This window comes from Brevibacterium sp. LAARM3_SD1 (assembly GCF_057364765.1).
Map to the genome: position 1 here is coordinate 1 of NZ_JBNFOL010000016.1, position 57029 is coordinate 57029.

A 57029-nucleotide genomic window follows, 5' to 3' on the forward strand; every position below is an offset into this window, starting at 1 on the left:
GGCTCAGCAACCTCGCGCGAGGTTGCTGAGCCGCCGTCAGGTAGTAATTAGGGGGATTGGTGGGTGTAGTTGCCGCCCAAGACGGTCGCGCGGACGGGGATCTTTGCGATCTCGTCCGCCGCGACGTTGCCTGGGTGAGTCTCCAAGGCGACGAAGTCGGCGAGTTTGCCGCGGCTCAGCGTCCCCTTGTCCGCGCCCTGGCCCGAGGCCTTCGCCGCCTCGACCGTATAGGCGGCGATCGCCTCATCGACGCTCAGGGCTTCGGCGGCCGAACCCATGACGTCCCCGCCCCGGGTCCTGCGGGTGACGAAGGCTTCGATTCCGCGCAGCACATTCCCGTCGGCGCACGGGCGGTCAGAGCTGCCGGCCATCGGCACACCCGCATCGACGAACGACTTCGCCCGGTAGATCAGATGCCGGCGGTCCGGCCCGAGCGAAGCGTTCATCCCGTCCCCGATGCCATCGGCGAACGCCGCCTGCGGGGTGACGACGATACCGTGTTCGGCCAGCGTCGCCAGGTGCTCGTCATGGACCAATGCGGCATGCTCGATCCGGTTCGGCACCGCCCGACGGCCATAGCGCTTCTGCGCCTCGACGATGTTGGCGATTGCAGCATCGACGGCGGCATCACCGATGGCGTGCACGGCCAGCGACCACCCGGAGGCATAGGTGTCCAGTATCTGCTGACGCAGCACCTCCGCGTCGTCCTGCAGATAACCGGGGTGGTCCTTGCCCGCATAGTTCTCCCGCAGCGCCGCGGTCTCGCCGGACAAGGCACCGTCCATGAAGAACTTCACGGGCCCGATCGAGATGAGATCATCGCCGAGGCCGGTCCGCAGTCCCGCATCCAGACCGATGCCGAACCCGTCGGCGGAGTTCGCCGCGATCGGGTGCAGCCCGTCGGCCTGGGGCATGAGCTGCGCTCGCGCCCGCAGCTTGCCCTCTTCACGCGCCCGCAGGTAGCCGCTGATCTCGATGGGGGAGTGCCCGATCCAGCCATAGGCGATTCCGCATTCACCGAAGGACGTGATGCCCTCCTTCGCGTAGTAGGCCGTCGCCAGATCGAGGGCGTCGACGACGGTGTCGAGCGAATACGGACGGATGAGATCCTGGACCAGAGTCTGCGCGGTCTCCTCGATCAGCCCCGTGGGATGACCGGCCGCGTCACGCACGACCTTCCCGCCGACAGGCTCCTCGAAACCCGGCTCCAGGATGCCGGCCCGACTCATCGCCTCGGTGTTGGCGATCGCGGCATGACCGGACGTCTGCCGCATGAACAGGGGACGATCCCCGGTGATCTCGTCGAGGCGAGCCAGGTCCGGATACTGCCCGTCGTAGTCACGGTGGGCGTATCCCGTGGCTTCGATCCACTCCCCGGACGGAGTCGTCGCCGCGGCCTTCTCGAGCGCCGCATACACATCGGGCAGACCGCCGGGCAGCGCCGTGACATCGACCGAGGCCAGGGTGAGACCGAACCAGGTGGTGTGGCAGTGCACATCGTTGAAGCCCGGCAGCACAGTCGCCCCGCTCAGGGACTCGACCCGATCGGCCTCAATGCCGTCGAGCTCCTCATCGAAGCCGATGATCCGGTTGCCCCACACCCCGATCTTCTGCGCCGCGGGCGCGACGGATCAAGGGTGTGTGCGTCGAGGTCGGTGAAGATCGCGTCGATTCTCATACGGTCACCTTAGTCAGATTCGCACGACTGCCGCCCCACCGTTCACGGCAGGCCGCTGCTGAGTTCACGGCAGGCGCGCCCCGCGAACGGTCGGATCCGTGATGCAGTGGACGAGCGAGAGCCCCTTGTGCCCCAGCGCGCGTTCGAACGCGTCGCGGAAGTCCTCGGTGGCCTCGACGCGGATGCCGAGCCCGCCGAATGCCGTGGCCATGGCTGCGAAGTCCGGGTTCTGCAGGGCCGTGGCCGTGGCCCGGCCCGGATATTCGCGGTCCTGATGACCGCGGATCGTGCCGTAGACCGAATTGTCGTTGAGCACGACGGTAAGGTCCGCGCCGTGCTGTACGGCCGTGGCCATCTCCTGCCCGTTCATGAGGAAATCCCCGTCACCGGCGATGCAGAACACCGACCGTTCCGGATGGACGAGCGCGGCGGCGACCGCAGCCGGCAGACCGAATCCCATCGATCCGTTGCGCGGGCCCAGCGCCGAGGGGAACCCGTGCGTGGGCAGGAACCTGGTCGCCCACCCGGAGAAGTTCCCCGCCCCGTAGGTGATGATCGCGTCCTCGGTCAGCAGCTCCTTCACATGGACGAATGCTTCGTCCATGTCGACGAACCCCGCCGAGGCGGCCGACCCCGAACCTGCCACCTGCGGTTTCCGCCACGCCTCGAGCTCGGCCCGAGCCTCGGCGACCCAATCCGGCAGCGGCACAGCATCCCCGGCCGCTTCGGACAGGTCATCGCCGAGCGGCGGTTCGTCGATCGACCCGTCGGAGGAGACCGAATAGGTGCGGGTGCCCTCCTCGGTGAACAGGGATTGGGCGAACCGGCTCACCGAGGTGACGATGTGCTGGTCGAGACGACCGAAATGGCCGTGCGCATCGGCATCGGGGCCGATGACGACTGTGCGCTGGTCGACGCCGTTGCTGAACCCGTCGGTGGCCACATCGGTGCGGACGCAGCCCAAGTAGATGTGCAGGTCCGCCTCGGCGAGGACTCTCTTCGCCACGGGGGCCGCACCGTAGCCCAAGATGCCGAGGAAGTTCGGACTGTCGTGGTCGATGCCGTCATAGGCGCGGAAGGTGCCGATCACGCCGAGGCCGCGGTCGCGTGACCACTGGGCGATGCGCCGCGAGGTCGACGGGGACCAGTCCTCTCCGCCGATGACGAGCACAGGACGGTCGGCTGCGGTGATGCGGGCCCGCAGCTCCGTGACGTCCCCGGCGTAGGGGGAGGCTGAGCCGTGCACACGTGGGGGAAGCGCCGTCCCCGAAGTGGGGCGGACGAGGACCTCTTCGGGCAGGCCGACGATGACGGGACCGGGCCGTCCGGTCACGGCGGTGTGCATGGCGTCGACGACCACCTCGGCGGCCTTATCGGGATCGTCGAGGGTGAGCACCTTCTTCGCGGTCGAGGAGAACCAGCCGTCCAGGTCGAATTCCTGGAAGGATTCACGGCCGCGATGATCAGTGGGGATGAGCCCGATGAAGACGACGAGCGGTGTCGCATCCTGGAAGGCGGTGTGGACGCCGACCTTGACGTTCGCCGCACCGGGACCACGCGTGACCATGACGATTCCGGGCACTCCGGTCATCCGCCCCTCGGCGACGGCCATATACGCGGCCCCGCCCTCCTGGCGGCAGACGATCGGGGCGATAGACGAATCGCGGAGTCCGTCGATGACATCGAGGTACGACTCGCCGGGAACCAGATAGGTGCGAGTGACTCCGTGTGCTTCGAGTTCCTCGACGATGAGATGACCTGCAGAAAGAGACGCGGAGGTGTCCATACCCCATGCTTATCATCATTTCGCCTCCTGTGGTTGTCTCAACTGCCCACCACCCTGCCCATTCGAAACTGTGAGGTCGTATGATCGTGCAACAACGGAATCAGTACGGTCCGCCGACTGAGCCCGTGAGCAGGAAATCCACACCGGACCGGGGTGGGGACTGAGACTGACAGCCAGGAGGCTCTCGCATGACCGGAATCGACTCCGACCAGGCAACGGCGCAGGAGTTTGAGCCCACCGACCTGGGCGGCGGCCGCAGGCACGGTCGCGTCGGAGCCCCCTCGACGCCGCGCCGGGCGCAGCTCGAACGGGATCCGGGAATGCCGGCGAGCACGTGGCGGCTGCGTTCGGATGCGTGGGAGTACCTGAAGTTCGCGATCAAACGTCTGGCCGTCAGCGGCGGGGACTTCTCGATGATCGCCGAAGACGGCGAGGTGTGGCGCTCGCTGCGTTCGCTGAAGACGATCGAGCTCTACTGGGCAGGTTTCGGTCAGCGCTATGTCGAGGAGATCACCGACCTGCTCTCGAACGGCGAATTCGACCGTGCGCACGACATGATCACACGTGCGGTCAACCGGCTGCGCGGCACCACCGTGCCCGACACCGGTGAAGACGACCTCACCGAGGATGAGCGCGCCGAACTCAAGGACCGCCAGGACACCCGTCCTCGCTTCGAGGTCCTCATCGTCGATGAGACCACCGAAGGCGGCCGCGATGAACTGCACACCGACCTGCTCAAACTCCGCAACGCCTCCGATCAGTTCATCTACGACTACGTCATCGTGCCCACCGCTGACGATGCGGTGGCGGCGGCCCTGACGAACCCGAACCTGCTCGCCTGCGTCATCCGCCCCGGTTTCACCGACAACACCCGCGAGGTGCTCAGCCGTGACCTGCGCGATTCCATCGAGTTCGCGCACACCTCGACGAAGGAGTCGCCGACGGCGCCGATGAGTCCGCTCAATTCGGTGCGCCGGGTGCTGCGGCTGGCCGACACCCTGGCGAATCTGCGCCCCGAACTCGACCTCTACCTCATGGCAGGCGCCCATATCGAAAGCCTCGCAGGTGCCCTGACCCACCGGTTCCGTCGTGTCTTCCGCCGCGAGGACCAGTTTGAACTCCACCTCTCCCTGCTCCGCCGCATCCAGCACCTCTACGACACTCCGTTCTTCGACGCGATCCGTGAACACGCCCGCCGTCCGGCTGGTGTCTTCCATGCACTGCCCGTCTCCCGCGGCGGCTCCGTCGTCGGGTCGAAGTGGATCGGGGACTTCGTCGACTTCTACGGACTCAACCTGCTGCTGGCCGAATCCAGCGCCACCTCCGGTGAACTCGATTCCCTGCTCGCACCGGTGCACACGCTGAAGAAGGCGCAGTCGCTGGCCGCCCGTGCCTACGGTGCCAAGCGCACATACTTCGTCACGAACGGCACGTCGACGGCGAACAAGATCGTCCACCAGGCCGTCGTCTCACCCGACGAGGTCGTCATGGTCGACCGCAACTGCCATAAGTCCCACCACCATGCGCTCATGCTCACCGGTGCTCGTACCGCCTACCTCGAGGCGTACCCGCTCAATGATGTCGCCTTCTACGGGGCGGTGCCGCTGAACCGGATCAAGCAGCTGCTGCTCGACTACCGGGCCGCCGGCCGCCTCGACGAGGTGCGGATGATCACCCTGACCAACTGCACCTTCGACGGCATCGTCTACGACCCGTACAAGGTCATGTCCGAATGCCTGGCGATCAAACCTGACCTCGTCTTCCTCTGGGACGAAGCGTGGTTCGCCTTCGCCCGGTTCCACCCGGTCACCCGCAAGCGCACCGCCATGGTCGCCGCGGAGACCCTCGAGGAGAACCTCGCCACCAACGCCCACGCCGCGGCGTACCGGGAGCAGCAGAAGCGCCTGTTCGATCCCGAGACCGGTGCCCCCGCCCCCGATTCGGTGTGGCTGGAGGAGGACCTGCTGCCCCCGCCGGACGCGACGATCCGCGTGTACGCGACCCAGTCGACGCATAAGACGCTGACCGCGCTGCGCCAGGGATCGATGATCCACGTCTACGATCAGGAGTTCTCCACCGGCGCCGAGGACGCCTTCCACGAGGCGTACATGACCCACACCTCGACGTCGCCGAACTACCAGATCCTCGCGTCCCTCGACCTCGGTCGCAGGCAGGTGGAGATGGAAGGGTTCGCACTCGTGCAGAAGCAGCTCGACCTGGCGATGAGCCTGTCCTCGGCGATCGCGCGTCACCCGCTGCTGAAGAAGACATTCAAGGTGCTCACCGCCGCTGATCTCATCCCCGAGGAGTACCGGGTCACCGAACGGACGATGCCGCTGCGCGATGGTCTGTCGACGATGTGGGATGCCTGGGTCCGCGATGAATTCGTCGTCGATCCCAGCCGCATCACCGTTGAGATCTCGGGCACGGGAGTCGACGGGGACACGTTCAAGCATGAACACCTCATGGACCGCTACGGCATCCAGGTGAACAAGACGAGCCGGAACACAGTGCTGTTCATGACGAACATCGGCACCTCACGCTCGGCCGTCGCCTACCTCATCGAGGTGCTGGTCAAACTGGCCGGGAAATTCAACGACCCGCACGAACTCCAGGAACAGGATGCGCTGACCGAGCCCGCCGCGGTGATGCCTCCGCTGCCGGACTTCTCGGCCTTCGCCCCCGACTACGCCGCCGAGGTGCCCGCCGAGGATCCGTCGAAGCAGCTGCCCGACGGCGACCTGCGCACCGCCTACTATGCGGGTCTGCGCCGCCAGAACATCGAGCATGTGCTGCCGCATGAGCTGCGGCGCCGTGTCGAGAACGGGGAACAGCCGGTCTCGGCCGGATTCGTCACCCCGTACCCGCCCGGGTTCCCGGTGCTCGTGCCCGGACAGGTCATCACCGCCGAGGTGCTCGACTTCATGTCCGCGCTCGACACCCGAGAGATCCACGGCTACGACTCCCGCCAGGGCTACCGCGTCATCCTCAAAGAGGTTCTGGAGAGCTGAGCGAGATCGACCGTGCAGACCAACCGTCTCATCCAGACCGTCGAAGCCCACACCGAGGGGCTGCCCGTCCGCGTCGTCACCGGGGGAGTGGGACCATTCCCCTGTGAGTCTATGGCCGAACGCCGGGAGTGGTTCATCGAGAACTCCGACGATCTGCGGACCTTCCTCATGTGCGAACCCCGCGGTCACGGGTGGCTCTCGGGAGCGATCCTGCAGCCGCCGACTCGGGCCGACGCGGACTGGGGAGTGCTCTTCATCGAGGTCACCGGCGTGCTGCCGATGTGCGGGGCCGGCACGATCGCTGTGGCGACCGTGCTCGTCGAGACGGGAATGGTGCCCGTCGTCGAACCCGTCACGACCGTGCGTCTCGACGCTCCGATCGGGCTCATCACCGCCGAGGTGGTCGTTCGGGACGGTCGCGCCGAGTCGGTGACCATCGTCAACGTTCCCTCGTATGCGCATGCCCTCGACCAGTCCGTCGAGGTGCCCGGACGGGGGAGGATCGCCTGCGATATCGGCTTCGGCGGGAACTTCTACGCCTTCGTCTCCGCCGCCGACGTCGGCATCCCGTTCGAGCGTGACCGGGCTGAGGACTTCATCTCCGCTGGTCGCGAGATCATGGCTGCGGTCAACGAGCAGATCGAGCCGGTGCATCCGGTGACCGGATTCCGCGGCTGCGAGCACGTCGTGTTCCTGACGCCGCCGACGGAGCCCGGGCCCAATGGAGAAGTGCCGGATGCCCGCCATGTGCTCATCAACTATCCCGGCTGGCTCGATCGGTCGCCCGGTGGCACCGGGACGAGCGCGCTCATGGCCGTCCGGCATGCCCGCGGACAGTTGGGCCTGAACACGGACTTCGTCAATGAGTGCTTCATCGGCACCACGTTCACCGGCCGCCTCGTCGAGGAGACGACCGTCGGCGAACACGTGGCGGTGGTGCCGACGATCACCGGCAGCGCCTGGCTGACCGCGACCTCGCAGTTCATGCTCGACCCCAGCGACCCGTTCCCCGCCGGATTCACCCTCTGAGCCCACGGGGAGACGCCGACCGCTACCCCAGTTGGCCGGGATGGAGGACGCGGGAGAGGAAGTCCTTCGTCCGCTGCTCCTGGGGATTGCCGATGACGTCCTTGGCCGGTCCGGCTTCGACGACGACTCCGCCGTCCATGAAGACGACGCGGTCGGCGACCTGGCGGGCGAATTCCATCTCGTGGGTGACGACGACCATCGTCATTCCCGCCTCGGCGAGGTTGCGCATGACCTGGAGGACGTCGCCGACGGTCTCCGGGTCGAGGGCCGATGTCGGCTCGTCGAAGAGCATGACATCGGGGTCCATGCTCAGCGCTCGGGCGATCGCCACGCGCTGCTGCTGACCGCCGGACAGCGATCCCGGCTTGGCCTCCATCTTCTCGGACAGCCCGACCTTCGCGAGGTTCGCCTCGGCGACCTTGTTAGCCTCGGCCTTCGATCGCCTGAGGACCTTCGTCTGCGCGATTGTGAGGTTCTCACGCACGGTGAGGTGGGCGAAGAGGTTGAAGGACTGGAAGACCATGCCGATGCGGGTGCGGGCGGCATCGATGTCGAGATCGAGGTCGGTCATGTCCATGCCGTCGACGACGATCGACCCTCCGGTGGGAGTCTCGAGTGTGTTGATGCATCGGAGCATCGTCGACTTGCCCGAGCCCGAGGGGCCGATGACGCAGACGACCTCTCCCTTGTCGACGTCGAGGTTGATGTCGGTGAGGACCTGGTTCGTGCCGAAGCTCTTCTGGAGGTTGCGGATCGCGATGATCGGGGTCTTCGTCCCTGTGTGCGAGGTGGTTGTCATCATTTCACTCCAGAATCTGTGGAACCGTATTTGCGCTCGAGGACCCGCGACAGGTACGACAGCGGGATCGTGATGATGAGGTAGCACAGCGCGATGACGATGAAGGGGGTGAGGTTGGCGGTGTTGACGATCTCGGCGCGGCCGAGTGCGGCGAGCTCACGGCCGTCGACGGAGGATCCGAGGATGTAGGCCAGCGATGAATCCTTGGTCAGCAGAATGAGCTCGTTCGTCAGCGGCGGCAGGATGATGCGCATTGCCTGGGGAAGGACGATCGTGAACATCGCACGCGATGATGACATACCCAGTGAGCGGGCGGCCTCGATCTGGCCTTTCGGCACGGCCTGGATACCGGCGCGGATCGTCTCCGCCATGTAGGCGGAGGACACGAGTCCGAGGGCGATCATGATGATGACGAGCTGCGGGAGGATGAAGCCGGGGAAGGCCACCGGCAGACCGAATCCCATGACGAGGAAGACGACGAGGGCGGGCAGCCCGCGGAAGAACTCGATGTAGATCGTCGCCAGCCAACGGTAGACGCCGACCGAGGACAGGCGCATGAGGGCGACGACAAGAGCGATCGCCAGGCCGAGGGCGAAGCCGAGAACGGTGAAGACGACTGTGTTCTTCAGCGCTCCCGTGATGACTTCGGGGAACATGTCGGCGGCGATGTCGAAGCGCCCGAACGTGTCGATGAGCGTCGGCCAGTCGGCGACCAGCGCGACGATGATCGCGATGACGACGAGGATGGCGTATTGGATGCCGCGGGAGAGCTTCGCCTTCTGGCGTTTGCTCATCTTCGCTTTCGGGGTGGCGATGGCGGTCGGGACGGCTGGGCCGGTCTGGCGGCCGTCCTCGCTCGCGGTGGGAACTGACATGGTTGTCCTTCGAAAAACTGTGGCGGGGGTGTCCGCCGGAATGCGTGCCGTGAGAGTTGGAAAAGACTCAGGCAGGTCGGTCGAACTCAGCCGAACGGGCGGCCCGCTGCAACGACTTCATCGCAGCAGGCCGCCCATTCGCAGGTGATCACTTCGGTGCTTCTCCGAACCACTTCTTGTAGATCTTGTCGTACTCGCCGTTGTCCTTGATCTCCTTGATCGTGTCGTCCACGGCCTTCTTCATCTCGGTGTTGCCCTTCTTCATCGAGATGCCGTAGTGCTCGTCGGTCTTGATGTCGAAGCCGACCGCGAAGCCCTTGTTCTCGGTGTTGTAGTTGTAGAGCACGCCGTTGTCATTGATCACGGCGTCGACCTGACCGGTCTTGAGGGCCTCGAGCGAGAGCGGCAGATCCTCGTAGGTGATGACCTCGGAGTCTTTGAAGTTCTCCGTGGCGTAGTCGAGGCCCGTGGTGCCGGCCTGAGCGGCGATCTTGAAGCCCTTGAGCGCCTTCTCGTCCTTCGCGGTCTTGTCGGCCTTCGTCAGAATCGCCTGGTTCGCATCGAAGTACGGCTCGGAGAAGTCCGTGGCCTCTTCGCGTTCGGGGGTGATCGTCGTCGCCGCTGCCGCGACATCGCACTTCTGCTGATTGAACTCCGCGCCCGAGGTGATCGTCTCGAACGAGGTGTTGATGATCTCCTGTTCGACGCCGAGCTTCTTTGCGACGGCATCGACGATGTCGACGTCGAATCCGACGACCTCGCCGTCCTTCTCGAACTGGAACGGCTGGTAGGACAGGTGTGTGCAGGTGGTCAGCTTGCCTTCCTTGACGAGGGGGACTCCGCCCTCGGCAGTCGCTGCAGGTTCGGAATCGCCTCCGCCGCCGCAGGCGGACAGGGCGAGTATGGCGCCGGCGGCCACAATGGCCAGGCTCGAGCGTCGTTTCATGGTTCCTCCAGGGGATCGGTGACCGTGTCGTCACGCAAACGGATTGCCCGGACATTCGTATCTGGGCAATGTCTGAGAGGAATCCTACCGTGAACTGGGTCACACCAATGACGCTTTGATGAGCACCGAGGCGGTTGTGACGAAATCGTAGTCATTCCCGGTGACCGGGACGGCCGCTAGGTCTCCGACCGCGGACGCGAAAGGGCCCGACCAACGAAAACGTCGGTCGGGCCCTCGGGGCGGTTGGTCGAGCTCGGCAGCCTCAGCTGAGCTGATCCTCCATGTCGATCTCCGAGGTGTCCTTGGCCAGCCACAGTGCGATGATCGTGACGATCGCCGCGGCGATGATGTAGAGACCGCAGTAGAAGATCGACCCGCCTTCGGCCTGCCACAGAGCGACCATGGCGAACGGTGCGGGACCGGCACCGATGACGCTGGACATGTTGTAGGAGATCGCCGAACCGGTGTAGCGGACGTTGGCGGGGAAGAGCTCCGGCAGATATGCGGCCATCGGTCCGAAGGTCAGGCCCATGAGAATGAAGCCGACGATGAGTCCGATGATGACTCCCGGTGTCCCTGCATTGAAAAGGGTGTTGACGACGAGTCCGTAGGCGGCGATGAGCACGGTCACGCCCAGCAACATCTTCCGGCGGCCCAGCTTCTCCGCCAGTGGTCCGGAGACGACGGTGAAGATGCCGAAGAACACGACGCCGATGATGAGGTAGGTGAGGAATTCGTTCTTCGTGTACCCCAGCCCCGCGACGAAGCCTGCGGGGTCGAAGGACTTCCCGGCCGCCTCGGCGGCGGTCTGAGCCTGTTCGGGGGTGGCCGGTGAGGTGCCGTAGGTGAGGGTGAACGCGGTCATGAAGTAGAAGATCACGTAGGTCGCGAGCATGATGAACGTGCCGAGGATGAGCGGTTTCCAGCTCGTGGCGAAGACCCGTCCGAGCGGGGCTTTCGAGATCTGCTGCTTCTGCGCGACGAGCTGGAACGCCGGGGTCTCCATGAGTGACATGCGGACATAGAGGCCGACGGCCACGAGCAGGGCCGAGAGCAGGAACGGAATGCGCCAGCCCCAGGCGAGGAACGCCTCGGGGGAGGTCCAGGTGCCGAGGGCGACGAAGAGCAGGTTCGCGATGATGAAGCCGACGGGCGCGCCGAGCTGCGGGAAGGTGCCCCAGATGGCGCGCTTGCCCTTCGGGGCATTCTCGGTGGCCAGCAGCGCCGCGCCCGACCATTCGCCGCCGAGCCCGACTCCCTGGCAGAAGCGCAGGAGGACGAGGAACAGGGGCGCGAGGACGACCCAGCCCGGGGTGCTTGCCGTCGGCAGTAGTCCGATGAGGAAGGTGCCGATGCCCATGATGAGCAGGGAGGCGATGAGCGTCTTCTTCCGGCCGATGCGGTCACCGAAGTGGCCGAAGATGATCGAGCCGAGGGGGCGGGCGACGAATGCGACGCCGAAGATCGCGAACGAGCTCAGCAGCTGAGTCGTCGATGTCTGATTTGGGAAGAAGAGAGCCGGGAAGACCAGCGAGGAGGCTGTGGCGTAGGCGTAGAAATCGAAGAATTCGATCGTGGTGCCGACCATCGAGGCGGTCAGGACCTTGCCGCGGGTGTTGTTCTTCCGAGTCGCTGCGATTGCGTCGTCGTCGACTCCGGGTGCCGAGGAGGGATTCTCCGGCTGTGTTTCGGTGGACATGGTGGTGGTGCTCCGCTGTTTCGTGAGTGCAGGCACGGGCGGGTGGTCCGTGCCGATGGAAAAGGCCGTCGGCGCTGTGTCAGGCACAGCGTCGACGGCGACGAATCGACATTACGCCCGTCTCACAAAACGTGATTTCGGAGTCTCACCGAATGAGATTACTAGGTGGTCGAAGTGTTCTGGACAACTCGGACGGGCGGTCAGTCCGCGGTGGTGACCTCGGTGATCGTCACCTTCTCTTTGGGCGCGCGTCGCCGGCACCGGAGTCTGTGCCCTTGGCAGCGAGATCCGCGACGGTCTTCGTGCTCTTCTCATCCAACTGTCCGAACACGGTGTAGTCGGGCGGCAGCGAGCTGTCGTCGTAGACGACGAAGAACTGGGAGCCGTTCGTGTCGGGACCGGAGTTCGCCATGGCCAGAGTGCCGGCCGGGTAGGTCTCGGAGCCGTCGAGCTCATCGGCGAACGAGTAGCCTGGGCCGCCTGTGCCTGTGCCCGTGGGGTCACCGCACTGGAGGACGAAGATGCCCTCGGTGGTCAGGCGGTGGCACTCGGTGTCGTCGAAGTACTTCTGCTTCGCCAGCGACAGGAAGCTGTTGACGGTGCACGGGGTGCGATCGGCGTCCAGGGTGGCGGCCAGGTCGCCTGCCGAGGTCGCGATGGTGGCCGTGATGGTGCCCTTGGCCTCCGGTTCCTCTGCGGGTGCTTCGACGTCCTTCGCCGCGGACTGCGAATCGGCGGGGTATGAGCACGTTCCCGCCGCGGCCGAGGAGTCAGATTCTCCGGAACCTTCTGCGGAATCCCCCTCGGAATCAGACGAACCGCATCCGCTCAGCAGCAGAAGGGCGAGGACGGCGAAAGCAGCGAGGGTCAGCAGAAGGGCCGACTTCGGGCGACGGGTCGATTCATCAGAGTGGCGGGTCAGGGCATGAGAGCGACTCTGCGCGAGGTGATCCATGCGTTCATCGTATCGGCACTTTCACCGAGAAACGGGCTGAGCGTCGAGACACGGGCGTGCACACCCGTGTCTCGACACGCAGCCCGTTTCTCGGCGGAACTCAGGTCTCGACGGAGGTGCGGGTGCTCGGTTCGGGGGAGCCGCCTCGGCGAAGGAAGATCGCGATGGAGATGACGATGAGTCCGGACACGCACAGGCCCACGCCCACCCAAGCCGGTGCACGGTAGCCGAGGCCGGCGGTGATGACGATTCCGCCGAGCCATGCGCCGAGCGCATTGGCGAGGTTGAAGGCGGCGTGGTTCATGGCCGCGGACAGGCTCGGGGCGTCGTGGGATTCGCGGAATAGGCGCATCTGCAGGGCCGTGGTGATCATCGACCCGGAGATGCCGATGAGGAAGAGGGCGATGATGGCGATGGCCGCGATGTGGGTGAAGGCGCCGAAGGCGGCGAGCACGAGGGCCGAGAGGATCATGCCGCCGGTGGCCGAGCGCTCGATGGACTTGTCGACGAGAGGTCCGGCGATGAGGGATCCGGCGGTCATACCGAGGCCGTAGACGGCGAGCACCCACGGGATCGCGACGCTGGGGACGCCGGCGACGTCGGTCATCGTCGGGGTGATGTAGGTGTAGACGGCGAACATTCCGCCGAAGCCCACGGATCCGGCAACGAGGGTGAGGATGATCTGGACCCGGCCGAGAGCCTTGATCTCGCCGCGGGCCGAAGGCACCTCACCGGCACCGACGCTCACTCGCGGAACGGCGATGGCGACCATGATGACGGTGAGCACTCCGAGCGCGGCGACGAGGGCGTAGGCGCTTCGCCATCCGAACATATTGCCGAGGGCTGCGGCGAAGGGCACGCCGAAGATGTTCGCGATCGTCAGGCCGAGCATCACGCGTGACATGGCTCGGCCGCGTCGGTTGGCCGGGACGAGGGAGGCGGCGACGACGGCTCCGATGCCCAGATAGGCTCCGTGCGGCAGGCCGGAGACGAAGCGTGCGATATTGAACAGTCCGGCCGTCGGGGCGAGCATCGAGGCGAGGTTGCCCAGAGCGAAGAGGCCCATCATGCACAGGAGCAGCAGCTTGCGATCCATGTGTGCGGCGATGGTCGTGATCAGGGGTGCACCGACGACGACGCCGATCGCATAGAACGACACCGCATGTCCGGCCTGGGGGACCGTGATGCCCAGTTCTTCGGCGATCATCGGCAGTAGGCCCATGGTCGCGAATTCTGTCACCCCGATGGCGAAGGCGCCGATCGCCAAGGCGAAGACGGCGAACTTGTAGACTCCGCGGGAGACCGGGGCATCACTCATAGGGCTCCTTCAAGGGAAAAGCGGGATCGGCGAGGCAACCGCACCAGCCTATTGCCCCCAGCGATTCCTCGTAACCCCCGAGGCGCCCAATGTGACGATTCGAACAGCCTCAGTCGGCGTCCGCTTCCTCGGCGTCGTATTCGGCCAGAGCCTGCGAGGCGACGGAGAAAGCGGTGTTCGCGCTCGGCACGGAGCAGTAGATGGCCGACTGGAGGAGGACCTCCTTGATCTCATCGCGGGTGAGCCCGTTGCGCAGCGCAGCCTTGACGTGCATCGCCAGCTCCGCTTCGTGGCCTCCGGCGATCATCGCCGTGAGCGTGATCGCCGAGCGCATCCGCCGCTCGAGTCCCGGTCGGGTCCAGATCTCTCCCCAGGCGTAGCGGGTGATGAGGTCCTGGAAGTCGGCCGTGAAGTCATCGACCTTCGCATTCGCGCGGTCGACATGGGCGTCGGAGAGCACCTGCCGTCGCACGGTCATTCCCGCCTCGCGCACATCGTCGCGGCTGGCCTCCCGCGGCCCCGAGGCGGTCGGCAGGTCGGCCGACGAATCGCCTGCGGCGGTCGCGCCCGCACCGCCGGTGCCGCCGGCCCCTGCGCCGAGTCCCTTGCCCTGCAGAAAGTCGGCGAGCAGACCCGCGGTCACGACCGGAGCCTCGGCCGGGACAAGATGAGCGGCACCGTCGATGACCTCGAGCAGCGCCCCGGGAACTCCATTTGCGATCTCGGCGAGCTTCGTCGCCGGAGTCGGCTGGTCCTGAGACCCGGCGACGGCTAACAGCGGTCGCGCGATCTCGGACAGGCGCGCGCGGACATCGAAGTCGGCCAACGCATAGCAGAGAGAGGCATAGGAGAAGCGGTCGGCGTCCTGCAGTGAGTGCAGGAGTGCAGCCGAGGCCTCCGGTTCGCGGTCCATGAAGCCTTCGCCGAACCAGCGCTGTGCCGAACCGATGATCTGGGTCGGGGTGCCCGAGGTCGCCACGGTCTGTGCGCGTTCCTCCCAGCCCGCGGCCTCACCGATCTTCGCGCCCGTGCAGAACACGGCGATGCGGCCGAAGCGGTCTCCGTGGTCGAGCGCCAGCTGCAGGGCGGTGGCACCGCCGATCGAATCTCCGGCGAGGTCGACGGGAGTGCCGGTCGCGGCCACATCGGGAAGGACGCGATCCAAGGTGGCAAGGACCGCCTCGGCGAGGTCGGACATCGTGATCCGCGGGGCCACCGATGTCCCCGCGGGGACATCGATCGGAGCCGAACGGCCGTGGCCGGGCAGGTCGATGCCGATGACGGTCGTCTCCGGGCTGAGTGCGGAGAGCTCGGTGGCGGCCTGCTGCCACAGGGCGGCCGCGGAGGTGCCCAGCGAGGGCAGGACGACGAGCACCCGGGCGTCGGCGGCAGGGGCAGCGGGGGCGGCAAGAACGGATGCGGTGAGGTCCATGGTTGTCACTTTCTTCGGTCGTTTCTTCAGTCGAAATTCAGGTCTCAGTCGAAGGGCGGCAGGTCGGGTTCCTGCGGTCCGGAGCTGTCGATGGTCGCCAGAATGGACCGGCGGATGTCCTCGGCCTCACCGAGGTAGGACTCGGGGGTGAAGAACTCCTCGATTCCGTCTTCCTCCCCGATCGCAGCGGCCAGGGCGGCGACGGGGTCGGAGCCGGGGGCGATGATGGCCGCGCGGGCGTCCTTGTCCAGGCGATCGCCGAAGACGATGCCGAGCTTCTCCCCGAAGATCCCGGGGGACGCGGCATCGAGGTTGACGCGCATGGCATCGGCGTTGACCTGCAGGCCCGCGATCATCTCATCGAGGATGATGAGCGAGGAGATCGCCAGGGTCATGAGTTCGGACAGGGCCGGCCATTCGGCATGCCAGGCACCGTCGGAGCGTTCTTCGACGGCTTCGGCTGCGGCCGTGGTCAGAGTCGACAGGGAACCTGGGACGCGCATTCCGTTGCGGTGGAGCAGCACCGCCGAGGTGGGGTTCGACTTGTGTGGCATCGTCGAGGATCCGCCGGTGGAAGCCAGGGACAGCTCACCGATCTCGGGACGCACGCCGATGAGGATGTCGCGGGCGATGGACGCCCCGACGGTGACGCATTGGGCGAGGTGGGAGCCCCAGGAGAGAATGCGGACGCGATCGGTGTGCCAGGGAACGGGGATCTGGGTGAGTGCCGCATCGGGGCCGACCATCTGGACGTGGAATTCGCGCAACAGAGATTCGGTGGAGTCGCCGGCGAACCAGCGGATCGCGGCACGGGTGCCGGCGGCCCCGCCGACCTGCACATAGTCGACGTAGGGCGCCTGCCCCTGGACTTCATTGACCTCGGCGGCCCAGGCTGCGGCCTTGAGTCCGAAGGTCGTCGGCAGCGCCGGCTGCGTGAGAGTGCGGGCCAGGCACAGGGTCTTCGCGTGTGTGTCGGAGAGTTCGACGAGGGAGGCGCCGATGACTTCGAGCCTGGCCTGCATCTGTCGAACGACGCGGGAGACGAGCAGACCGATCGCCGTATCGATGACGTCTTGGCTGGTCAGTCCCCGGTGCAGGCAGCGTGAGGCTTCCGGGGAGAGCCGGGAGCGGACGAGAGCGAGGAACGGGATGAGCGGGTTGCCGCCGGACTCGGCATCTTCGCCGAGGGACTGCAGTTGGGAATGATCGTCCGTGAGCGTGCGGATCGTGGCATCGATGGCGGCGGCCACCTCGGCGCGGATCTCCGATGACACCAGCCCCACCCGTCCCTGCGCGACGATCCATGCGGTCTCGACTTGGCCGATCGCGGTGATGAACGCGACGTCGTCGATGGCTTCGGACCCGCGCAGATCGCCGGGGGCGAAGAGGAACCGGGTGTGGGCGGTGTCGGTCATGTCGCTTCAGTCCTCGTGGCTGGGGAATCGGAGGAAGGGAGTTTCCTCCTCACCCTGCAACCGTATGTCGAAGTGCAGCGATCCGTCAGCCCCTCGGGTGGCGATGAGGCGGGTGCGCTCGTCGTCGTCGAGCGAGGACAGGAGCGGATCGGTGGCCAGAGCCGCGGTGTCCTCGGGCAGGTAGATGCGGGTGAACAGACGGTTGAGAAGGCCACGGGCGAAGAGGACCACGCTGATGAAGGGGGCCTTGCCCGCCTCGGTGGGGCCGGGATCGACCGTGGAGAAGCTGAACTCGCCTTCGGGGTCGACGGCGGCGCGGCCGAAGCCGGTGAAGGTGAAGCCGTTGCGGCGCAGCGATCCCGTCTCGCGGGGGACAGCGCCGTGCTCATCGGGCTGCCAGATCTCGAGGATGGCATCGGGGACCGGGTCACCGGCTCCGTCATAGACGGTTCCTGTCAGCTGCACGGCGCGAGCCGAGCCGGGCGGGACGAGCTCATTATCGTGCTCGAACGGCAGCGCATAGCCGTAGAACGGACCGACGGTCTGGCCCGGGGTCGGTGTGAGATCAGGGGTCGTGGGGGTGTCAGTCATCGTCCTCTTCTTCCATCCAGGTCCGGTTGGCGCCGGTGAGCACGATGTCCCAGTTAAAGCCCATGAGGAATTCGTGCTCGGTGATGTTGTGGTCATAGGTCGCCACGAGGCGGTCGCGCGCCTTTTGATCGGTGATCGACTGGTAGATCGGGTCGAGAGCGAAGAGCGGATCCCCGGGGAAGTACATCTGGGTGATCATCCGCTGTGTGAATTCGGATCCGAAGAGCGAGAAGTGGATATGGGCCGGTCGCCACGCGTTGTGGTGGTTCTTCCACGGGTAGGGGCCCGGTTTGATCGTCGTGAACGAATAGGAGCCGTCGTCGCCGGTCAGGGTGCGTCCGACGCCGGTGAAGTTCGGGTCGATCGGAGCCGGGTGCTGGTCGCGCTTGTGGATGTAGCGGCCAGCCGAGTTCGCCTGCCAGATCTCGACGAGCTGATTGCGTACGGGGCGGCCTTCGCCGTCGAGGACCCGACCGGTGACGCGGATGCGCTCGCCGATGGGTTCGCCGTCGGCCTGGATGGTGAGATCCGATTCGAGGGTGCCGATGTCCCGGTGCCCGAAAGCGGGGGAGAAGAGCTCGATGGTCTCCGGGTCGGTGTGGCGGGGGTCCTTCGTCGGATGACGCAGGATCGACGACCGGTAGGGCCGGTAGTCCAGGCGCGGCTGAGTCTCGGGCTTCCTGCCGCCCGCGACGTCCTGCTTGTACTGCGCTTCGATGCCGTCGATCTCGGCGGACAGCGTCGCCTGAGATTCGGCGGCGTCGTCGGGGCCTTTCACGGTCTGATCTTCGGCGTCCGAGTTCTGCTGTGCACTCATCGTCGAACCTTTCTGCTTGCGTTGAGGTCGTGGTGGGGTCGTGGCGGCTCAGCCGTGGGGCCAGCCGGTGTAGCACTCGGCCAGGTAGCGGCGACCGTGGTCGGATTCGAGGATGGACCGGAGTTCGCCGAGGCTGCGCTTCGTTTCGAAGGCATCCTGAGTCGGGTCGGTGTGGAGCATCCGTGTCATCTGGTAGGAGAAGTTCTGGGCCTTCCACACGCGTTTGGTCGCGGTCTGGGAGTAGCCGGCCAGCGCCTCGGCGTCGGAGTCCTTGAGCGCCGAGATCAGGGCGGGTGCGAGCACGGCGACGTCGGCGAAGGCGAGGTTGAGGCCCTTCGCTCCGGTCGGTGGGACGGTGTGGGCGCTGTCGCCGGCGAGGAACATCGAGCCGTGCTGCATCGGCTCGGTCACGGCCGAGCGGAAGGGCAGCAGGGTCTTGTCGAAGATCGGCCCGGTCTTGAGTTCGAACCCGTCGGGGCCGTCGACACGGGCCTGGAGTTCGGTCCAGATCCGATCGTCGGACCATTCGGCGACGTCGGTGTCGGGCGAGGCCTGGAAGTACATGCGCTGGACATTGTCGGAGCGCTGGGAGATGAGTGCGAAGCCGCGTTCGGAGCGGGAGTAGATGAGGACTTCGTGGCTGGGCGGGGCCTCGCAGAGGATGCCGAACCAGGCGAATGGGTACTCGTGGAAGAAGCGCTGCCGGGTGCCGTCGGGGATCATCGAGCGGCATGGTCCGCGAGAGCCGTCGGCGCCGACGACGTAGCGGGCGTCGATGCGCAGTTCGTCGCCGTCCTCAGTGGTGGCGGTGACCCAGGGACGTTCGGTCTCGATATCGCCGAGGCGGGTGTCCGTGACCGAGTAATAGGTGGGGCGGCCGGTCCGTTCACGGGCGGCGGAGAGGTCGACGAAGATCTCGTTCTGCGGATAGAGCCAAACGGATTCGCCGACGAGTTCGGGGAAATCGAAGTGGTTCGAAGAGCCGTTGACTCGAATATCGATTCCGTCGTGTCGGTGCCCGTCCGTGTGGACGCGGGATTCGACGCCTGCGGCCTCGAGCATGCGCACCGATCCTGCTTCGAGGATGCCGGCGCGGTGGGTGTGGGCGATGTCGTCGCGGCTGCGGTTGTCGATGACGACGGACTCGATGCCTGCATTGTGCAGCAGGTGCGCGAGCATGAGTCCCGCTGGTCCGGCTCCGACGATCGCGACGTCTGTCTGAAGTTGTGCCACCTTGGCCTCCTTGCCTTCTCTCTTCTCAACAGTGTGCTCCCAGTCACGGACGCGAGGCGACGACGTTCTCAATGAATGGGAGAGGGGCGGTTCGGCCGGCACGGTGGCACGGGTGACCATGAGGGCTGTTGGGTGAGGTCTTGATAACCATTCAATAACAGATCACAGAAGTGGTGTCTAAAAGTATATTTAAAGTAATACAGCAGTCACACTGAAGGCATTCCCCATTTCATTTCTTTGTGACCTTGGCGCCCGTGCGCCGCAGAGCAGAGGCGCTGATGCGCCGCAGTAGAGGAGTCATTGTGACGACAACCAAGACGCGTTCGCGCAAATTCAAAGCCATCCTCGCCGGTGGCATCGTCCTCGGCGTCGGCGCTGCCGTGACGCTGGCGGCCTGGACCGACGACGAATGGGTCGAAGGCGTCTTCGGCGCCGGTTCGTTCAATGTTCAGGGCAGCACGGACGGAACCACGTTCACGGACCACGAGAGCGAAGGCGGCGCCGCTGCGCTGACTTTCGACCTCAACGGCGGGGACAACATGTCACCCGGCGATACCGTGGCAGCACCCTTCGTCCTCCGTCTGGACGGCCCGACGACGTACGACGCGACCGTCGCTCTCACCTCGGCTGCCGGAGGTGGGGACAACGCCTCGGCGCTCACCTACGAGATCGTTCAGGTCGCCTCGGCGGGTGAGTGCTCGGCCACCGCGACGGGCACCTCGGTCGTGTCGGCGGGAACAGCTCTGGACTCGACCACCGGAGCTGCCGACTTCGACCTCTCCGCGGGCGCAGGCACTGCGACCGGTGACCCGGTCAGTCTGTGCTTCAAGGTCACTGCTGGTGACAGCCTCGAACAGGGGCAGAACACCACCGCGCAGTGGCAGTTCACCGCCACCTCGGCAGACTGATCACGCTGAACTGATCCATGCGTTTTCACCTCTCGTCTCTGCGTCGTCTCTTCTCGTCCGGGCGGGTGTGCGATGACACCCGCCCGGATGGTCGACGGCAGATTCGGCAACGGCGGGCAGCTCTGCGCAAACGGCGCATCAAGGCGCTCCTGGCCGGCGGGCTCGTCTTCGGCGTGGGTGCGGTCGGAACTGTTGCGGCGTGGACCGACAGCGAAACCGCCGACGGGTCGTTCAATGCCGGCACGTTCGACATCGAACTCTCGATCGACGGCGAGTGGACCAGCACCAATGAGATGACCTTCGATACCGCTCCGATGTTCCCGGGGTCGAAGGTCTACGCTCCCGTGTTCGTGCGGACCAGTCCGGACACGACCATCGGGGGCGACCTCACCGTCAAGGGCAATGGAATCGGGTCTCCGAACGCCATGGCGAATGCTCTGGTGTACCGGGCCGTGACCCGAACGCTCACTCCTGAGGCGGTCGGAGGGTTCACATGCGGCGCCGGAGACTTCACCGCCTCGGCGACGTACGCGTTCGGTGGGGCATCGGGCACCGTCGGGTTGAAGTCGCCGATCACCAGCGGGAATGAACCGACCCTCGAGGCGGTCGGCGGTTCGATCCAGGCCTACTGCTTCGAAGTGAGCCTCCCGAGTGATGCCTCGTCCGATGCGCAGGGTCTGGCTGCCTCGCATACGTGGACCTTCGATGCCGAATCCGTCGCGCCGGAGAACTGACGATGGCGGTAAAGCGGAATGTCGGTGCGCGGCTGGGCGAAGCCGTGCTCAATATCCTCGCCGTCCTCGGCGTGGTCTGCATCGTGCTCGTCATTCTCAGTGTCGTCTTCAACGTCTCGATCATCATGTTCAAGACCGGGTCGATGAGCCCGACGATCACCGCCGGATCGGCCTCACTCGTCCGCGAGATCCCCGCCGAGGACATGGAAGTCGGTGACATCGTCACCGTCGATCGCGGTGAGAAGGTCCTGCCGGTGACCCACCGCGTCACCGAAATACGGAGCATCGACGAATCCACCGGTGCCGTGACCTTCGAGATGAAGGGCGACGCGAACGCAGAGAAGGATCCCGACCCGTACACCGCCGAGACGGTGCGGACGGTGATGTTCTCCGTGCCCGGGGTCGCCCCGGTCCTCCAGCAGTGGCGTAATCCGTTCCTGCTCGGCGGCATCACGATCGCGGCCAGTCTCCTCGTCGTGTGGGCGTTTTGGCCCCGCCGCGACGAGGACGACGACACCCTCGCCGAGGCGGCCCACCCCCGAACGCGGTCACCGCGGCATGCCATTGCGCTGCCGGTGGTGGTTGCCGTGGCAGTGGGTGGGCAGGTATTGCCTGGGAAGCCGTTCGCCGAGGAGACAGTTGCCTCGGTCGCAGGCAGTGCCGTGTCGGCGTCGTCAGGTACGGCACATGACATCCTGCGAATGCGCGACTTCGGCGATGCCGAGAAGATGCGACACCTCAGTCCCGGGACAAAGGCAACGTGGGCGGTCGATGTATGGGCCGACGCCTCCGAACCGGGAGACATAACGGTCTCAATCGGGTCGGGGGCAGGGGCGGAGGCGCTGGCGGATTCGCTGTCGATCGATGTGCGGGAATGCGCGATGACTGAAGTGGAGGCTCCGTGTCCAAGTGGTTCGCAAATGTTGATTCGCGGAATGGTGCTCAGCGAATTGGAGCCAGCTGCTGACGACGGTCTCACCCTGCTGGAAATGGACAGTGATGACTCTCGCCGAATCGAGGTAACGGCGACTCTCGCCGGCGCCGCTGATGTTCGCGCGGTAGCTGGCACCACCGCGGGTGTGCGCGTGCTGGCGGAAGGACTCGGCGACAAGGTTTCGACAGGTCCAGGAGATCCCGGGGATCCTGGCGCGCCGGGCGATTCCGGCTCTGATTCTGATGGCGCGGCCGATGGCGGCAGTTCCGGCGAGTTGCCGTGGACCGGTATCGACGGCTGGCAGTGGATTCTGCTCGCGGCGTTCCTGCTCGTCGTCACCGGAGCTGCGATCGTGTCGCGAACCAGGAAAGCGAGGATGTCATGACGGGCAGAGCCTCATCGCGATTCTCGTGGAAGAAGGCCCGACTGTTCCTCGCAGTCGTCGCATTTCTCGCCCTCGTCGCCGGCCCAGCCGCGGTCAACGGCACACTTGCCGGGTGGAATGACACAAAGGAGACCCACGGGGAACTGATCGCAGCGACGGTTCCTGCGCCCGGACTGACCCAAGACTGCCAATTCCGTCCCGGCGTGCTCGGCCTGGGTGCTCGCGTCCGGATCTTCTGGAAGCTGCCCGACGGCTATCAGCTCGACGACATCGTCGTGAAAGCGTCGACGAGCGGACTCGGATCGGTCCTGGCACCGTTGACGGGGTTCAACTTGAGCGGGAACTCCACGGCGAATGGCGACGGCACCTATACGACGGACGTGCCTACCAACCTCTTAGGCGGACTGCTGGGTCTGGGCAGTGAGCTGGAGATCGCCTTCGTCGTCGAACACGAGAGCGGTTGGCAGTCGGAGACCGCCGCTGTGGCGAGCAATGCAGGCCTGCTGGCGGGAATCGGCGGCAACTGCCGTAACCTCACTTCCTGACCCACTCCGGTTGACTCGCTCGCGATTGTTGAGCAAAATTGACGGTTGTTGTGTTCGTCCGCGAACCTGCCGTGAACAGAAAGCAGCTCAATGATCATCACCGGACTCGTCGTCGGCCTCGTCCTCGGATTCGTCTTCCAGCGGGGACGTTTCTGCGTGACCGGAGCTTTCCGCGACCTCACCCTGACAGGGAACACGCGGTGGTTCTCCGCTCTCATCGTGCTCATCGCCGTGCACTCCATCGGCCTGTTCCTGCTCAACAGCTTCGGAGTCATCACCCTCGAGGCGGCGCCGTTCCCGTGGCTGGCCTCGATCGTCGGCGGACTGATCTTCGGCTGGGCCATGGTCTACGCCGGAGGCTGCGCGACAGGCACCTACTACCGTGCCGGTGAGGGACTCGTCGGCAGCTGGTTCGCCCTCATCTTCTACGCGCTCTTCTCCGCCGTCATGAAGCTCGGCCCTCTGGCCGGCTTCACCGAAGGCATCCGCGGGATCACCCTGGACAACGGCAGCCTGCAGGCGAGCACCGGCATCAGCCCCTGGGTCTTCGTCGCGATCATCTCGGCGATCGCCATCTGGCTGACCGTCCACCACGCTCGCAAACTCAAGACCCCGATGGCCACCCTGCCCCCGCGCAAGACCGGCCTGGCACATCTGCTCACCGAGAAGCGCTGGAACCCCTTCGCCACGGCCGTGGTCATCGGCATCATCGCCACGATCGCCTGGCCGCTGTCGGCCGCCACGGGACGCAACTCCGGTCTGGGCATCACCACCCCCTCGGCGAACCTCGTCGGATACCTCACCACCGGTGACACGCAGCTCATCGACTGGGGTGTCATGCTCGTCATCGGCATCCTCGTCGGCTCCTTCATCGCCGCCAAGGCCTCCGGCGAGTTCCGAGTCCGCGTGCCGGACAAGGACGTGATCATCAAGTCGATCATCGGCGGAATCGGCATGGGCGTCGGCGCAGCCATCGCCGGCGGCTGCACCGTCGGCAACGCGATGGTCTCGACCGCACAGTTCGAATACCAGGGCTGGGTGTCGATGGTCTTCATGATCGTCGGCTCCGGAATCGCCGCCAAGGTCTCCATCAAACCGAAGAAGTCGCAGGCCGCAGCGCCCGCGGCGGAAAGCAGGACCGTATGAAGCAAGTACTCGAAACCGACGGCCAGGTCTGCCCCTTCCCCCTCGTCGAAGCGAAGGACGCGATGACCGGTCTGGAAGCCGGTGACGAACTCGTCATCAACTTCGATTGCACGCAGGCCACCGAGGCGATCCCGCAATGGGCCGCCGAGAACGGCTACCCCGTCACCCACTTCGACCGGGTCACCGACGCCAGCTGGACCATCACCGTCCAGAAGGCCTGAATCGCAGGAGACACCAACCACATCGCGCGCAGCTGCAAAGCTGTGCCGGCCGATGTGCAATGTCAGTGCCGATGTCTAGACTCAAGACATGAAGATCACGGTTCTCGAAGGCGATATCACCGAGGTGGCCGTCGACGCGATCGTCAACGCCGCGAATTCGTCGCTGCTCGGCGGCGGCGGGGTCGACGGAGCCATCCACCGCGCGGCCGGTCCCGCGCTGCTCGAGGCCTGCCGCGAGGTCAGGCAGACCACCCATGTGCGCGGTCTGCCGCCGGGTCAGGCCGTGGCCACCTCGGCGGGGAATCTGCCTGCCCGCTGGGTCATCCACACGGTCGGACCGAATCGGAACGCGGGGGAGGCCGACCCGGAGATCCTCGAGTCCTGTTTCGAGTCGAGCCTCAACCTCGCCGAGGAGGTCGGAGCCTCCTCGATCGCGTTCCCCGCCATCGGCGGCGGAGTCTACGGCTGGTCGCCCAGAGACGTCGCCGAGGCGGCTCACAGCGTCATCGTCGACGGACGGTCCCGCGGGCGCTGGGAATCGATCGACGAGCTGCAGTTCGTCCTCTTCAGCGATCAGATGACCAGCGTGTTCTGCCAGGTCTTCGACCACGATCAGTGGTGATGACATGAAGGTCAACAGGGTCATCCCGGACATCGCAGTCGACGATCTCGACGCCGCTCGGGAGTTCTATGCGGGCTTCCTCGGGCTGAGCAGCGAGGAGTTCAACCTCGGCTGGGTGGCACGCTTCACCTCACCGGAGACCGGCGCCAGCGTACAGGTGCTCACCGAGGATGAGACCGGGCAGACGAATCCTGTGGCTTCGGTGCTCGTCGAGGACGTCGATGCCGCCTTCGCCGAAGCACAGGAGCAGGGCATTGAGATCGTCCACCCGCTCACCCACGAGGAATGGGGAGTGCGACGGTTCTTCGTCCGCGCACCTGACGGCAACGTGTTCAATATCGTCGCGCACTCTCGCTGATCAGGAACGCCGGATCCGGTGCACGATCGTCAGCGTCAGCGCGGTGACGGCTCATCCGGCGGCGATGAGCAGCGGGACCCCGGAGACGATCGCCTCGATGACATATTCGGGTCCGGCCTGGAGGATCGGGCCGACGACCTTGATGAGGAGGAAGCCGAGGACGCCGAGGAAGAGGAACAGCGCCGCCCTTTTGCCGAGGACCACCTGCAGGGGCTGCGGAGACTGATAGATCTGGGTTGTGCTCATGGTCGATCACCTGATGTTTTCGTCCACGGTCCAAACCTTTTGGGCTGTGCCTGCCACGCTAATCCTGCAGTCAGAGTGTGCACTGGGTGATCGGAGGACGTTCGATGGGAGCGGCCGTCGGTCACCCGCGTGAAGCACCGCCGGGCCGAACCAGCCCCGACTCATAGGCGAGCACGATGAGGGCCGCGCGGTCCCGAGCGTCGAGGCGAGTGAGCAGACGGCTGACATAAGTGCGAGCCGTGGCAGGGCTGAGGAAGAGTTCGGAAGCGATCTCGTCATTGGTCAGCCCACGCCCGATTCCGCTGAGGACCTCGACCTCCCGCTCAGTGAGCTCATCGAGCCCATGACTGACCGGATCGGGAGAATGCCCCTCGGCGACGGCCCGCATGACTGCGGCGGTGACCGAAGGAGACAACAGGGCATCACCGGCGGCGACCGTGCGGATCGCAGCGCGCAGATCGTCGGGAGAGACGTCCTTGAGCAGGTAGCCTGCAGCACCGGCGCGGATGGCGGCGAAGACGTTCTCGTCCTCGTCGAAGGTGGTGAGCATGAGCACCCTGACCCCGTTCAGCGCACCATCGGCGACGATGGCCCGCGTCGCCTCGATCCCGTCCATGACGGGCATCCGGATGTCCATGAGTACGACATCGGGGCGCAGCTCCCGCACATGCGACAGCCCTGACCTCCCGTCCGCCGCCTCGGCGACGACTGAAATATCTCCGTCGCGTTCGGCCAATGGCCGCAGACCTGCCCGGACCAGCTCCTGATCGTCGACGATGACGACGCGGATCGCCTCAGTCATTCGTTCTCCTCCACGTCGATCGGCAGATGCGCGATCACTTCGAATCCTTCATCGTTCGACCCGGCACCGAGGCGACCCCCGAGCAGTCCCGCCCGTTCCCTCATCCCGCGGATCCCTGCACCGGCGGCCGCGTCCGCGGATCCGCCGTGACCGTCATCGTTGATGCGCACGATGAGCTCGTCGCCGTGCACCTGCGCGGAGACGCTGGCTGCGCTCGCCCCGGAATGGCGGAGCACGTTCGTCACCGATTCCTGGACGATCCGAAATGCCGCGGCGTCGACGGCCCGCGGCAGCCGTGCCGGATCGACACCGAGGTCGACCGTGACGTCGAGGCCGGCGGCTCGGGCCGCCTCGATGATGGTGGAGATCGAGGCCAATCCCAGCGCCGAGGCGGGTCCCGGGTCGGTCGCACCCGCGGACTCCTCACGGAGGACCTTGACCGTGCGACGCAGTTCCCGCAGAGCCTCCGAGGTGGCACCGCGCACCCGTTCGAGTGCGGCCGCACGGTCGTCCGGGTCCACGGCCTCGGCCGCCACGGAGGTGTGCAGGGAAGCCACGGACAGGGTGTGTCCGATCGTGTCGTGGAGGTCGCGGGCGATGCGCACTCGTTCGGAGTGCATCCGCGCCTCGGCGGCTCGGGACTCCTCGGCCGTGGTGAGGGCGGCGATGCGCGCCGACTGCGAACGGGTTTCCCGGATCAAACGGACCACGGACCCCAGCGCGATGGCGGCGGCCGCCAGGGCAAGTTCGGTGACGAAGCCGTACCCGGTCAGTTGGGCGCGCGGGTCGAGGTCATCGAACCGGTAGAACGTCGACACGGCGATCAGGACCGCGGCACCGAGCACAGCCCATGAGGTGCGCCGCACCTCAGCTGTGGAGTAGAGGGCACCGACCGCGGGTAAGACCATACCGATCGGCGGCAGATTCAGAGCGTAATAGGCGAAGATCCCGAACACGGTCACGGCCAGAACTGTCAGCGGCAGACGGCGACGCAGGAGCAACAGGGCACCGAAGCCGATGGCCCAGGCGACGCCGGGCAGCGGTGAGGATTCGGCATCGGCGGCGATGACCAGCGAGATCACCAGCGTCACCGCAACCGCCAGGGAGGCATCGGTCAGCCACGGTTCGAGGCGCTCGCGCTCCTCGCCGGTTTCACTCACATCTGCCGAACCCATAGTCCAAGACTACGGAGCAAACGCGTCCGCCGCAGTCGTTCGGCGTCGATCGGGCAATCGCCTGCAGGCGACTCGAGCCTCGCCTCGGGGCGGGAGGAACTGACGCCTCAGTGCCGATGTGGCAGATCCGGCCGCGAAGAGTAGAGGACATGCATACGACAACACATTCGAAACTTCCCCTGTCCTGGCCGCTCATCGTCGGTCTGTCCTCTCTGGCACTGCTGTGGCCGCTGACCGGGCTGTGGCCTATCCTCGGTGACGGTGCCGTCCGCGCCCTCACTCTGCTCGGTCTCACCGGAGCGATCTGGATCGGGACCGTCGGCTTCGCCCGCGTCGCTCGGCCCGTACTCACCCTGACGTTCTGCGGTGCAGCGCACGGCTTCCTCACCCTCGCCTTCGGCGGACTGCTCGCCGGGACCGGGCTGATCAGCAGCGGGCCGGCGGACTTCATGGCCCTCATCCCGAGCCTCGGAATGGGAGCCGGGATCGGCGCCCTCACCGGACTGGCAGCCTTCGGCATCCAGGCGATGCTCGGGAAGCGGGAGCAGCGATGAGACGGGGCCGGCATGTCTCGGTTGCGGCCGGGGCCGCTGTCGCGGTGGTCGTCGCGGTCGGGCTGGCTGCCTGCGGAGTGTCGACCACCTCGGTGACGGAGGCCGAGTTCGACAACGAACTGGCCATCCCGCCGTTGGCGGAATCGACGGTCAAGGGCGGGGTGCGCACCTTCGACCTCACCGCTGAGAAAGGGTCGACGGAGTTCGCCGGTCAGGACGGGCCGACGGAGACTTGGGGATTCAACGGGTCATTTCTCGGGCCCACCCTGCGGGCCGAACGCGGGGAGAAGATCGCCGTCGACGTCGCGAACGACCTCGACGAGCCGACGAGCGTGCACTGGCACGGGATGCATCTGCCGGCGACGATGGACGGCGGACCGCACCAGACGATCGACCCTGGTCAGACGTGGAAGCCGCACTGGACGATCGACCAGCAGGCCTCGACCTTGTGGTACCACCCGCATCCTCATGGGAAGACCGAAGACCACGTGTACAAGGGGCTGGCCGGGATGGTCGTTCTCGATGACGATGCCAGCACCGAGGCGGATCTGCCGGACGAGTACGGCGTCGACGATCTCCCACTCATCGTTCAGGACAAGTCCTTCGACGACGGGCAGCTCGAGCTGTCGCACGACGGGGCCGAACCGGGGATGCTCGGCGACACCGTCATGGTCAACGGCACGATCGGCGGGGTGCAGGAGGTGACGTCGGAGAAGGTGCGGCTGCGCCTGCTCAACGGATCGACGGCGAGGACGTACGCGTTCGAATTCCCCGATCGGTCGATGGATCTCATCGCCGGTGACGGTGGACTCCTTGACGAACCTGCCGAGGTCGATCGGCTGAGATTGGCGCCGGGGGAGCGCGCCGAGGTGGTCGTCGACTTCACCGCGGGTGAGACGGTGCGGCTGCGCTCGGCCGAGGTCGACCTCGGCGGGGTGGCGGTGCCGGCGACGATGGGCGGACACGATTCCTTCGACGTCCTCGAATTCCGTGCGGCCGAGACCCTGAAGCCTGCTCCCGAGCCCGCGTGGTCGCCGTCGGAGCATGCCGAGAAGGATGCCTTGGATGAGTCCGAGGCTGCCAAGACCCGGAAGTTCGAACTCGAGGAACGCGAGATCAACGGTGAGCGGATGGACATGAACCGCATCGACGAGGTGGCCTACGTCGGCGACACCGAAGTGTGGGAGGTGCGCAGCAAGCAGCCGATCCCTCACAGCTTCCATATCCATGACGTGCAGTTCGAGGTGCTCTCGGTCGACGGGGTGACGCCGCCGGTGGAGATGAGCGGAAGGAAGGACACGATCTACCTCGAACCGAATCGCGACTACCGACTGCTCATGCGATTCGAGGACTACGCCGACCCGACGATGCCGTACATGTATCACTGCCACATGCTGCTGCACGAGGACGAGGGCATGATGGGCCAGTTCGTCGTCATCGAGCGAGGTCAGGAGGCAGAAGTCGGGGTGCCGGCCGGGCATGACGGGGCCGGGCACGAGCACTGAGGCGGTGACAGTGCTCGTGCGTCATCGACAGAGCGATCACACCGCGGTGTAGCCGCCGTCAATGAGGTAATAGGCGCCGGTGACGAACGAGGCATCGTCGGAGAGCAGGAACGATACGACCTTTGCGACCTCGTCGGCGGTGCCCAAGCGGCCGAGGGGGTGCTTGGCCTTGAGCCCCTCGAGCGTCTCGGCGTCGAGGTTCGATTCCAGCAGCGGGGTCGTGATGTAGCCGGGACCAACGGCGTTGATGCGCAGACCCTCGGCGCCGTATTCGGCGGCGGCATTCTTCGTGATGCCGACGACGCCGTGCTTGGCAGCCGTGTAGGCGCCGTTGTTGATCGCGGCGACGGTTCCGTGGATCGAGGCCATATTGACGATGGCGGAGTCCTTCGCGCCGGCCTTGAGCATGGCCGGGATCTGGAAACGCATGCCGTAGAGCACGCCGTTGAGGTTGACGTCGATGACCTGATCCCAGGAATCGAGGTCCGTCTCGCCGGCGGGAGCCTGCTTGCCGCCGATGCCCGCGTTGTTCACGGCGAAGTTGAGTCCGCCGTAGGTGTCGACGGCGAACTTGACGACCTTCTCCGAGTCCTCCTTCGAGGACGTGTCCTGCTGGATCGCCGAGGCGGTGCCTCCGGCCTCGACGATCTCGCGGGCGACACGCTCGGCTGCCTCGAGATTGATGTCGGTGAGGACGACCTTCGCGCCCTTGGAGGCGAGGTCCTTGGAGATCGCCTTCCCGAGCCCCGATCCGCCGCCGGTGACGAGCGCGACCTTGTCCGTGAAATCTGCCATGGTGATGACCTTCTTTCTCGAAAATCTTCGGGACCCAGCTGATGTGGCCCTCACCAGGCGCAACGCTGGTCTCGGTGCTGAAATTCCGTCTGATCGGTCACTTGCTGGGACGGATGGTCGACGACTCGGAAAGCTTCACCCATTCGCGTCGGCGTGGTTCTATAAACTCTATAAACTTTATAAACTCTATAAAGGTCTATAAACGCAATAGAGATTTAGAAACCGAAATAACTACGCCGATCACCGCAGCTCGAGGGGGAGCGATGGGAAAAGTGGCATGGGGATTCACCGCCTCGATCGACGGGTTCATCGCCGGGCCGGATCACGATATGTCGTGGCTATCGGCGTCCGAACCCAACGCCGAAGGCACCACCGAAGACATGGCCTCCAAGGTCGCCGTCATCATCTCCGGTCGCCGCGGCTACGACGCGGCCAAGGCGCAGGCCGATGAACGCGACGAGATGACATCCGAGGCCTACGGAGGTGCATGGTCGGGGACGGAGATCATCCTCACTCACCACCCCGAGGATCTGGCCGATGACGCCTCGGTGACCGCGATGAACTGCACCATCACCGAGGCGGTCGAGAGGGCCCAGCAGATCGCCGGTGACCGCGACATCCAGATCATCAGCGCCGATATCGCCCGGCAGGCGCTCGAGGTCGACCTCATCGACGAACTCCAGGTCTACGTCGCCCCGGTCTTCCTCGGCGACGGCACCCGGATCTTCGATGTTCCCGGCGGACGGCGGGTCGACTGGGAGCTCGAGACGATCGATACGGCGAACGCCCGCAGCTTCGGCCGGACGTACCGACCCAAGAGGTCTAGCCCTCCCGCCGACTGAGGTCCCAAAGGATCCGCAGGGCCTCCTCGTCGAACTCCTCGCCGGAATCGACATCCGGTGAACCGCTTCTGACCTCGGCGTGGAGGCGTTCCATCTTCCGGTCGAGTTCGCTGGCCGCGTCGGCCGCCTCGGTGAGTTCGCCGACGAGACGATCGGGAACGTCGCCGTCGAACTTGTAGTGGATCTTGTGTTCGAGGCTCGCCCAGAAGTCCATCGCGATCGTGCGGATCTGCACCTCGCAGATGACTGGGGTCGGCCCGCTGCGCAGGAACACCGGAACCTCGAGGATCGCGTGCAGGCTCCGGTAGCCGTTGGGCTTCGGCTCTGCGATGTAGTCCTTGACCTCGACGAGGCGGACGTCGTTCTGCGCGGTGAGCAGCTCGAGGACGTGGTGGGTGTCGGCGATGAAGCTGCAGGTGATGCGAATGCCCGCGATGTCTGTGATCTCGCGGCGGATGATCTCGGTGTCGAGCGGCAGGCCCCGACGATGGACCTTCTCCAGCAGGCTCCGCGGCGACTTCACGCGAGAGGAGATGTGCTCGATCGGGTTGTAGCTGCGCGTGTGGACGGACTCCTCGCGCAGGATCGAGATCTTCGTGAGCACCTCGTCGATGACGAAGCGGTGGTGCATGATCAGCTGCGAGAAATCCAGCCGCAGCTGACGGATGCTCTCGATCTGCTGCGTTGTCAGGGCTGTCTCTGCTGGCGCCATCTCTCTCCCGATCTCCATTGTGGCCTCAGTGTATCGGCGGAACATCTGTTCTGCGTCAGTGCCGAGAGGTACCGTTTTGCCATGTGCAGAAACATCAGAACACTCCATAATTTCGAACCCGCCGCCACCTCCGACGAAGTCCACGCCGCCGCCCTGCAGTACGTGCGCAAGATCGCCGGCACGACGAAGCCCTCGCAGGCCAATGCCGAAGCCTTCGACGCCGCTGTCGAGGAGATCGCGCACACCACCCAGCACCTCCTCGATGCGCTGGTGACGAATGCGCCTCCGAAGAACCGAGAAGAGGAGGCGGAGAAGCGACGAGCCAGATTCGCGGCCCGCGCATGACGATCGCAGGCCTCGTCCTCGCCGGCCTCGCTGCCGCCCTGCACGTCTTCATCTTCTACCTGGAATCCATCGCGTGGACGAGTCCGCGCGCCCGCGCCACGTTCGGCACCACCGAAGCCGAAGCCGAGGCGACGAAGTCCCTGGCCTTCAACCAGGGCTTCTACAACCTCTTCCTCGCACTCGCCGTGTTCATCGGCCTCATCGTCTTCGGCACAGGCGGTGCCGCGGTCGGTCTCACCCTCGTCTTCGTCGGAGCCGGATCGATGGTCGCCGCAGCGCTGGTGCTCGCGCTCTCGAGCCGTGAGCTGCTCGCCTCCGCGCTCAAACAGGGCACGCTGCCGCTGCTCGGTGTGCTCTGCCTGATCGTCGGCGTGCTGATCTGAGCCGCGATGTCATGTTCCGGCTCAGTCGGCGAATCGATGATCGGCTGTGAGATCCTGCGTGATCCTCGCCGAGGCGGTCCGTAGGACCCGCATGATCGCGGGCACACCTTTCCGGTGCTCCGAATCGATGACGACGCCAAGCCCGGCGATCGCCGCCCCACCGGCATCGAAGACAGGAACCGTGATGCCTGTCGTGCCCTCATCGATATGGCCGGACAGCTCCGCGAAATGGTGAGAGCGGATGGAAGTGAACATCTTGCGCAGAGTTGCAGGATCCGTTGTCGTCTTCTCCGTGATGGCAGACAGCGGCCCCCGCAGATACGCCTCACGCACATGTTTGGGCGCATAAGCCAAGAGCACGAGTCCACAGGACGACGCATGAGCCGGCAGTCGCCCGGCGGTCTTCGACCGGTGGATGACCGCATTCGGCGCCGACATGCGCTCGATGATGAGCACCTCGCGTTCCCGCAGGATGCCCAACTGCGTGTTCTCACCGACGAACTCGTGCACACCCATCATGTGCGGCCTGGCCACCGAAGCCAGATCGACGGCATCGGAGGCGCGGTTCGACAGCTCCCACATTCCGACTCCGATCCGGATGCGGCCGTTGGGGTCGCGTTGGAGCAGATCGTGACGCATCATCTCACCGATGAGTCGGTAGGCCGTCGACTTCGGCAGTTCGGCACGTTCGGCGATTTCGTCTGTGCTCAGGCTCTGATGGTCCGGGTCGAAGGACGCGAGCACGCGCACGAGCCGATCGATCATCGAGTCGCCGGAAGGAGAGTTCGCCATGCCTCGGATTCTAGCGGCTCTCCATCGAAATTCTCAATGAATGGGAGCGCTGTGGCTTCGGGTGGTGCGGGTCACTACTCTGACGAGAGGTGCACCACAGTCCTTCGTTGACTGTGCCCGTAGATCGGCTCGTTGCACGGAACCACAGACATGACCCGCCCCGACAAAGAAGTGAGGACAGATAATGACTGATTTCCTGGGAACCGACTGGCACGAGAAGATCTTCACCGGCACCTGGACCGCCGGCTCCGGAGAGACCTACGACGTCATCGAACCGGCCACCGGTGAGACCCTCGGCCGCCTCGGTGCCGCCAGCGCCGACGACGTCACCGCCGCCGCCACGCGAGCCGCCGCTGCACAGAAGGAATGGGCGAAGACCACTCCGGCCGAACGGGCCGCAGTGCTGCGCCGCGCCGGTGCTCTGTGGGCCGAACACGCCGAAGAGCTCGCCGGATGGATCATCCGCGAAGCCGGCTCCATCCCGCCGAAGGCCGCACTCGAGATCTCTTCCGCCGAAGCCATCTGCTTCGAATCCTCCGCCCTGCCCAGCCACCCCAAGGGACAGGTGCTCACCTCGAACGAACCCCGGTGGTCCTTCGCCCGCCGAGTGCCCGCCGGAGTCGTCTCCGTCATCGCCCCGTTCAACTTCCCCCTCATCCTCGCCATGCGCTCCGTTGCCCCGGCCCTCGCCCTGGGCAACGCGGTCCTGCTCAAGCCGGACCCCCGCACCGCCGTGTGCGCCGGAGTGGCGATCGCGAAGGTCTTCGCCGAGGCGGGACTGCCCGAAGGACTGCTCCAGGTCCTGCCCGGCGGCCTCGACGCCGGTGAAGCCGTCGTCGCCGCACCCGAGGTCTCCGTCATCTCGTTCACCGGCTCCACGGCGGCCGGACGCAAGGTCGGCGAAGCCGCCGGTCGCCTCCTCAAGCGCTGCCACCTCGAACTCGGTGGAAACAATGCGCTCGTCGTCCTTTCCGGAGCCGAGGTCGGTCCGGCTACCTCGGCGGGGGCCTTCGGATCGTGGATGCACCAGGGCCAGATCTGCATGACCACCGGTCGCCACCTCGTCCACGAATCCATCTATGACGACTACGTCGAGCAGCTGGCCGAACGCGCCCGCAGCCTGCCGGTGGGCAATCCCGCCACCGAGGAGGTCGCGATCGGCCCGATCATCGACGAGAAACAGCGCACCCACGTCCGCGACATCCTCGACAAAGCCACCGCCGACGGTGCCACGCTCGTCGCCGGAGGACCGGGCGAAGGCGCCTTCGTCCGCCCACGGTGCTCACCGACCTCAGTCCGTCGAATCCCGCCTGGGCGCAGGAGATCTTCGGACCCGTCGCCCCGGTGGCCCGCTTCTCCACCCTCGAAGAAGCCGCTGAGCTGGTCAACGCCAGCGAATACGGTCTCTCCTTGGGCATCCTCGGCGATGTGGGTATGGCCATGGACCTGGCCGACCTCGTCGACACCGGGAAGGTCCACATCAACGAACAGACCGTCTCCGACGAGGCCAACGTCCCCTTCGGTGGCATGAAGGACTCCGGCAACGGATCCCGTTTCGGCGGGGCTGAGGCCAACATCGAAGCCTTCACCGAAACCCAATGGGTGACGATGCGCTCATCCATCGCGCCCTACCCGTTCTGACCTGCACGACAACACCCCGGAGACACCGATGTCCGCAACCACCCCATCCGCATCCACGACCGGTTCCGCCTCGGCGGGCCGCTGGCCGGCCGTCCTGTGCTGGCTGGCCGTCGCCCTGGAGGGCTTCGACCTCGTCGTCCTCGGCGCGGTCATCCCCGAGCTGCTGGCCACCGAGGCCCTCGGATTCACCCCCGAGGCGGCCACGATGGTGGCCACGCTCAGCCTCGTGGGCGTCGGCCTCGGCGCCGTATCCGTCGGCCCCGTCGTCGACCGGATCGGACGACGGTGGGCGATCATCGGCTGCGTCATCGGCTTCAGCGTCTTCACCCTGCTCGTCGCGTTCGCCCCGAACGTCGCACTGTTCACCATCTACCGGTTCATCGCCGGACTGTTCCTCGGCGCCGTGATGCCCAGCGCGCTCGCCTACATCAGCGAATACAACAAGTCGGGCAAGACCGGAAAGGCCACGACGCTGACGATGACCGGCTACCACGCCGGCGCCGTCGCGATCTCCCTGCTCGCCGTCGCCTACTCCCACAACTGGCACCTGCTCTTCCTCGCCGGCGGAATCACCGGCCTCGTCATGGTGCCCCTCCTGATCTGGAAGCTGCCCGAATCCGAAGCGTTCCTCATCGCGCAGGCGATCAAACGCAACCCCGCGGCTGCCTCGGTGAAGGACGCCGACGCCGCCGATCCGTCCGGAGTCGTCGACTCCCAGGTGAAGACAGGAATGGCCGGGCTCTTCGCAGGCAAGCTGGCGCTGGTGACCATCGGCGTGTGGGCAGCGAGCTTCATGGGACTCCTGTTGGTCTACGGACTCAACACCTGGCTGCCGAAGATCATGGCCGACGCCGGCTACGAGGTCTCGGATTCTCTGGTCATGCTCTTCGTCATGAATATCGGCGCCGTCGTCGGGCTCGTCCTGGCCGGCTGGCTGGCCGACAAGCACGGGACGAAGAAGATCGTGCTCATGTGGTTCGTCCTCGCAGCCATCTTCCTCGCCGCACTGTCGATTCCGATGACCAGCCAGGTGCTGCTCAACATCGCGGTATTCATCACCGGAGTCTTCGTCTTCTCCGCCCAGGTGCTCGTCTACGCCTTCGTCTCGGCCATCTACCCGGCTCAGGCCCGCGGCACCGCGCTGGGCATGGCTTCGGGCATCGGGCGGATCGGTGCCATCGTCGGTCCGTTCATCACCGGCGCCCTCGTCACCGCGGGCATCGCCTATCCGTGGGGCTTCTATCTCTTCGCCGTCGTGGCAGTCCTCGGGTTCGCAGCCATGGCGATCGTGCCGAAGTCGCTACGCTGAAAGCATGACTCGGTGGATCGATGCCACGTTCGTTCGCGGCGGCACAAGCAAGGGACTGTTCTTCAGCGAATCCGCGCTGCCGTCGCTCAACGCGGACGGGGACACGGCGGAGTGGGACTCGATCTTCACCTCGGCGATGGGTTCGCCCGATCCGTTCGGCCGTCAGCTCGACGGAATGGGCGGGGGCATCTCCTCGCTGTCGAAGATCGTCGTCGTGGCCGCCTCGGCGAGGGATGGGGTCGACCTCGACTACACGTTCGGTCAGGTCTCCGTCACCGAGGCGGCGTCGATTACTCCGGCAACTGCGGAAATCTGTCCTCCGGGGTCGTGCCCTTCGCGCTGTCAGAGGGTCTGATCACCGCAGCCGACGGATGGCATGTCTTCCGGCTGTTCAATACGAACACGCAGAAACTCGTCGACGTCGGCCTCGGCGTCGTCGATGGGCAGGCCGGCGGTACGGGCGATCTGGTGCTGCCCGGAGTCAGCGGAACGGGCGCACCGATCGAACTCATCTACCCCGATCCGGCCGGCAGCCGCACCGCCGGACTCCTGCCGACGGGGAAGGCAGCCGAGTCCATCACTGCTGGTGGGGCGATGTTCGAGGTCAGCCTCGTCGACGCCACCCTGCCCGTCGTCATCGTCCCGGGTGCTGCGATCGGACTCAAGGGCACCGAAACTCCGGAGGAGATCGACGCGAAAGAGCACGCGATGGGCATGATCGCGGAGCTGCGCCGCAACGCCGCCGTGCGGATGGGGCTGTGTGAGTCACCGGAGGACGCACCGGACGTCGTGCCGAAGGTCGCCGTGGTCACCGCCCCACATCCCACCCCACTGCTCGACGGAACGACCCTGTCCGCCGAGGAGGCCGACCTGCCCGTGCGAATGATCTCCATGGGGCAGACGCACAAAGCCGTGCCCGGAACCGGAGCCATGTGCCTGGCGGCGGCCGCGCAGATCCCGGACACGATCATCAACCGCATCATCCGTCGCTCCCGGCCAGGATCCGACACCGGGGACGAAGACACAGACGTCGGGCCGGAAGTGCGGCTGGCGACGCCATCGGGTGTCGTCACGGCTGGGGCCGTCTTCGACGGAGATACAGTGACGGCCACCTCCCTCTTCCGCACGGCACGAGTGCTCATGCGAGGGCAGGTGGCCGTCACCGACTGAGTGTCACCAACCGTTGTGGCGACCGTTCTTACCGGCGTTCTTGCCTCCGGGGTGATCACCGTCGCGGCTGCCCCAATGGTTGCCGTTCTTGCCGCCGTTCTTGCCCGCGTTCTTTCCGCCGGGGTGGTCGCTCGAGCCGTCTGCATCCGCGTTGTCCGCAGCGTCTGCTCCGGTGTCGTCGTCCCCGCCTTCATCTGAGGAGTCGAAGAGGCCGACGATGACCGGATCATGGTCGGAAGCTCGGAACTGGTCCGGAGCGAAGAGGTCGCTGACGTTGTAGTTGAAGCGGCTGTATTCAAGCGCCAGAGACTCGACCGAGTTGATGTTCCAGACATCGGCCCCGGTGACGGAGTCGAAGGCCGTCGCATCCGTGCCTGCACCGTGCGCTTCGTCCGAGGCGTCGAGAGCGAGGACGTGGTCGAGGCTGCCGGTGCGCGAGCCATAGACATACGTGGATTCGTCTGTCTTCTCCGCCGCGATGTCCTTGTATCCGGCCTCATAGAAGACCTGCATCGGGTCCTCCTGAGTGTAGGAATTGAAATCGCCGAGGAGGTAGACCAGGTCGCTGTTCGTTGCCTCCTGTTGGTCGCCGGCGAACCCGACGAGCGCTTCGGCCTGCTTCACCCGGTCGGCGTTCGACGCGCCCTGACCGTCGCCGGAGTCCTCGTTGCCCGGACCTGAACCGGAGCCCTTGGACTTGAAGTGGTTGGAGATCGTCACGAAGGTCTTGTCCTTTTCGATCTCGCCGGTGCCGTCCTTCGGTGCGAACGCCTGGGACAGGGGTTCGCGGGCATTGGAGAAAGCATCCTGATCGTCAAGGATCGTGGATTCGTTCTGCGGGGCCACCTCGGCGGGTTGGTAGATCAATGCCGTGCGGATGACATCCTCATCGGTTGGAACGGCGGCAGGGGAGTCGACGAAGTCCCATTTCTGAGTCCCGGCCGCCTCGTTGAGGCGCTTGACCAGGGTGGACAGGGCATCGTCGCGGTCCTTGCCGAACGCGGCAGAGTTCTCGATCTCCATGAGCGAGACCACCGAAGCGTCGAGCTTGTTGATCGCGGTGACGATCTTCGTCTCCTGACGCTTGAGGCTCTCCGCGTTTGCGGCACCGCGGGCATCGCAGCCGCCGCGGACGGTGATGTGGTTGCCCGCGCGGTCGTCGTAGTACTGGCAGCCGGAGAGCTGGTCGCCGGTGGTGGTGAAGTAGTTGAGGACGTTGAAGCTGGCGAGGCTGACCTGCCCGCCGACGGCCTCGGGGGCCTCGGTGCGAGTGTCAGTGAAAGTGGTCGGCTGGACCGCCTCGGCGTTGTCCCCGGTCAGACGGGTCGTCGGCTGGAATCGCCACTTCTCGTGATCGAAGCCGAGCACGACGGGGGAGGTGAAGCTCGCCTGCGCACCGACGCGGACCGGGTCCTTCTTGCTGAGGTAGGGCAGGGGGATGTCCTTGTCGGCCTTGAGGAAGTTCACGGTGGCGCCGTCGTCGAGGACGACCTCACGGTCGCGGTTCTCGGCTTCCAGAGCCTTTGCCTCGGGGGTGCCGGGGCGGTGGACGTCGGTGGGCTGGTCAAGCGTGCCCTCACCGGTGGCGAGGACGACCTCACCGTAGGTGTTCGTGTTGTAATTGTCGGCCACGGTCAGCGATTCGCTCGGCTGCAGGAGCATGCCTTCGAGCGATTCGCGCTTCTCATCTCCTGCAGGAAAGGCGTCTTCGACGGGTTTGACCGCCTCGGCCGGTTCGTCGACCGTTTTGAGACCGGACGCGGATACGGAGATCTGGGACTGACCGTAGTGTTCGGATACGGTGCCGGTGACCTCGACGTGGTCGTCGATGTTGGTATCGGCGACGGTGTCGGGGGAGTAGACGAAGATGCCGTCGGACGCTGCGCCGTCGGCACGGTCAGCTCCGCCGGTGCCCGGAGTCTGGATGTAATAGCCGTTCAGCCCGCCCTCGGGGTAGGCGGCGGTGAGGACACCGCGGGTGGTCACGGTCTTGCCTTGGATGGGGCTGGCGTCGCCCGTGCCCTGGATGTCGGCGATCGGCGTGACGCCATCGGGAGTTTCGCCGTCGTCGCCATCGTCGTCGCCGTCGTCGCTGCTGTCGGGCAGGGCGTTCGGGGTGGGGGCTGCCGACTTCCATGCGTCGCCGGTGAGCTGGATCGACTGGCCGCCTGCGGCAGTCGCGCCGGTCGGTTCGGCCTCCTGGCCGATGACGGGTGCGGGGGTGAAGGTGTTCTTCGTGCCGGTGACGCCCTTGCCGTCGACGACGCCGCCGATCTGCTGGAAGTCGACCAGCTCGCCGTCATCGTCGATGACGAAGGCGCTCGAGCCGTACTCGCCGTCGGCGGCCGAACCGGCCTTGACGGAGTTCGTGATCGACACGTCGATCGCGACGGCACCGGAATCGCCGACCGTCGTGTCCTCGGGCACGGTGACGGTGTTCTCCTGCGCCTGGACGCTGCCGCCGCGTGTCACCGAACCGAAGGTCCACCCGGAGATGTCGGTGCCGGGGTCGGCGGCGACTTCGATGAAGTCGGTCGAGAAGGTGTAGGCGATTTCGGAGATGCGGATGTCGCTGTCTGCGGCCGGGGCCGCGATGGCAGGAGCCGCCGGGAGGACGAGAGCGGCCGCGAGGCTGAGTCCAGCGGTGGAGGACGCCGTCTTCGAGACGTTCATAGGAGCCTTTCATGATGACAAATCACAGCGCACGGTTCGCGGCGCAATCTCTTGCACAGTATCCGGATGCATGTCGACATCGGTGTCGATCATGTGAATACGATGTGAACTGACTGTACTACGGCTTCCGACGACGTGGCTTCAGTGTGGGCTATCGCGGCCGAGGGCGCGACGGAGTGAAGTACCAGTGACTCGGAATGGAAGGCAGTTCCCCTCCGCAGGTGTCCTCAAGTGCAGCCGCTGCGCCGCTCCCACCGATCAGCTGCGGAAGGCGAACCTCGTCTCAACGAGCTGATGATCGGACGGGAAGCGGTTCTGCCGCTGGTTCGGGATGAGTTCACAGCGGCCGCCTACATCGACGAACCCGTCTTCGACCAGGCCTTCGGCACTGCAGCCGCGAATCACGCTGTCGACGATGTCGAGGCCACGGGAGAATATGAAATCGATGCGATCACGAGGTTCGGCGCCGTCGGTGCGGCCCGGTTCGGGCTTCTCCTCATGACCGGCACGGGTGAGCGGTTCGATCGGAGACCAGGTATCGGCCGGCGCAGCGACGGGGTCGGGGTGGATCGCGCGGAAGGTGTCGGTGAATCCGGCGGCCAGCAGCGCATCGGGAGAGCGCCAGGCGATATCGGGTCGGTCGGTGCGCGCCGCCCAATCCACGGTGGACGGGGTGTTGAAATCACCGCAGATGACCACTGGCAGGTCCTCCTCGTCGACCTCAGCGCTGATGCGGGCAGTCTCGGAGAGGATCTCTTCGATCTGCTGCAGACGAGGAGCTTCCTCGGCATCGGCGACCTCTTGGCCCTCACCCTGCAGGGCTCGGTAGACCGCATAGGGGTACGGCGCGAGGTGGACGGACCACACGAGGAACCGCGACGAGTCCGGCAGCGGTCGCACGAGTGCGGCCTGAGCGTAGGGCAGCGTGCTGGTGTCCACCGGCGTCAGCTGCCCGGTGCTGAGCACGGCTGTATCCCATCCGCGCTGCGCATGATCCGCCAGCAGCTTCGGGGCCAGGTTCTCCGCAGCGCTGCCCCAGCACTCCTGCAGCGCCAGGACGTCTGCCGGGAACTGCGCTGCGATCGCGTACTGCTTCTCCTGGCCGAAGTCGACTTCTCGACCGCCGTACCAGACGTTCCATGTCTGCAGGGTGAAAGTGGTCTCAGCGGGCATGGGATCTTCTCCAATGATCGGCATCGGGTGGGTGGTCAGTTGTCGGAGTCGAGGAGGAGCGTGCGGGTTCGAGAGTCGAAGCGCAGCTGGGCGAAGTGCCGCAGCCGCACCTCGCCGGCCAGTTCGATGCTGGGATCGCTGTTGACTCCGATCACCGTGCATCCGGCCGTGTGAGCTGCCTGTGACCCCACCGGTGAGTCCTCGAAGGCGACCACCGCAGAGGCGGCCAACCCGAGTCGCTGTGCGGCCAGCAGGTAGGGGTCCGGCGCCGGCTTGCCCTGGTCGACATCGTCGATAGTGATGATCGCGTCGAAGAGGTCGAGCATGCCTGCTCGCTCGAGGAGGCCGCGCACGTCGCCGCTGCGACCGTTGCTGGCCACGGCGATCGGGATGCTGCCTGACAGTGATGCCACGAGTTCGGGGGCACCGGGCATGGGCGCTGTGACGTGTTCCAGAGCGGCGCTGTAAGCGCGGTCGACCTCCTCGGCTGTCGGCGGTCGGACATCGCTGGGGGAACCGAGGCTCTTATGCACCTGCTGCAGTCGCGCCACGGCTTCGGCTGCTGTGAGTCCGCGAAGATCCTCGGCTGCGGTGTCGTCTGCGGCCATCGACTCCAGGTAGTCTCCCATGAGTTCGATCCAGGGCGCTTCGGAGTCGACGAGGATACCGTCGCAGTCGAAGACGGCACCGGAGAAGCCGGTGATAGAGCCGCTCATGCGCGGAGTCCTTCGGTGTCATTGCGGCCCTGGCGCAGTGCGGGCTCGGCGGTGACGGAGGCGTCGATGCGCAGTCCCGGTCGCATGGCGTCGGCGTCAGCGGAGGCCAGCGATGCCGACCACTGTGCGCTGTGGTCGCCGGGCAGACCGAGGTGGACCATCGTGCGCTCGCCGGTGTAGGTGCTGTGCTTGACTTCGAGGAAGCCGTCAGCGGCCGCGCTGATCGCGAGGTTCTCGGGCCGGACGAAGACGGTGTCATCGGGTGCGGGTTCAACGGGCAGGCGGTCCCGGATCGTCCAATCGCGGCCGACGGCGAACTCATTGATCGATCCGACGAAGCGGGCGACGAATGCGGTGGCGGGGGAGGAGTACACCTCGTGAGGGGCGGAGTACTGCTCTATCCTGCCGCCGTTCATCACGGCCACACGGTCGGCGATCGCCAGCGCCTCTCCCTGATCGTGTGTGATGAAGACCGTGGTGGTGCCCAGCGCCTGCTGCACCCGCCGGATCTCCTCACGCAGTGAGGAACGGACCGAGGCGTCGAGTGCCGACAGCGGCTCGTCGAGCAGAAGGACCTTCGGCTGGGTGGCCAATGCGCGGGCCAGAGCCACGCGCTGCTGCTGGCCTCCCGAGAGCTGATGCGGGAAGCGGCCGCCCATGCCGGTCAGCCCGCAGATCTCGAGGAGTTCCTCGGTGCGTCGGCGCCGTGCTCCGGCATCGACCTTGCGGATCTGCAAACCGTATTCGATGTTGTCGCTGACACTGAGGTTGGGGAACAGGCTGTAGCTCTGGAACACCATGCCCATGTCCCGGCTGTTCGGCGGCAGTTTCAGTACGGATTCGCCGCCGACGAGCACGTCACCTCCGTTGACCGGTTCGAAACCGGCGAGGATGCGCAGAGTCGTCGTCTTGCCGCAGCCCGAAGGGCCGAGGAAGCTGACCATGCTGCCGGCCTCGATGTCGATGTTGAAGTCCTTGAGCACCTCTGTGCTGCCATAGGACTTGTCCACGTGCTCGAAGCGCACGGACTCGGGCTCGTTCGACTGCTCGGGGCCGCGGGCGATGGTCGAGTGCGGTCAGAGATCGTCATGAGGTCACAGCGTCCTTTCTTGAGGCGGCGGCCGGAGAGGGGGCCGGGTCGTCGGCCTCGGTCTCATCGTCTTCGCTCACAGCGTTCGGTCGGTGACCGAAGCGCGATGCGCTCACGGTTGCAGCGGCCAAGAGCAGCCACGTGGTGAGGTTGAGCAGCACGGACAGCGTGATCGAACCGCGGAAGTTCGTGCTCGAGAGCGTGTTGAGGAAGACCGGCAGTGTGTTGATCGACAGGGTCGCGGCCACCGTGTACTCCGCAATGGACAGAGCGAAGGTGAAGAAGAGGGAGAACATCACCGGTCCGCGGATATTGGGGATGACGACCCGGCGGAGCGTGGTTCCCAGTCCGGCGCCGAGGATCGACGAGGACTCGAAGAGGGTGCGCAGCGGGAGGGTGGACAGTCCGGCATCGATCGACCGGAAGGTGAAGGGAAGGCACAGGATGACGTAGGTGCCGACGAGCACGAGCGGCAGGTCCTGGGACTGCAGCATGGTGTTCAGCTGCATGCCGAGGCTGCCGCGTCCCTGGGATGCGAGGCTGCGCAGAACCGCGGAGAGCCCGGCGACGATCGCGATTGCCGGGACGACCAGCGGAAGGGTGCACAGGATGCTGAGCACCGATCGCAGCCGGGGCGCCCAGAGGTGGACGGCGACGACCGCGGGAACCAACGTGACGACGAGGATGACGGCGGCGAGCACCGACACGATGAGGCTGCGCATGAGCGGGGCCACGATCTTTCCTGAGTCAGCCAGACCAGTGAGCCCGGATGTGGTGAAGCTGCCGTCTGCACGGAAGAACGAGTAGGTCAGCGAGCTCAACAGCGGTGTGAGGATGAAGATCGCCAGGGCCGCCAGTGGCAGCCAGGCCAAGAATCTCCTCATCCGCGGAGAGCTGTTCAGGTGTCGAGCCACTTGGCGCTCCTCTTCGTCAGTGCGTTGAAGGCAACGAGGACGATGACGGCGATCGCTCCCGTGGTCACACCCAGCGCCATGGCCACCCCTTCTCCGCCGGTGGCAGCAGAGCCTGCGAGCTGGCCGGCGATCTCGAGTGGGATGAGGGGGAAGCCGCCCGTGCCGATGAGCACCGCCGCCGAGGCGTGAGTGCCGAAGGCGGAGCCGAACATCAGCAGCCAGGCGCCCAGCAGGGCAGGGGTGATCACCGGCAGTCCGACTCGGCGCCAGAAGGTCAGGTCGGTGCCGCCCAAGGAGGTGTTGGCCTCACGCCACTGCTGTCTGAGCGCGACGAAGCTGGGCAGCGTGAGAAGGATCATCGTGGGGATGAGGAAGTACTGGTACATGAGGATCAGGCCCTTGACACTGTAGAGCGTGAACGTCGAATCGACCGCAGTGATCAGCGCGGTGAAGTAGCCGGTGTTGCCGACCGCGACGATGAAGGAGAACGCCAGAGGGACGCCTCCGTCGTTGGCCAGCACGCTGGAGATGACTGCGGTGATGGAGTCGACGATCTTCGACTTCACGGTCGAGATCGCCCAGGCGCAGATGCCGCCGAAGACCGCGGCTACCGTGGCGGCGGTGAACGACAGCAGCAGGCTGTTGCCCAGGGCCATCGAGCGCGAACCCGAACCCAGTGAGGTGTAGTTGTCGAGGCCGAAGGTCTTCGTCCCCGGTTCGCTGCCCGGGACGAGGAACGATGTCGCCACCATTCCGCCGATCGGAATCACGAAGAACAGCACGATGATGATCGTGATCGGTGTCAGAGCCGTCAGGGCTGGTGAGGGGTTTCGCCTGCGCCGTGGGATGGCCGGAGAGGGATCTTCTCCGGCCAGCCCACCGGTGTGCGGCAGCGACTGTGGGACTGAGGTCATCCGATCGCTTTCGCCCAGTTGTCGGCGAGGACCTTCTGCTGCGAATCCCGCTGTTCCTGAGTCGGCTGCGGCGCTGTCTGGTCCACCGCATCATCGAGCAACTTCGACAGCGCATCGTCGTCGACCGTGTCGGATTCGACCATGGCGTCGAGTCGTCCGGGCATCACATACCCCTCGAGCAGCAGGTTCTGTCCCTCGTCACTGAAGACGAACTCCTGCCACAGGCGAGCAACTGCCGGGTGCGGTGCATCCTCGTTGATCGATGCTGCGTAGTAGGAGGCGACAGTGCCGTCCGACGGGATGGAGATCGACATGTCCACCCCGCCGTCAGCGAGGTCGTCCGCCCACTGCAGGAGCAGGTAGTCCCAGTTGACGGCGATCGGCGTCTCACCGGTCTCGAACGTACCGGCCTCGGCCTCGGTCGGCACGAGGTTGCCCTTGTCCGAGAGTTCCGCGAAGTAGTCGATGCCCGGCTGGATGTCATCGAGTGAGCCGTCGTTGGCCAGGGACGCGGCGACGACGGCCATGAAGCCGGCCTCGCCCGTAGTCGGGTTTCCGCGCATAGCGACCTTGCCCTTGTACTCCGGGTCGAGCAGCTCCTCGAAGCTCGTGGGGCACTTCTTCACCGCTTCGGCGTCGCAGCCGATGGCCATGGTCCCGCCGAGGTGGTTGAACCAGGTGCCGTCCGGTGACTTCATGTTCTCGGGGATGTCATCGGCGGTTTCAGGGTAGTACTCGGCGAGCAGGCCCTCTTCGGCGGCATCGACGGCAAAGGATTCGCCCGTGTCGAGATAGTCGAGAGAGGTCTCCTGCCCCTGCCTGTTCTTCACCGCGTTGATGAGGTCCTGGCTCGCGCCGGTCGAGGTGTCGTTGTCGATCTCGATGTCGTACTTCTCCGCGAACGTGTCGAGCAGCCCGCCGTAATTGGCCCAATCGGGGTAGAGGCCCATGACGTTGAGCGATCCCTCCGCCTGAGCCGCTTCGACGAGAGCGTCCATGCCCCCGCCGTCTTCGACCGACGTCGCCGCTCGCCAATTGGCGGATACCTCAGATTCCCCGCTGCCACCGCAGCCGGACAGGGCCGCCATAGCGCCCACTGCGAGGACAGCTGTGAGCTTTCGTGTGTGTTTGAGCATCGTCGTACTCGCCTTTCGGGCTTGTGCGCAAGCGCATGTTGTTCTCATTCGAGGTGCTTCGATCCCCATCCACGATAGGGAACTGTTCGCAGATAGACAACCCAGGTCACTAGTGAGGATCATTAAACATACATATCTTCACCAGTGAGGTGTGAACAGAAAGTGACCTGATCGGGTCGTGCGGGTGAAGACGTGCCGCTCGCTTATGACGGCGAATCAGGATGGAGGGAGAATATGTTTCTGATGCCGTCGTCGGAATGGAGCGTGGGGTAGCGTAGATGCACAGCACCGTATGCGGTGTTGTGCATGTTGGCGGGACTGGAAGGAGACTAGGGCGTGACCAAGTCGCAGCGGCAGCCGTCCGGATCAGGCGGGTCGCGGTACGAGCAGATCGCTGAGCAGATGCGGGAATCGATTCGCACCGGGGCTCGTCAGGTGGGGCAGAGCCTCGAATCCGAAGCGGCTCTGGCCGCCGAATACCGAGTCGCTCCCGGCACGGTGCGCGAAGCCCTGCGTCTGCTGGTCAGCGAGGGCACGCTGGGAGGCCGCCGGGGTGCACGCAAGACGGTGCTGCGACGTCCCCGTCCGGCTGCTGTGGCTGAGGAATTCCGCAGCTTCGCGCAGTGGGCGAGTGCACACGGACGGACTCCCGGGGGTCATGTCATCGAGCAGAACTGGCGCATCGCGGGGGAGGAGACTGCCGCGGCGCTCAAAGTCGACCCCCGCGCACGTGTGCTGCGGGTTCTGCGTGTGCGTCTGCTCGACGGGGAGAAGGTCATGGTCGAGAGGACGAGCTACCCGGAGCAGCTCGGCGAGATGGTCGAGAAGATTCCCGGTGATGCGGCATCGGTCAGCCGCAGCCTCGCTCAGCAGTACGGAATCGTGTTCGCCGGTGCCGATCATGTCTTCTCAGCCACCGTCTGCGGCCAACAGGACGCTGCCCTCCTGGGTGTCGCCGCCGCGCGACCGTTGCTGCGTCACCTGCGCCGCAGTCGTGACAGCGCGGGCAGGCCGCTGGAGATCTCCGAAGATCGCTATCTGGCCAACATCCTGTCCGTGGCGATGTCGAACGGCCGCAATGTCAATCCGATCAGCTGGCTGACCGCCGACGAGCAGAACTGGTTCTGAGGTCCTCGCGGGTTGCGTGAAGCCACAGACGAAGGCGGCCCGGCTCCCCTTGCGAGGAGCCGGGCCGCCTTCAGTGAGAGGCTCGCGTTCAGCCCTTGAGTTCGGCGGCGAGCTCGTGGAAGTCGCGGCTCGGGTTGCCGAAGCGGTGCAAGGTCATCGACACCGCCTGCTCCTGCACGTAGTAGCGCAGTTCCACACGTCCCGATGTGGTCACCGGCTCATCGATGATCGCGACCTCCGGGCGAGGCGCGGCTGCGGCCAGCAGCTCGTCCTCGAACCGACCGAGCACGCGGATGCGAGCCCCCACGGTGTCGTCGTAGCGACCCTGGCCGACCATCTCGGCGAACTCGGCGGCAGTCTCGGTGCGGGCGGGAACACCGGCATCCGTCACGGCGATCTTCACTTCTGCGGGCACATCCTCGGCCACGGACAGCTGCACCGGCGAGTCCACCGTGCGGGCTGCGTGCAGGGAGCGTTCGAGGTCGAACAGGCTCGCCTCGGCGGTGACGCGCAGGGTCACCGGGCGGGGTCGGTAGCGGAAGATGTTCGCCTCCGCGCGCAGTCCCGTGTGGTCCTTCGCCGCACCGAATTCCGCCTCGAACCAGCGCTTGTCATCGGCCTTGGCCGCCTCGAGATCCTGGTTGCCCGCATCTGCGTAGTGGCCGAAGAGCATGAGGTAGTTCGGGCCACCGGCCTTCGACCCCAGTCCGACAGAGGACTGCTTCCAACCGCCGAAGGACTGACGACGCACGATCGCACCGGTGATACCGCGGTTCACGTAGGCGTTGCCGACCTCGACGCGATCGAGCCAGGTGGCGACCTCCTCGGGGTCGAGGGAATGGATGCCGCCGGTGAGACCGAAGTCCACGGCATTCTGGAACTCGATGGCCTCATCGAGGTCTTTCGCATGCATGAGACCGAGCACCGGACCGAAGACTTCGGTGAGGTGGAAGAACGAACCGGGCTTGACCCCGTCCTTGATACCAGGGCTCCACAGACGACCCGAATCATCGAGCTGCTTGGGCTCGAGCAGCCAGGATTCGCCGGGTTCGAGCGACGTCAGCGCCCGACGCAGCTTTTCCGAGGGGTCCTCCGTCAGCGGGCCCATGGTCGATGCGAGGTTCGACGGCCAATCGACGACCATCGACGAGGCGGCATCGATGAGCTGGCGACGGTAGCGCTCAGAATCGTAGGTCGATCCGACCATGATCCCCAACGAGGCGGCCGAACACTTCTGTCCGGCATGGCCGAAGGCCGAATACACGAGGTCGGCCATGGCGAGGTCCCGGTCCGCCGCCGGGGTGATGACCAGGGCGTTCTTGCCCGAGGTCTCGGCATTGACGTGGAGTTCGGGACGGAAGGACTTGAACATCGCCGCGGTCTCGGACGCACCCGTGAGGATGACCCGGTCGACATCGGGATGTGACACGAGGTGCTGGCCGATCTCCCGTTCGATCGGTGCGCACAGCTGCAGCACGTCCTTGGGCACTCCGGCCTGCCACAGGCAGTCGATGATGAGCGCCGAACAGTGCGGCGTCGGCTTCGAAGGCTTGTGGATGACTGCGGATCCGGCAGCGAGAGCCGCAACGGTGCCGCCGGTGGGAATCGCCACGGGGAAGTTCCACGGGGGAGTGATGACGACCATCTCGTCCGGGGTGAACTCCGCGCCCTCGAGCTCCTCGAGCTCGAGCGAATTCAGCGCGTAGTAGCGGATGAAGTCGATGGCCTCGGACACCTCGGGGTCGGACTGCGACGGCATCTTGCCGACCTCGGCGGCCTCGACGGCGATGAACTCGCCGCGACGGGCCGCGAAGATATCCGCGGCTCGGTGGAGGATCTCGGCTCGACCGGCAGCACCGAGGGCCCGCCAATCCGCAGCGGCGGCGCGACCGCGGGCGATCATCTCATCGAGCTCGTCCGTGGAACCGACCTTGGGTGCATTCGGACGGTCATCGAGATATCCGGGGGCGGTCGCCTCGGCGATGATCCTGCGCACCCATTCCTGGTTGGCCGGAAGGGCCGGGTCGGTGTCGGGCTCGTTGAAGAACTGGGTCGGCACCACGGTCTCACCGAGAGTTTCGGTCGACGATTCTGGTGGCGGTTCGGGGCCGGTGCGGTCTCACCCTCGGTCTCGAGGATCGATTCGAGCTGGTTGACGGATGCGGTGAACCGGTCGGCTTCGCGCTTGAACACGTCATTGCCGTTGGCGAGGTCGAAGATTCCGGACATGAAGTTCTCCGACGCCGAGTTCTCCTCGAGGCGACGCACGAGGTAGGAGATCGCGACGTCGAACTCCTTCGGGTGCACGGCGGGAACGTAGAGGAGGAGGTCTCCGACGTCCTCGGTCACGGCCGCAGCCTGCTCGCTGGCCATGCCTTGGAGCATCTCGAACTCGACGCGGTCGGTCACCGCGCGCTCGACGGAGAGGTGGTGGGCGAAGGCGATGTCGAAGAGGTTGTGCCCGGCCACGCCGATGCGCAGGCCCTTCATCCGCTCCGGGGTGAACAGCCAGTGCAGGACCCGCTTGTAGTTCGCGTCCGTGGACTGCTTCGAATTGCACGTTGTCGCAGGCCAGCCTGCGATCTCGGCATGCACGGTCTCCATCGCCAGGTTCGCGCCCTTGACGAGGCGGACCTTGATCCCGACCCCGCCGTTCTCGACGCGGCGGGAAGCGAATTCGCTCAGCCGCTGCACCGCGCCGAGCGCATCGGGCTGGTAGGCCTGGATGACGATTCCGGCCTCGAGATCCTTGAACTCCGGTTCGGAGAGCAGGCGCGTGAACACGGCGATCGTCAGCTCGAGGTCCTGGTACTCCTCCATGTCGAGGTTGACGAACTTCGCGCCGGTCGGGGCTTTCGCGGCCTGCTGGTAGAGCGGGCGGAGGCGGTCGACGACATAGTCGACGGTCTCGTCGAAGGCCCACATCGAGATCTGCGAGGCCACGGAGGAGACCTTCACCGAAACGTAGTCGACATCGTCGCGGGCGAGCAGCCGGTGGGTCTGCTCCAGGTGGTTGTCGGCTTCGCCGTCACCGAGCACGGCCTCGCCGAGGAGGTTGATGTTGAGCCGGTGACCATCGGCGGTGAGTGCGGCCACGGTCTTGCCGAACTGCTTGTCGCGGGCGTCGACGACCATGTGACCGACCATCTGACGCAGGCGAGTGCGGGCGGCGGGGACGACGACCTGCGGGGCGATCTTGGCCAGCGCGGCGCCGGCCTTGATCTGTGCGCGGTCGAGGTAGGACATCGTTTCGGGGGCGAGCTTGCCGACCTCGGTCAGCGCGTCGGCGGCGGCGTGGACATCATCGGTGCGCACGACCCGATCGACGAATCCGACGGTGAAGTCGAGCCCGTTGTCGTCGGAGAGGACGGCGGAGAGGCGTTCGGCCGCGGGGTTCTTCGCCGTGGTCATCGACGTCGACACTCGCAGCCACCGGCGGACGGTGTCGATCGACTGGGCAGTGAGCGTGGCGAGGTCGGTTTCGGTGTGCAGCAACTGTGCTCCTTCGGTGCTCGGATTCGGTGCTCTCACGCGTCGGCGCTGACCGTGGAACCTGGGTGTGAGATCAGTATGCGCCGCCGAAATCCGGGGGTGAAGAGATGGAGTCGACCGCCGTGAATGTTTGAGTCAGAAGTCCTAAGATAGAGTGATGTATTCCGCTGAGTTCCGTCGTGACGCCGTGGCGCTGCTGACGACGTCGACGCTCGCCGAGGCGGCTGCGCGCACGGGAGCATCACCGTCGACCCTGCGTCGTTGGGCGAGCCGATCCGACCTCGCGGATCGTCCCCGCAGCGGCCGCCCGCCGATCCAGGAGACCGCCGATCGGGTGGTCGAAGCCCTCGTTGCCACCGCGGGGGCCAGAATCTCCGGACGGGACTATTCGACTCGTGCCCTGGCCGAGGCGACGGGGCTGAGTCAGAGCATCGTCTCCCGGTCGGTGCGGGCGCTGACGGTCCCCGTCGCCGAGGTGGCCGGTGCCGCGGAGCTCATCCTCGCGGCCAGCGGGTTTCCCCTCGTCATCGTCGGCGTTCGCAGGAACGATGCAGGTGGGGGAGACCCTCGCGGAGAGTCCGCGACGATTGTGCCGCCTCGGCGAATTCAGCGGCGCATCGCGGGAATCACCGCGGCCCTGCGCACCGCGGGCGTCGGGCGGTGGGCGCAGCGTTTCGACAGCGAGCATCGGCAGGTGCCCACCGCCGAACTGCTCGACCTGCTCGACGGTGATGGTGACTTCCTCGTCTTCGACCCCCTCGGCGAGGTTCCTGACGACCTCTCCGGCGGGGCGGGAACCAGGGTGAGGGCGTGCGCGGATTTCGATGATTTCGTCAGCGCACTCAAGACCCGCCTCGGCGAGTGTCAGGACATCCCCGGGTCCCTGCTCGATCTGCTCGCCGACCGCGTCCGGAACGGACTCGAAGGTGTGCTGTGGTGGGAATCGGCCCCGTACGAGCCTCGGAGAAGTTCTATTACTTCTGACTCAATGGAGATATCGTCGTGGCTGCCGAAGGAGACCCGATCGATCACCGAGCATCTGGCGATCGCGCTGCGCGAGGAGATCATCGACTCCGGATATGAGCCGGGGGACCGGATCAATCCGCGCCTGCTCTCCCGCCGAATGCAGGTGCCCAGGGCCTCGGTCGATGCGGCGCTGCGAAGGATGGTCGATGACAAACTGCTCGACGGATCCCGCGGTGGCGCGCGGATTCCTTTGATCACGACCGTCGACGTGCTCGACCTCTACGCCGCACGCATGGCCATCGGGGAGGTTGTGCTCAGGTCCCTGGCGCTGCGTCCGCAGCGTTACCTCGTGCCCGTGCAGCTGGCCCTGCGGCAGGTCGAAGCCTCGGCGCCGACGCGCAGCGGAATCGATGTCGAGGACGCCGACCTCCATTTCCAACAGGAGCTGGCCCGTGCTTCGGGCCTGCGGGAATCGGCTCGTGCCTTCGAAGCCCTGACTCTGCGGCTGCGCCTGTTCATCTCCATTCTGCAGCTCGACTACTCACCGGCCAGCGACCGCATCGTCAGTGACGATCGGGCCATGTTCCGTGCGCTCAGCAGGACGGATGCGAAGACGGCGATCGAGGTCTGGCGCGGCAAGGTCGACAATGCGGTGAGACATATGGCCGGTCTGCTGGGCCGGCGGCGCTTCGACCAGGAGCTGTGGACCCAGCTGACCCGCAGCCTCGGATGATTACGGAAGCCGGGAGCAGCCTCGGCGGAGGTCGTGGTCTATATTTGTGCCGTGGAGACTTTGGTTGTGGGCGTGGCCGGCGGAACCGGCAGCGGAAAGACGACGCTGACTCAGGCGCTGTTGGACAAGTGCGAAGGACCGCCGTCCGTGCTCTTCCACGACAACTACTACAAGCGGCGCGACGAGCTCACCTACGAGGAGCGCGAGAAGGTCAACTACGACGATCTCGATGCCTTCGACAACGACCTCTTCGTCGAGCATCTCACCGCATTGCGGAACTCCGAAGCGGTCGACAGCCCCGTCTACGACTTCTCGATCCACAACCGCAGCGACGAGACGACGCGCGTCGAACCCGCGCCGGTCATCATCGTCGAAGGCATCCTCATCTTCGCCGAACCGCGCATCTGCCGGCTGCTCGACATCAAGCTCTTCGTCGACACGGACGCCGATGTGCGCCTGCTGCGCCGGATCAAACGCGATGTCGTCGACCGCGGGCGGACCCTGCAGTCGGTGGAGGATCAGTACTTGGGCACGGTCAAGCCGATGCACGAACTCTACGTCGAGCCGTCGAAGCGCAATGCCGACCTCATCATCCCCGACGGCGGCCACAACATCGTCGCCATGGACATGATCCTCAACCGCATCCAGCGCGGAGTCGGCTGAATCTGAAATAGGATCTGACCTGGCCGTACTGGGTCCTTCGGGGCCGTTCGCGAAGTCGTGTCAGTGCCGACGGGTACCGTTTTCATATGGACGTCGACACCGCACGGGAACCAGCGCCGGTTCCGGATCCGCTGACCGAGATCATTCGGTTCGGTGAGCTCCTGCGCGGTCTCGACCCAGGCGGCACCGAGGCACAGACACTCGAGCGGATCACAGCTCTCGAAGAACTCAGATCCGCTGTCGTCGCCGCACAGTCGAAAGAGGCGGTGGCCTTCGAAGCGCTGCGCATCGAGCGGGACCGGCTCAACCGGGTGCCCGCGATCGATTGCGGAAAACGCGCCGGGGACGAGGTCGGACTGGCGAAGAAGGTCTCGCCCGGATCGGGCCGGAAGTTCCTCAGCACTGCCCGCTCGATCGTCATCGGCATGCCCAACACCTTCAAAGCCCTGTCCAAAGGGGAGATCTCCGAGGACAAAGCGCGCATCATGGTCGACGAGACCGCGGTCCTCGACGCAGCCGATCGACGCAGGGTCGATACGCGGATGAAGCGCAGTCTCGAACCGTCCGGGCTGCGCAGCCTGCGCTCCGAAGTGCGTGCCATCAGTGCGGAGATGGACGCCGAGGCGGCCGCGAAGCGGGCAGCGAAAGCCGTGACCAATCGTCGCGTGACCATGACCGTGATCGACGACGGGATGGCCAGGATCTCTGCGATCCTGCCGCTTCCACAGGCCGTCGCCGCCTATGAGAGCCTCAGAGCCGGTGCCGAGACGATCACTGCCGCCGGTGACGCAGGCGGGCGGAATCGCCAGCAGGTGCTCGCCGACGCCTTCGTCGAACGGTTGAGCGGCCAAACGAGTGCGACGGCGGTGCCCGCGGAGATCCATCTGCTCGTCGAAGCCGAATCCCTGCTCTCTGACGGGCTCGTACCCGCCTGGCTGCCCGGGTTCGGACCGCTGCCGGCGAAGACGGCACGGAAGTTCATCGCCGCGAATGAGGCGAAGATGTTCATCAGCCGGGTCTTCACTCGCCCCGATGACGGGCAGCTGGTGGGGATGGACGCGAAGGGCCGAGAGTTCACCGGGCGGCTGCGGCAGATGATCACGTTCCGCGACGATGTGTGCCGGACTCCGTGGTGCGATGCTCCGATCCGGCATGCCGATCATGCCCGTTCCGTCGCCGCAGGCGGATCTACCACCTGGGAGAACGGTTCAGGGCTGTGCGCATCCTGCAACTACGCGAAGGAACATCCCGGGTGGAAGCACGAGGCGACAGCCGAAGGGCTTCGCGTCACCACGCCGAGCGGACGATCCTACGAGGTGACCACTCCCGCGGTGGTCCGCCGCATGCGGTTCCCGCGTCCCGAAGCAGTGTCCGAACCCGGAAAATCGCCGCCGGAGACCGATTGGAGGCAGACCTTCTCCCGATTCCTCGAACCGCAGCGAGATGAACAGACACCGCGGGACGAGTCGCCTCCGTCGGGTGAGGAACCTCGTACACAGAGGGAGTTTCCGATCGAGTTCCAAACGATCGCCCCGAGCTTCGTCCTGCCCGACCAGCTGCCGCCGCGGCACTGCACCCGTGCCGAGAAGATCGCCGAGTGGCGCAGACGCAATGCGCACCGGCGGCCGACCGGAAGGGACTGCGGAGGCAGCTCGGTCGAGCAGGAATTGGTGCAGGCTGTCTACGGGTCGGACTGAGCCACGTGTCGGATCTGGAACACGTGTCGGATCTGGAACATGGCGGGAACACCTGTCACATGGATATTGCAGAGAATCGTGGTTATGGACGGGGCGGGTAAACACGACAGCACACCACTGACGACTGCGCGGGGGCGAAGTCTCAACCTCGTGGCGCGTGTGCTCCCCTTAGGGGCGGTGGTGTGTTGGGTGATCACGATCTTCGTGCCGGTCCTCGACAGCGGAGGCCCTGGCTCGATGCGAATCCGCGTGACATCGCTCGGGTTCTCGCCGATCGACATGAATGACCTCGACGAGGTCTACCTCGTGCTCTGGATCATCATTCTCACCGGAGTGTTCACCGCCTGGCTGCTCTCCGCATCGAAGTGGTGGTCGATCGCGGCCATCGTCCTTGGCACAGTGCTGGGGCTGCGTCTCCTGCAGATGGTCGCCGACCCGCCGATCATGATGTGGGACGGGCAGACGGCCAATGGCACGCCCACCGGCGGCATGGAAGTTGCCTATCCCGCGGCCGGGTTCGGCCTCTGGGTGCTCGGGAGCCTTCTGTTCTTCGCCGCCGGAATCTGTGGTCTGGTCGCCGCCGCCCAACAGGACCACTATCGCCGTGAACGGATCAAACGCTGCATGTCGAAGCGCCATGGTCCCGCCGAGTGAGGCTCGCCCCGCGACGGTGCGAGTCGCGGACGGCAGATGGCTGCTGCGATCCGCCCAAGCGCTGTCTCTGTCTGCCCTCTGCTTGTGGATCGTCATGCTGTGGGTGCCAATCTGCGCCAGTGCTGAGGACACCTCCGAATCACCGCACCCGCCGCGCATCATCGTCACTGCCCTCGGTGGAGCGCCTTTCGACCTCGAAGAAGCTCGTATGCCGTACATCCTGGTCGCACTCGGGGTCTTCGCGTGCGCAGCTTCTGCCTTACTCCTCACCGTCCGGTCTCAGCCAGATATGCACCCGTGGCCGGACGTCGTCGCACGTATGTGGTCCGTCGGCACCCTCTTTCTGAGTCTCTGTGTGTTCCTTGTCCTGGCCGAACTGCTAATGAATCTGCCGACGATCATGTGGGACGCCGTCGACGATCAGGGGCGGCCGATCTTCGGGACGGTCGTCGCGCAACCGTCGATTGGCGCAGGGCTGTGGCTCATCGGCTGTCTCTGTCTGCTGGCAGCGGGAGTCTGCGGCCTCCTCGGCGACGTCAGGCGGAGGAGGGCTGTCCCCGGTAGTGGGACAGCACTGCGCGAAGAAGCAGCACCCGTTCACCACGCAAACTCGAGAATCACCCCATGGCCCCGAGGGAACCGAACGCACCGCCTCGCGCAACGGCTGCCGTGGGGCGCGTTGGCCTGCTGGGTGCTGATGATCTGGGTACCGCTTTTCGACAGCGGCGACCATGGTGATGATCGACTCACGGTGACATCGCTCGGACGGGTACCCTTCGATCTCGCCGACCTCACCCCGGAAATCATCCTGCCCTGGGTGGTCGTTCTCGTCTGCGCAACTACCGCGAAACGGTTCGACACCTTCGCCCACTGGCCTCTTCTGTCGGTGGCAGCCGGAGTCGGCCTGTTCATCCAGCAGGCGACGATGGTCACCGATCTTCCGCGAGAGCGGGTGACCAGCACCGATGCCGCTGGCGAAAAGCTCAGTGCCTTCATCGTCGGGTATCCGTCAGAGGGCCACTATCTCTGGACGCTCGGCTGCCTTGCACTCGTTGCCGCAGGCATCAGCGGACTCCTCAGCGATCGGCGGCGGATAGATCGGCAGAGGCAGCGGCAGATGCATCGGCAGGCAAAGCGTCCGCCGGAAAAGATCATTCGCCGACGCCAACGCAAACTGCAACAGCTGGCCCGGCTGCTGCCTTTCATCGCGGTCACCATGTGGATCGCCACGATCTTCATCCCCGTCGTCGACAGCTTCAACGGCGTCGGCCCTCGCATCCGATTGACCTCGCTGGGGGACTTGACGTTCGATGACGGCGGTGAAATGCTGCCGCCTTTCATTCTCCTCTGGGCGATTGTGGTCGGCTTTGCC

General features: G+C 65.6%; 50 protein-coding genes and 2 pseudogenes (1 of these 52 running past the window's edge). 24 read left to right on the forward strand and 28 right to left on the reverse strand.

Translation table 11 applies throughout. The features are described from left to right. Positions 1 to 47 precede the first annotated feature (47 nt). Positions 48 to 1601, reverse strand: a complete 1554-nt coding sequence (locus AC2W7L_RS10445; protein WP_486004411.1) for an amidohydrolase — start codon at positions 1599 to 1601, stop codon at positions 48 to 50. Positions 1602 to 1742: 141 nt separating this feature from the next. After that, complete coding sequence (locus AC2W7L_RS10450; protein WP_486004412.1) at positions 1743 to 3464, reverse strand: thiamine pyrophosphate-dependent enzyme; 1722 nt, start codon at positions 3462 to 3464, stop codon at positions 1743 to 1745. 188 nt (positions 3465 to 3652) lie between these two features. Here AC2W7L_RS10450 and AC2W7L_RS10455 point away from each other — a divergent pair, with 188 nt between their 5' ends. Next, positions 3653 to 6475: an aminotransferase class I/II-fold pyridoxal phosphate-dependent enzyme gene (locus AC2W7L_RS10455; protein ID WP_486004413.1), complete on the forward strand. Its 2823-nt coding sequence runs from the start codon at positions 3653 to 3655 to the stop codon at positions 6473 to 6475. Positions 6476 to 6487: 12 nt separating this feature from the next. Next, positions 6488 to 7504, forward strand: coding sequence for a proline racemase family protein (locus AC2W7L_RS10460; RefSeq protein ID WP_486004414.1), 1017 nt, complete (start codon positions 6488 to 6490; stop codon positions 7502 to 7504). Positions 7505 to 7526: 22 nt separating this feature from the next. Here AC2W7L_RS10460 and AC2W7L_RS10465 read toward each other — a convergent pair whose 3' ends face one another. The 11 genes from AC2W7L_RS10465 to AC2W7L_RS10515 form a co-directional block, all read right to left on the reverse strand. Further along, positions 7527 to 8303, reverse strand: coding sequence for an amino acid ABC transporter ATP-binding protein (locus tag AC2W7L_RS10465; RefSeq protein WP_486004469.1), 777 nt, complete (start codon positions 8301 to 8303; stop codon positions 7527 to 7529). Next, positions 8303 to 9097 (reverse strand): amino acid ABC transporter permease, encoded by a 795-nt coding sequence (locus AC2W7L_RS10470; RefSeq protein WP_486004470.1) that lies wholly within the window; start codon positions 9095 to 9097, stop codon positions 8303 to 8305. The genes AC2W7L_RS10465 and AC2W7L_RS10470 overlap by 1 nt, the downstream gene beginning before the upstream one ends. A 229-nt stretch (positions 9098 to 9326) precedes the next feature. Beyond that, on the reverse strand, positions 9327 to 10124 hold the full coding sequence (locus AC2W7L_RS10475) for a transporter substrate-binding domain-containing protein (RefSeq protein ID WP_486004415.1): 798 nt from the start codon (positions 10122 to 10124) through the stop codon (positions 9327 to 9329). A 262-nt stretch (positions 10125 to 10386) separates the two neighbouring features. Then, complete coding sequence (locus AC2W7L_RS10480; RefSeq protein ID WP_486004416.1) at positions 10387 to 11823, reverse strand: MFS transporter; 1437 nt, start codon at positions 11821 to 11823, stop codon at positions 10387 to 10389. Positions 11824 to 12052: 229 nt separating this feature from the next. Continuing rightward, complete coding sequence (locus AC2W7L_RS10485) at positions 12053 to 12778, reverse strand: peptidylprolyl isomerase (RefSeq protein ID WP_486004417.1); 726 nt, start codon at positions 12776 to 12778, stop codon at positions 12053 to 12055. Between the two features lie 100 nt (positions 12779 to 12878). After that, a complete protein-coding gene (locus AC2W7L_RS10490) occupies positions 12879 to 14096 on the reverse strand; it encodes an MFS transporter (protein WP_486004418.1) in 1218 nt (405 codons plus the stop codon). Between the two features lie 109 nt (positions 14097 to 14205). Beyond that, positions 14206 to 15528 carry a bifunctional 3-oxoadipate enol-lactonase/4-carboxymuconolactone decarboxylase PcaDC gene (gene pcaDC / locus AC2W7L_RS10495; protein ID WP_486004419.1) on the reverse strand — a complete coding sequence of 441 codons (1323 nt, stop codon included), beginning with the start codon at positions 15526 to 15528 and terminating at the stop codon, positions 14206 to 14208. 44 nt (positions 15529 to 15572) lie between these two features. Beyond that, positions 15573 to 16943, reverse strand: a complete 1371-nt coding sequence (locus AC2W7L_RS10500; protein ID WP_486004420.1) for a lyase family protein — start codon at positions 16941 to 16943, stop codon at positions 15573 to 15575. 6 nt (positions 16944 to 16949) lie between these two features. Then, positions 16950 to 17534, reverse strand: coding sequence for a protocatechuate 3,4-dioxygenase subunit alpha (pcaG, locus tag AC2W7L_RS10505; protein ID WP_486004421.1), 585 nt, complete (start codon positions 17532 to 17534; stop codon positions 16950 to 16952). Further along, on the reverse strand, positions 17527 to 18351 hold the full coding sequence (pcaH, locus tag AC2W7L_RS10510) for a protocatechuate 3,4-dioxygenase subunit beta (protein ID WP_101554269.1): 825 nt from the start codon (positions 18349 to 18351) through the stop codon (positions 17527 to 17529). The genes pcaG and pcaH overlap by 8 nt, the downstream gene beginning before the upstream one ends. A 48-nt stretch (positions 18352 to 18399) precedes the next feature. Further along, a complete protein-coding gene (locus tag AC2W7L_RS10515; RefSeq protein WP_486004422.1) occupies positions 18400 to 19584 on the reverse strand; it encodes a 4-hydroxybenzoate 3-monooxygenase in 1185 nt (394 codons plus the stop codon). Between the two features lie 302 nt (positions 19585 to 19886). Between AC2W7L_RS10515 and AC2W7L_RS10520 the strand changes: the two genes are divergently transcribed. The 8 genes from AC2W7L_RS10520 to AC2W7L_RS10555 all read left to right on the forward strand — a co-directional run bounded on the left by AC2W7L_RS10520 (position 19887) and on the right by AC2W7L_RS10555 (position 25437). Then, positions 19887 to 20492 (forward strand): SipW-dependent-type signal peptide-containing protein, encoded by a 606-nt coding sequence (locus AC2W7L_RS10520; RefSeq protein ID WP_486004423.1) that lies wholly within the window; start codon positions 19887 to 19889, stop codon positions 20490 to 20492. A 17-nt stretch (positions 20493 to 20509) separates the two neighbouring features. Beyond that, entirely contained in the window at positions 20510 to 21226 is a 717-nt protein-coding gene (locus AC2W7L_RS10525) for a SipW-dependent-type signal peptide-containing protein (protein WP_486004424.1), read from the forward strand. 2 nt (positions 21227 to 21228) lie between these two features. Beyond that, positions 21229 to 22545, forward strand: a complete 1317-nt coding sequence (locus AC2W7L_RS10530) for a signal peptidase I (RefSeq protein ID WP_486004425.1) — start codon at positions 21229 to 21231, stop codon at positions 22543 to 22545. Further along, positions 22542 to 23090, forward strand: a complete 549-nt coding sequence (locus AC2W7L_RS10535; protein ID WP_486004426.1) for a hypothetical protein — start codon at positions 22542 to 22544, stop codon at positions 23088 to 23090. Before AC2W7L_RS10530 ends, AC2W7L_RS10535 begins: the two co-directional genes overlap by 4 nt. A 90-nt stretch (positions 23091 to 23180) precedes the next feature. After that, complete coding sequence (locus AC2W7L_RS10540) at positions 23181 to 24236, forward strand: YeeE/YedE family protein (protein ID WP_486004427.1); 1056 nt, start codon at positions 23181 to 23183, stop codon at positions 24234 to 24236. Further along, positions 24233 to 24457 carry a sulfurtransferase TusA family protein gene (locus AC2W7L_RS10545; protein ID WP_039207979.1) on the forward strand — a complete coding sequence of 75 codons (225 nt, stop codon included), beginning with the start codon at positions 24233 to 24235 and terminating at the stop codon, positions 24455 to 24457. Before AC2W7L_RS10540 ends, AC2W7L_RS10545 begins: the two co-directional genes overlap by 4 nt. A gap of 88 nt (positions 24458 to 24545) precedes the next feature. Then, the gene (locus AC2W7L_RS10550) at positions 24546 to 25079 is read left to right on the forward strand and encodes an O-acetyl-ADP-ribose deacetylase (RefSeq protein ID WP_486004428.1); all 534 of its coding nucleotides are present in this window, start codon (positions 24546 to 24548) and stop codon (positions 25077 to 25079) included. A gap of 4 nt (positions 25080 to 25083) precedes the next feature. Continuing rightward, positions 25084 to 25437: a VOC family protein gene (locus AC2W7L_RS10555; protein ID WP_486004429.1), complete on the forward strand. Its 354-nt coding sequence runs from the start codon at positions 25084 to 25086 to the stop codon at positions 25435 to 25437. Between the two features lie 51 nt (positions 25438 to 25488). On the opposite strand, the gene AC2W7L_RS10560 is transcribed toward AC2W7L_RS10555, so the two are convergent. From AC2W7L_RS10560 to AC2W7L_RS10570, 3 genes are all read right to left on the reverse strand, one after another. Next, on the reverse strand, positions 25489 to 25683 hold the full coding sequence (locus AC2W7L_RS10560; protein ID WP_486004430.1) for a hypothetical protein: 195 nt from the start codon (positions 25681 to 25683) through the stop codon (positions 25489 to 25491). Between the two features lie 121 nt (positions 25684 to 25804). Further along, positions 25805 to 26485, reverse strand: a complete 681-nt coding sequence (locus AC2W7L_RS10565; protein ID WP_486004431.1) for a response regulator — start codon at positions 26483 to 26485, stop codon at positions 25805 to 25807. Then, entirely contained in the window at positions 26482 to 27660 is a 1179-nt protein-coding gene (locus AC2W7L_RS10570) for a histidine kinase (RefSeq protein WP_486004432.1), read from the reverse strand. Before AC2W7L_RS10570 ends, AC2W7L_RS10565 begins: the two co-directional genes overlap by 4 nt. 149 nt (positions 27661 to 27809) lie before the next feature. On the opposite strand from AC2W7L_RS10570, the gene AC2W7L_RS10575 reads away from it, so the two are divergent. Both AC2W7L_RS10575 and AC2W7L_RS10580 read left to right on the forward strand, forming a co-directional pair. Then, positions 27810 to 28214 (forward strand): hypothetical protein, encoded by a 405-nt coding sequence (locus AC2W7L_RS10575; protein ID WP_486004433.1) that lies wholly within the window; start codon positions 27810 to 27812, stop codon positions 28212 to 28214. Further along, on the forward strand, positions 28211 to 29719 hold the full coding sequence (locus AC2W7L_RS10580) for a multicopper oxidase family protein (RefSeq protein WP_486004434.1): 1509 nt from the start codon (positions 28211 to 28213) through the stop codon (positions 29717 to 29719). Before AC2W7L_RS10575 ends, AC2W7L_RS10580 begins: the two co-directional genes overlap by 4 nt. A gap of 36 nt (positions 29720 to 29755) precedes the next feature. On the opposite strand, the gene AC2W7L_RS10585 is transcribed toward AC2W7L_RS10580, so the two are convergent. Beyond that, complete coding sequence (locus AC2W7L_RS10585; protein ID WP_486004435.1) at positions 29756 to 30514, reverse strand: SDR family NAD(P)-dependent oxidoreductase; 759 nt, start codon at positions 30512 to 30514, stop codon at positions 29756 to 29758. Positions 30515 to 30777: 263 nt separating this feature from the next. On the opposite strand from AC2W7L_RS10585, the gene AC2W7L_RS10590 reads away from it, so the two are divergent. Then, positions 30778 to 31356 (forward strand): dihydrofolate reductase family protein, encoded by a 579-nt coding sequence (locus tag AC2W7L_RS10590; protein ID WP_486004436.1) that lies wholly within the window; start codon positions 30778 to 30780, stop codon positions 31354 to 31356. On the opposite strand, the gene AC2W7L_RS10595 is transcribed toward AC2W7L_RS10590, so the two are convergent. Next, positions 31337 to 32086 (reverse strand): GTP pyrophosphokinase, encoded by a 750-nt coding sequence (locus AC2W7L_RS10595; protein ID WP_486004437.1) that lies wholly within the window; start codon positions 32084 to 32086, stop codon positions 31337 to 31339. The two genes, AC2W7L_RS10590 and AC2W7L_RS10595, sit on opposite strands and share 20 nt — an antisense overlap. Positions 32087 to 32149: 63 nt before the next feature. Between AC2W7L_RS10595 and AC2W7L_RS10600 the strand changes: the two genes are divergently transcribed. Both AC2W7L_RS10600 and AC2W7L_RS10605 read left to right on the forward strand, forming a co-directional pair. Next, positions 32150 to 32413, forward strand: coding sequence for a DUF2277 domain-containing protein (locus tag AC2W7L_RS10600; RefSeq protein WP_039207958.1), 264 nt, complete (start codon positions 32150 to 32152; stop codon positions 32411 to 32413). After that, positions 32410 to 32796 carry a DUF1304 domain-containing protein gene (locus AC2W7L_RS10605; protein WP_486004438.1) on the forward strand — a complete coding sequence of 129 codons (387 nt, stop codon included), beginning with the start codon at positions 32410 to 32412 and terminating at the stop codon, positions 32794 to 32796. The genes AC2W7L_RS10600 and AC2W7L_RS10605 overlap by 4 nt, the downstream gene beginning before the upstream one ends. A gap of 21 nt (positions 32797 to 32817) precedes the next feature. Here the strand turns inward: AC2W7L_RS10605 and AC2W7L_RS10610 are convergent, their stop codons facing one another. Next, entirely contained in the window at positions 32818 to 33588 is a 771-nt protein-coding gene (locus tag AC2W7L_RS10610) for an IclR family transcriptional regulator (protein WP_486004439.1), read from the reverse strand. A gap of 184 nt (positions 33589 to 33772) precedes the next feature. Here AC2W7L_RS10610 and AC2W7L_RS10615 point away from each other — a divergent pair. The 3 genes and pseudogenes from AC2W7L_RS10615 (at position 33773) to AC2W7L_RS10625 (ending at position 37708) form a co-directional block, all read left to right on the forward strand. Further along, positions 33773 to 35229 (forward strand): annotated as a pseudogene (locus tag AC2W7L_RS10615) (benzaldehyde dehydrogenase). 28 nt (positions 35230 to 35257) lie between these two features. Continuing rightward, the gene (locus tag AC2W7L_RS10620; protein ID WP_486004440.1) at positions 35258 to 36538 is read left to right on the forward strand and encodes an MFS transporter; all 1281 of its coding nucleotides are present in this window, start codon (positions 35258 to 35260) and stop codon (positions 36536 to 36538) included. Between the two features lie 4 nt (positions 36539 to 36542). Next, a pseudogene (locus AC2W7L_RS10625) lies at positions 36543 to 37708 on the forward strand (PrpF domain-containing protein). 3 nt (positions 37709 to 37711) lie between these two features. On the opposite strand, the gene AC2W7L_RS10630 reads toward AC2W7L_RS10625, so the two are convergent. The 7 genes from AC2W7L_RS10630 to AC2W7L_RS10660 form a co-directional block, all read right to left on the reverse strand. Beyond that, the gene (locus AC2W7L_RS10630) at positions 37712 to 40381 is read right to left on the reverse strand and encodes an ExeM/NucH family extracellular endonuclease (RefSeq protein WP_486004441.1); all 2670 of its coding nucleotides are present in this window, start codon (positions 40379 to 40381) and stop codon (positions 37712 to 37714) included. A 258-nt stretch (positions 40382 to 40639) separates the two neighbouring features. Next, the gene (locus AC2W7L_RS10635; protein ID WP_486004442.1) at positions 40640 to 41554 is read right to left on the reverse strand and encodes an endonuclease/exonuclease/phosphatase family protein; all 915 of its coding nucleotides are present in this window, start codon (positions 41552 to 41554) and stop codon (positions 40640 to 40642) included. A gap of 35 nt (positions 41555 to 41589) precedes the next feature. Beyond that, a complete protein-coding gene (locus AC2W7L_RS10640; protein ID WP_486004443.1) occupies positions 41590 to 42270 on the reverse strand; it encodes an HAD family hydrolase in 681 nt (226 codons plus the stop codon). Then, entirely contained in the window at positions 42267 to 43295 is a 1029-nt protein-coding gene (locus AC2W7L_RS10645; protein WP_486004444.1) for an ABC transporter ATP-binding protein, read from the reverse strand. Before AC2W7L_RS10645 ends, AC2W7L_RS10640 begins: the two co-directional genes overlap by 4 nt. 61 nt (positions 43296 to 43356) lie before the next feature. Then, positions 43357 to 44232: an ABC transporter permease gene (locus tag AC2W7L_RS10650; protein WP_051504997.1), complete on the reverse strand. Its 876-nt coding sequence runs from the start codon at positions 44230 to 44232 to the stop codon at positions 43357 to 43359. 26 nt (positions 44233 to 44258) lie between these two features. Beyond that, positions 44259 to 45188, reverse strand: a complete 930-nt coding sequence (locus AC2W7L_RS10655) for an ABC transporter permease (protein WP_486004445.1) — start codon at positions 45186 to 45188, stop codon at positions 44259 to 44261. Next, positions 45185 to 46186, reverse strand: coding sequence for an ABC transporter substrate-binding protein (locus AC2W7L_RS10660; RefSeq protein ID WP_486004446.1), 1002 nt, complete (start codon positions 46184 to 46186; stop codon positions 45185 to 45187). Before AC2W7L_RS10660 ends, AC2W7L_RS10655 begins: the two co-directional genes overlap by 4 nt. Before the next feature lie 474 nt (positions 46187 to 46660). On the opposite strand from AC2W7L_RS10660, the gene AC2W7L_RS10665 reads away from it, so the two are divergent. Then, positions 46661 to 47452 (forward strand): GntR family transcriptional regulator, encoded by a 792-nt coding sequence (locus AC2W7L_RS10665; protein ID WP_486004447.1) that lies wholly within the window; start codon positions 46661 to 46663, stop codon positions 47450 to 47452. Between the two features lie 88 nt (positions 47453 to 47540). Here the strand turns inward: AC2W7L_RS10665 and AC2W7L_RS10670 are convergent, their stop codons facing one another. Then, positions 47541 to 49355, reverse strand: coding sequence for an aldehyde dehydrogenase family protein (locus AC2W7L_RS10670; protein ID WP_486004471.1), 1815 nt, complete (start codon positions 49353 to 49355; stop codon positions 47541 to 47543). Next, positions 49352 to 50947 carry a proline dehydrogenase family protein gene (locus AC2W7L_RS10675; protein WP_486004448.1) on the reverse strand — a complete coding sequence of 532 codons (1596 nt, stop codon included), beginning with the start codon at positions 50945 to 50947 and terminating at the stop codon, positions 49352 to 49354. The genes AC2W7L_RS10670 and AC2W7L_RS10675 overlap by 4 nt, the downstream gene beginning before the upstream one ends. 154 nt (positions 50948 to 51101) lie before the next feature. Between AC2W7L_RS10675 and AC2W7L_RS10680 the strand changes: the two genes are divergently transcribed. The 5 genes from AC2W7L_RS10680 to AC2W7L_RS10700 all read left to right on the forward strand — a co-directional run. Further along, positions 51102 to 52643, forward strand: coding sequence for a GntR family transcriptional regulator (locus tag AC2W7L_RS10680; protein ID WP_486004449.1), 1542 nt, complete (start codon positions 51102 to 51104; stop codon positions 52641 to 52643). A 51-nt stretch (positions 52644 to 52694) separates the two neighbouring features. Beyond that, entirely contained in the window at positions 52695 to 53306 is a 612-nt protein-coding gene (gene udk / locus AC2W7L_RS10685; protein WP_486004450.1) for a uridine kinase, read from the forward strand. Between the two features lie 86 nt (positions 53307 to 53392). Continuing rightward, positions 53393 to 55003, forward strand: coding sequence for an HNH endonuclease (locus tag AC2W7L_RS10690; RefSeq protein ID WP_486004451.1), 1611 nt, complete (start codon positions 53393 to 53395; stop codon positions 55001 to 55003). Between the two features lie 189 nt (positions 55004 to 55192). Continuing rightward, positions 55193 to 55657, forward strand: coding sequence for a hypothetical protein (locus tag AC2W7L_RS10695; protein WP_486004452.1), 465 nt, complete (start codon positions 55193 to 55195; stop codon positions 55655 to 55657). A 94-nt stretch (positions 55658 to 55751) separates the two neighbouring features. After that, a protein-coding gene (locus tag AC2W7L_RS10700; RefSeq protein ID WP_486004453.1) for a hypothetical protein crosses the window boundary here: on the forward strand, positions 55752 to 57029 show its 5' portion. The gene runs 282 nt beyond the window's last position; only the first 1278 of its 1560 coding nucleotides appear in the window; its start codon is at positions 55752 to 55754; its stop codon lies off the right edge, out of view.

Coding starts and splice junctions, on each gene's coding strand:
- AC2W7L_RS10450 (WP_486004412.1), bottom strand. CDS start 3,464: ATGGACACCTCCGCGTCTCTTTCTGCAGGTCATCTCATCGTCGAGGAA.
- AC2W7L_RS10455 (WP_486004413.1), top strand. CDS start 3,653: ATGACCGGAATCGACTCCGACCAGGCAACGGCGCAGGAGTTTGAGCCC.
- AC2W7L_RS10465 (WP_486004469.1), bottom strand. CDS start 8,303: ATGACAACCACCTCGCACACAGGGACGAAGACCCCGATCATCGCGATC.
- AC2W7L_RS10470 (WP_486004470.1), bottom strand. CDS start 9,097: ATGAGCAAACGCCAGAAGGCGAAGCTCTCCCGCGGCATCCAATACGCC.
- AC2W7L_RS10475 (WP_486004415.1), bottom strand. CDS start 10,124: ATGAAACGACGCTCGAGCCTGGCCATTGTGGCCGCCGGCGCCATACTC.
- AC2W7L_RS10480 (WP_486004416.1), bottom strand. CDS start 11,823: ATGTCCACCGAAACACAGCCGGAGAATCCCTCCTCGGCACCCGGAGTC.
- AC2W7L_RS10485 (WP_486004417.1), bottom strand. CDS start 12,778: ATGGATCACCTCGCGCAGAGTCGCTCTCATGCCCTGACCCGCCACTCT.
- AC2W7L_RS10490 (WP_486004418.1), bottom strand. CDS start 14,096: ATGAGTGATGCCCCGGTCTCCCGCGGAGTCTACAAGTTCGCCGTCTTC.
- pcaDC (WP_486004419.1), bottom strand. CDS start 15,528: ATGGACCTCACCGCATCCGTTCTTGCCGCCCCCGCTGCCCCTGCCGCC.
- AC2W7L_RS10500 (WP_486004420.1), bottom strand. CDS start 16,943: ATGACCGACACCGCCCACACCCGGTTCCTCTTCGCCCCCGGCGATCTG.
- pcaG (WP_486004421.1), bottom strand. CDS start 17,534: ATGACTGACACCCCCACGACCCCTGATCTCACACCGACCCCGGGCCAG.
- pcaH (WP_101554269.1), bottom strand. CDS start 18,351: ATGAGTGCACAGCAGAACTCGGACGCCGAAGATCAGACCGTGAAAGGC.
- AC2W7L_RS10525 (WP_486004424.1), top strand. CDS start 20,510: ATGCGTTTTCACCTCTCGTCTCTGCGTCGTCTCTTCTCGTCCGGGCGG.
- AC2W7L_RS10530 (WP_486004425.1), top strand. CDS start 21,229: ATGGCGGTAAAGCGGAATGTCGGTGCGCGGCTGGGCGAAGCCGTGCTC.
- AC2W7L_RS10535 (WP_486004426.1), top strand. CDS start 22,542: ATGACGGGCAGAGCCTCATCGCGATTCTCGTGGAAGAAGGCCCGACTG.
- AC2W7L_RS10540 (WP_486004427.1), top strand. CDS start 23,181: ATGATCATCACCGGACTCGTCGTCGGCCTCGTCCTCGGATTCGTCTTC.
- AC2W7L_RS10545 (WP_039207979.1), top strand. CDS start 24,233: ATGAAGCAAGTACTCGAAACCGACGGCCAGGTCTGCCCCTTCCCCCTC.
- AC2W7L_RS10550 (WP_486004428.1), top strand. CDS start 24,546: ATGAAGATCACGGTTCTCGAAGGCGATATCACCGAGGTGGCCGTCGAC.
- AC2W7L_RS10555 (WP_486004429.1), top strand. CDS start 25,084: ATGAAGGTCAACAGGGTCATCCCGGACATCGCAGTCGACGATCTCGAC.
- AC2W7L_RS10560 (WP_486004430.1), bottom strand. CDS start 25,683: ATGAGCACAACCCAGATCTATCAGTCTCCGCAGCCCCTGCAGGTGGTC.
- AC2W7L_RS10565 (WP_486004431.1), bottom strand. CDS start 26,485: ATGACTGAGGCGATCCGCGTCGTCATCGTCGACGATCAGGAGCTGGTC.
- AC2W7L_RS10570 (WP_486004432.1), bottom strand. CDS start 27,660: ATGGGTTCGGCAGATGTGAGTGAAACCGGCGAGGAGCGCGAGCGCCTC.
- AC2W7L_RS10575 (WP_486004433.1), top strand. CDS start 27,810: ATGCATACGACAACACATTCGAAACTTCCCCTGTCCTGGCCGCTCATC.
- AC2W7L_RS10580 (WP_486004434.1), top strand. CDS start 28,211: ATGAGACGGGGCCGGCATGTCTCGGTTGCGGCCGGGGCCGCTGTCGCG.
- AC2W7L_RS10585 (WP_486004435.1), bottom strand. CDS start 30,514: ATGGCAGATTTCACGGACAAGGTCGCGCTCGTCACCGGCGGCGGATCG.
- AC2W7L_RS10590 (WP_486004436.1), top strand. CDS start 30,778: ATGGGAAAAGTGGCATGGGGATTCACCGCCTCGATCGACGGGTTCATC.
- AC2W7L_RS10595 (WP_486004437.1), bottom strand. CDS start 32,086: ATGGAGATCGGGAGAGAGATGGCGCCAGCAGAGACAGCCCTGACAACG.
- AC2W7L_RS10600 (WP_039207958.1), top strand. CDS start 32,150: ATGTGCAGAAACATCAGAACACTCCATAATTTCGAACCCGCCGCCACC.
- AC2W7L_RS10605 (WP_486004438.1), top strand. CDS start 32,410: ATGACGATCGCAGGCCTCGTCCTCGCCGGCCTCGCTGCCGCCCTGCAC.
- AC2W7L_RS10610 (WP_486004439.1), bottom strand. CDS start 33,588: ATGGCGAACTCTCCTTCCGGCGACTCGATGATCGATCGGCTCGTGCGC.
- AC2W7L_RS10620 (WP_486004440.1), top strand. CDS start 35,258: ATGTCCGCAACCACCCCATCCGCATCCACGACCGGTTCCGCCTCGGCG.
- AC2W7L_RS10630 (WP_486004441.1), bottom strand. CDS start 40,381: ATGAACGTCTCGAAGACGGCGTCCTCCACCGCTGGACTCAGCCTCGCG.
- AC2W7L_RS10635 (WP_486004442.1), bottom strand. CDS start 41,554: ATGCCCGCTGAGACCACTTTCACCCTGCAGACATGGAACGTCTGGTAC.
- AC2W7L_RS10640 (WP_486004443.1), bottom strand. CDS start 42,270: ATGAGCGGCTCTATCACCGGCTTCTCCGGTGCCGTCTTCGACTGCGAC.
- AC2W7L_RS10655 (WP_486004445.1), bottom strand. CDS start 45,188: ATGACCTCAGTCCCACAGTCGCTGCCGCACACCGGTGGGCTGGCCGGA.
- AC2W7L_RS10660 (WP_486004446.1), bottom strand. CDS start 46,186: ATGGACGCTCTCGTCGAAGCGGCTCAGGCGGAGGGATCGCTCAACGTC.
- AC2W7L_RS10670 (WP_486004471.1), bottom strand. CDS start 49,355: ATGATCGCCCGCGGTCGCGCCGCCGCTGCGGATTGGCGGGCCCTCGGT.
- AC2W7L_RS10680 (WP_486004449.1), top strand. CDS start 51,102: ATGTATTCCGCTGAGTTCCGTCGTGACGCCGTGGCGCTGCTGACGACG.
- AC2W7L_RS10690 (WP_486004451.1), top strand. CDS start 53,393: ATGGACGTCGACACCGCACGGGAACCAGCGCCGGTTCCGGATCCGCTG.